The organism is Neolewinella marina (genome assembly GCF_002631205.1).
GTDB classification, from domain to species: Bacteria; Bacteroidota; Bacteroidia; order Chitinophagales; family Saprospiraceae; genus Neolewinella; species Neolewinella marina.
In genome coordinates, this window is record NZ_PDLO01000007.1 from 57,672 (window position 1) to 115,178 (window position 57,507).

General features: G+C 63.0%; 50 protein-coding genes, 1 tRNA gene and 1 other RNA gene (2 of these 52 running past the window's edge). 33 read left to right on the plus strand and 19 right to left on the minus strand.

Annotated features, from left to right (window positions below):
* Together CGL56_RS14460 and CGL56_RS14465 are read left to right on the plus strand one after the other, a co-directional pair.
* On the plus strand, positions 1-576 hold the 3' portion of the coding sequence (locus CGL56_RS14460; RefSeq protein WP_099107287.1) for a universal stress protein. Its footprint begins 342 nt before the window's first position; 576 of the gene's 918 nt are visible here — the last part of the coding sequence; its start codon lies off the left edge, out of view; the stop codon is at positions 574-576.
* A gap of 90 nt (positions 577-666) precedes the next feature.
* A complete protein-coding gene (locus CGL56_RS14465) occupies positions 667-2,058 on the plus strand; it encodes an MBL fold metallo-hydrolase RNA specificity domain-containing protein (protein WP_099107288.1) in 1,392 nt (463 codons plus the stop codon).
* On the opposite strand, the gene CGL56_RS14470 is transcribed toward CGL56_RS14465, so the two are convergent.
* From CGL56_RS14470 to CGL56_RS14505, 8 genes are all read right to left on the minus strand, one after another.
* Positions 2,055-2,402, minus strand: coding sequence for a carboxymuconolactone decarboxylase family protein (locus CGL56_RS14470; RefSeq protein WP_209280400.1), 348 nt, complete (start codon positions 2,400-2,402; stop codon positions 2,055-2,057). The genes CGL56_RS14465 and CGL56_RS14470 overlap by 4 nt on opposite strands.
* Positions 2,399-3,268 (minus strand): universal stress protein, encoded by an 870-nt coding sequence (locus CGL56_RS14475; protein WP_099107289.1) that lies wholly within the window; start codon positions 3,266-3,268, stop codon positions 2,399-2,401. Before CGL56_RS14475 ends, CGL56_RS14470 begins: the two co-directional genes overlap by 4 nt.
* Before the next feature lie 11 nt (positions 3,269-3,279).
* Entirely contained in the window at positions 3,280-4,032 is a 753-nt protein-coding gene (locus tag CGL56_RS14480) for a hypothetical protein (RefSeq protein ID WP_099107290.1), read from the minus strand.
* Positions 4,029-4,853, minus strand: a complete 825-nt coding sequence (locus CGL56_RS14485; protein WP_099107291.1) for a universal stress protein — start codon at positions 4,851-4,853, stop codon at positions 4,029-4,031. Before CGL56_RS14485 ends, CGL56_RS14480 begins: the two co-directional genes overlap by 4 nt.
* A gap of 89 nt (positions 4,854-4,942) precedes the next feature.
* Positions 4,943-5,575 (minus strand): GTP cyclohydrolase II, encoded by a 633-nt coding sequence (gene ribA / locus CGL56_RS14490; protein ID WP_099107292.1) that lies wholly within the window; start codon positions 5,573-5,575, stop codon positions 4,943-4,945.
* Between the two features lie 141 nt (positions 5,576-5,716).
* Positions 5,717-8,119: a zinc-dependent metalloprotease gene (locus CGL56_RS14495; RefSeq protein ID WP_099107293.1), complete on the minus strand. Its 2,403-nt coding sequence runs from the start codon at positions 8,117-8,119 to the stop codon at positions 5,717-5,719.
* A gap of 139 nt (positions 8,120-8,258) precedes the next feature.
* A complete protein-coding gene (locus CGL56_RS14500) occupies positions 8,259-8,894 on the minus strand; it encodes a peroxiredoxin (RefSeq protein ID WP_099107294.1) in 636 nt (211 codons plus the stop codon).
* Positions 8,895-8,959: 65 nt separating this feature from the next.
* Entirely contained in the window at positions 8,960-10,021 is a 1,062-nt protein-coding gene (locus CGL56_RS14505) for a phosphotriesterase family protein (RefSeq protein WP_099107295.1), read from the minus strand.
* Between the two features lie 108 nt (positions 10,022-10,129).
* On the opposite strand from CGL56_RS14505, the gene CGL56_RS14510 reads away from it, so the two are divergent.
* Entirely contained in the window at positions 10,130-10,927 is a 798-nt protein-coding gene (locus tag CGL56_RS14510) for a class I SAM-dependent methyltransferase (RefSeq protein ID WP_099107296.1), read from the plus strand.
* Positions 10,928-10,970: 43 nt separating this feature from the next.
* Here CGL56_RS14510 and CGL56_RS14515 read toward each other — a convergent pair.
* Positions 10,971-11,044: transfer RNA gene (locus tag CGL56_RS14515), tRNA-Ala, on the minus strand.
* A 196-nt stretch (positions 11,045-11,240) separates the two neighbouring features.
* Here CGL56_RS14515 and CGL56_RS14520 point away from each other — a divergent pair.
* The 3 genes from CGL56_RS14520 (at position 11,241) to CGL56_RS14530 (ending at position 13,104) form a co-directional block, all read left to right on the plus strand.
* Positions 11,241-11,702: a DUF1573 domain-containing protein gene (locus tag CGL56_RS14520; RefSeq protein WP_099107297.1), complete on the plus strand. Its 462-nt coding sequence runs from the start codon at positions 11,241-11,243 to the stop codon at positions 11,700-11,702.
* Positions 11,703-11,776: 74 nt separating this feature from the next.
* Entirely contained in the window at positions 11,777-12,364 is a 588-nt protein-coding gene (locus tag CGL56_RS14525; RefSeq protein WP_099107298.1) for a hypothetical protein, read from the plus strand.
* Positions 12,358-13,104: a LytTR family transcriptional regulator DNA-binding domain-containing protein gene (locus tag CGL56_RS14530; protein WP_099107299.1), complete on the plus strand. Its 747-nt coding sequence runs from the start codon at positions 12,358-12,360 to the stop codon at positions 13,102-13,104. Before CGL56_RS14525 ends, CGL56_RS14530 begins: the two co-directional genes overlap by 7 nt.
* Here the strand turns inward: CGL56_RS14530 and CGL56_RS14535 are convergent.
* Positions 13,086-13,463: a transmembrane 220 family protein gene (locus CGL56_RS14535; protein WP_099107300.1), complete on the minus strand. Its 378-nt coding sequence runs from the start codon at positions 13,461-13,463 to the stop codon at positions 13,086-13,088. The two genes, CGL56_RS14530 and CGL56_RS14535, sit on opposite strands and share 19 nt — an antisense overlap.
* 27 nt (positions 13,464-13,490) lie before the next feature.
* Here CGL56_RS14535 and CGL56_RS14540 point away from each other — a divergent pair, with 27 nt between their 5' ends.
* Positions 13,491-14,402, plus strand: coding sequence for an aldo/keto reductase (locus CGL56_RS14540; RefSeq protein ID WP_099107301.1), 912 nt, complete (start codon positions 13,491-13,493; stop codon positions 14,400-14,402).
* Between the two features lie 36 nt (positions 14,403-14,438).
* On the opposite strand, the gene CGL56_RS14545 is transcribed toward CGL56_RS14540, so the two are convergent.
* On the minus strand, positions 14,439-15,665 hold the full coding sequence (locus tag CGL56_RS14545) for a metallophosphoesterase (RefSeq protein WP_099107302.1): 1,227 nt from the start codon (positions 15,663-15,665) through the stop codon (positions 14,439-14,441).
* 94 nt (positions 15,666-15,759) lie between these two features.
* Between CGL56_RS14545 and CGL56_RS14550 the strand changes: the two genes are divergently transcribed.
* The gene (locus CGL56_RS14550) at positions 15,760-16,503 is read left to right on the plus strand and encodes a head GIN domain-containing protein (protein WP_099107303.1); all 744 of its coding nucleotides are present in this window, start codon (positions 15,760-15,762) and stop codon (positions 16,501-16,503) included.
* Here the strand turns inward: CGL56_RS14550 and priA are convergent.
* Positions 16,500-18,974 (minus strand): replication restart helicase PriA, encoded by a 2,475-nt coding sequence (gene priA, locus CGL56_RS14555; RefSeq protein ID WP_099107304.1) that lies wholly within the window; start codon positions 18,972-18,974, stop codon positions 16,500-16,502. The two genes, CGL56_RS14550 and priA, sit on opposite strands and share 4 nt — an antisense overlap.
* A gap of 205 nt (positions 18,975-19,179) precedes the next feature.
* Between priA and CGL56_RS14560 the strand changes: the two genes are divergently transcribed.
* The 11 genes from CGL56_RS14560 (at position 19,180) to CGL56_RS14610 (ending at position 33,323) form a co-directional block, all read left to right on the plus strand.
* Complete coding sequence (locus CGL56_RS14560) at positions 19,180-20,289, plus strand: DUF4407 domain-containing protein (RefSeq protein WP_099107305.1); 1,110 nt, start codon at positions 19,180-19,182, stop codon at positions 20,287-20,289.
* A 21-nt stretch (positions 20,290-20,310) separates the two neighbouring features.
* The gene (locus tag CGL56_RS14565) at positions 20,311-20,805 is read left to right on the plus strand and encodes a dihydrofolate reductase (RefSeq protein ID WP_099107306.1); all 495 of its coding nucleotides are present in this window, start codon (positions 20,311-20,313) and stop codon (positions 20,803-20,805) included.
* 75 nt (positions 20,806-20,880) lie between these two features.
* On the plus strand, positions 20,881-22,224 hold the full coding sequence (locus tag CGL56_RS14570; RefSeq protein WP_099107307.1) for a DUF2851 family protein: 1,344 nt from the start codon (positions 20,881-20,883) through the stop codon (positions 22,222-22,224).
* A 72-nt stretch (positions 22,225-22,296) separates the two neighbouring features.
* Positions 22,297-24,930, plus strand: coding sequence for a DNA mismatch repair protein MutS (gene mutS / locus CGL56_RS14575; protein ID WP_099107417.1), 2,634 nt, complete (start codon positions 22,297-22,299; stop codon positions 24,928-24,930).
* Positions 24,931-24,969: 39 nt separating this feature from the next.
* Positions 24,970-26,415 (plus strand): dihydrolipoyl dehydrogenase family protein, encoded by a 1,446-nt coding sequence (locus CGL56_RS14580; RefSeq protein ID WP_099107308.1) that lies wholly within the window; start codon positions 24,970-24,972, stop codon positions 26,413-26,415.
* Between the two features lie 5 nt (positions 26,416-26,420).
* Positions 26,421-28,181: a malto-oligosyltrehalose trehalohydrolase gene (gene treZ / locus CGL56_RS14585; RefSeq protein WP_099107309.1), complete on the plus strand. Its 1,761-nt coding sequence runs from the start codon at positions 26,421-26,423 to the stop codon at positions 28,179-28,181.
* Positions 28,182-28,188: 7 nt separating this feature from the next.
* Positions 28,189-30,465 (plus strand): malto-oligosyltrehalose synthase, encoded by a 2,277-nt coding sequence (treY, locus tag CGL56_RS14590; RefSeq protein WP_099107310.1) that lies wholly within the window; start codon positions 28,189-28,191, stop codon positions 30,463-30,465.
* Between the two features lie 97 nt (positions 30,466-30,562).
* A complete protein-coding gene (locus CGL56_RS14595) occupies positions 30,563-31,195 on the plus strand; it encodes an outer membrane beta-barrel protein (protein WP_099107311.1) in 633 nt (210 codons plus the stop codon).
* A 123-nt stretch (positions 31,196-31,318) separates the two neighbouring features.
* A complete protein-coding gene (locus tag CGL56_RS14600; RefSeq protein WP_245184304.1) occupies positions 31,319-31,834 on the plus strand; it encodes an RNA polymerase sigma factor in 516 nt (171 codons plus the stop codon).
* Positions 31,831-32,421, plus strand: coding sequence for a hypothetical protein (locus CGL56_RS14605; RefSeq protein ID WP_099107313.1), 591 nt, complete (start codon positions 31,831-31,833; stop codon positions 32,419-32,421). The genes CGL56_RS14600 and CGL56_RS14605 overlap by 4 nt, the downstream gene beginning before the upstream one ends.
* Before the next feature lie 5 nt (positions 32,422-32,426).
* Positions 32,427-33,323 carry a DUF4097 family beta strand repeat-containing protein gene (locus CGL56_RS14610; RefSeq protein WP_099107314.1) on the plus strand — a complete coding sequence of 299 codons (897 nt, stop codon included), beginning with the start codon at positions 32,427-32,429 and terminating at the stop codon, positions 33,321-33,323.
* A 9-nt stretch (positions 33,324-33,332) separates the two neighbouring features.
* Here CGL56_RS14610 and CGL56_RS14615 read toward each other — a convergent pair whose 3' ends face one another.
* The gene (locus CGL56_RS14615) at positions 33,333-34,076 is read right to left on the minus strand and encodes a DUF697 domain-containing protein (RefSeq protein ID WP_099107315.1); all 744 of its coding nucleotides are present in this window, start codon (positions 34,074-34,076) and stop codon (positions 33,333-33,335) included.
* A 134-nt stretch (positions 34,077-34,210) separates the two neighbouring features.
* Here CGL56_RS14615 and CGL56_RS14620 point away from each other — a divergent pair, with 134 nt between their 5' ends.
* Positions 34,211-34,504, plus strand: a complete 294-nt coding sequence (locus tag CGL56_RS14620) for a hypothetical protein (RefSeq protein ID WP_099107316.1) — start codon at positions 34,211-34,213, stop codon at positions 34,502-34,504.
* A 13-nt stretch (positions 34,505-34,517) separates the two neighbouring features.
* On the opposite strand, the gene surE is transcribed toward CGL56_RS14620, so the two are convergent.
* Positions 34,518-35,366, minus strand: coding sequence for a 5'/3'-nucleotidase SurE (gene surE, locus CGL56_RS14625; protein ID WP_099107317.1), 849 nt, complete (start codon positions 35,364-35,366; stop codon positions 34,518-34,520).
* Positions 35,367-35,440: 74 nt separating this feature from the next.
* On the opposite strand from surE, the gene CGL56_RS14630 reads away from it, so the two are divergent.
* Complete coding sequence (locus CGL56_RS14630; RefSeq protein ID WP_099107318.1) at positions 35,441-37,285, plus strand: tetratricopeptide repeat protein; 1,845 nt, start codon at positions 35,441-35,443, stop codon at positions 37,283-37,285.
* Here CGL56_RS14630 and CGL56_RS14635 read toward each other — a convergent pair.
* Positions 37,274-38,161: a DMT family transporter gene (locus tag CGL56_RS14635; RefSeq protein WP_099107319.1), complete on the minus strand. Its 888-nt coding sequence runs from the start codon at positions 38,159-38,161 to the stop codon at positions 37,274-37,276. The two genes, CGL56_RS14630 and CGL56_RS14635, sit on opposite strands and share 12 nt — an antisense overlap.
* A gap of 27 nt (positions 38,162-38,188) precedes the next feature.
* Positions 38,189-38,719: a helix-turn-helix domain-containing protein gene (locus tag CGL56_RS14640; protein ID WP_099107320.1), complete on the minus strand. Its 531-nt coding sequence runs from the start codon at positions 38,717-38,719 to the stop codon at positions 38,189-38,191.
* Between the two features lie 207 nt (positions 38,720-38,926).
* Here CGL56_RS14640 and CGL56_RS14645 point away from each other — a divergent pair, with 207 nt between their 5' ends.
* The 10 genes from CGL56_RS14645 to rdgB all read left to right on the plus strand — a co-directional run bounded on the left by CGL56_RS14645 (position 38,927) and on the right by rdgB (position 51,615).
* Positions 38,927-39,466 carry an RNA polymerase sigma factor gene (locus tag CGL56_RS14645; RefSeq protein WP_099107418.1) on the plus strand — a complete coding sequence of 180 codons (540 nt, stop codon included), beginning with the start codon at positions 38,927-38,929 and terminating at the stop codon, positions 39,464-39,466.
* A 306-nt stretch (positions 39,467-39,772) separates the two neighbouring features.
* The gene (locus tag CGL56_RS14650) at positions 39,773-41,035 is read left to right on the plus strand and encodes an NYN domain-containing protein (RefSeq protein ID WP_099107321.1); all 1,263 of its coding nucleotides are present in this window, start codon (positions 39,773-39,775) and stop codon (positions 41,033-41,035) included.
* Between the two features lie 99 nt (positions 41,036-41,134).
* The gene (locus CGL56_RS14655) at positions 41,135-41,869 is read left to right on the plus strand and encodes a pyridoxine 5'-phosphate synthase (protein ID WP_099107322.1); all 735 of its coding nucleotides are present in this window, start codon (positions 41,135-41,137) and stop codon (positions 41,867-41,869) included.
* 315 nt (positions 41,870-42,184) lie between these two features.
* A complete protein-coding gene (locus CGL56_RS14660) occupies positions 42,185-45,352 on the plus strand; it encodes a SusC/RagA family TonB-linked outer membrane protein (protein WP_099107323.1) in 3,168 nt (1,055 codons plus the stop codon).
* A gap of 44 nt (positions 45,353-45,396) precedes the next feature.
* A complete protein-coding gene (locus CGL56_RS14665) occupies positions 45,397-47,103 on the plus strand; it encodes a SusD/RagB family nutrient-binding outer membrane lipoprotein (protein ID WP_167641702.1) in 1,707 nt (568 codons plus the stop codon).
* A 71-nt stretch (positions 47,104-47,174) separates the two neighbouring features.
* The gene (locus tag CGL56_RS14670; protein ID WP_099107325.1) at positions 47,175-48,161 is read left to right on the plus strand and encodes a hypothetical protein; all 987 of its coding nucleotides are present in this window, start codon (positions 47,175-47,177) and stop codon (positions 48,159-48,161) included.
* 176 nt (positions 48,162-48,337) lie between these two features.
* Positions 48,338-50,056, plus strand: a complete 1,719-nt coding sequence (locus CGL56_RS14675; protein WP_099107326.1) for a GMC oxidoreductase — start codon at positions 48,338-48,340, stop codon at positions 50,054-50,056.
* Complete coding sequence (locus tag CGL56_RS14680) at positions 50,056-50,784, plus strand: gluconate 2-dehydrogenase subunit 3 family protein (RefSeq protein ID WP_099107327.1); 729 nt, start codon at positions 50,056-50,058, stop codon at positions 50,782-50,784. The genes CGL56_RS14675 and CGL56_RS14680 overlap by 1 nt, the downstream gene beginning before the upstream one ends.
* 68 nt (positions 50,785-50,852) lie before the next feature.
* An RNA gene (gene ffs / locus CGL56_RS14685) (signal recognition particle sRNA small type) lies at positions 50,853-50,949 on the plus strand.
* Positions 50,950-51,006: 57 nt separating this feature from the next.
* Entirely contained in the window at positions 51,007-51,615 is a 609-nt protein-coding gene (gene rdgB / locus CGL56_RS14690) for an RdgB/HAM1 family non-canonical purine NTP pyrophosphatase (RefSeq protein ID WP_099107328.1), read from the plus strand.
* Here rdgB and CGL56_RS14695 read toward each other — a convergent pair.
* Positions 51,578-53,221, minus strand: a complete 1,644-nt coding sequence (locus CGL56_RS14695) for an amidase (protein ID WP_099107329.1) — start codon at positions 53,219-53,221, stop codon at positions 51,578-51,580. The two genes, rdgB and CGL56_RS14695, sit on opposite strands and share 38 nt — an antisense overlap.
* A 436-nt stretch (positions 53,222-53,657) precedes the next feature.
* Here CGL56_RS14695 and CGL56_RS14700 point away from each other — a divergent pair, with 436 nt between their 5' ends.
* Positions 53,658-54,326: a transposase gene (locus tag CGL56_RS14700; RefSeq protein WP_167641701.1), complete on the plus strand. Its 669-nt coding sequence runs from the start codon at positions 53,658-53,660 to the stop codon at positions 54,324-54,326.
* Positions 54,327-54,978: 652 nt separating this feature from the next.
* Here the strand turns inward: CGL56_RS14700 and CGL56_RS14705 are convergent.
* A complete protein-coding gene (locus tag CGL56_RS14705; protein ID WP_099107331.1) occupies positions 54,979-55,392 on the minus strand; it encodes a hypothetical protein in 414 nt (137 codons plus the stop codon).
* Between the two features lie 37 nt (positions 55,393-55,429).
* Between CGL56_RS14705 and CGL56_RS14710 the strand changes: the two genes are divergently transcribed.
* Complete coding sequence (locus CGL56_RS14710) at positions 55,430-56,821, plus strand: M28 family peptidase (RefSeq protein ID WP_099107332.1); 1,392 nt, start codon at positions 55,430-55,432, stop codon at positions 56,819-56,821.
* 95 nt (positions 56,822-56,916) lie between these two features.
* On the opposite strand, the gene dinB is transcribed toward CGL56_RS14710, so the two are convergent.
* A protein-coding gene (dinB, locus tag CGL56_RS14715) for a DNA polymerase IV (RefSeq protein ID WP_099107333.1) crosses the window boundary here: on the minus strand, positions 56,917-57,507 show its 3' portion. Its footprint extends 543 nt past the window's final position; only the last 591 of its 1,134 coding nucleotides appear in the window; the start codon falls outside the window, past its right edge; its stop codon occupies positions 56,917-56,919.

Consider the following 57,507-nt stretch of genomic DNA (forward strand, 5'->3'; position numbering starts at 1 on the left):
ATCATCATGGGCACCTCCGGCAGCCACGGCAACTGGGACGATATCCTCGGGACGAACACCTCCTCCCTGGTCAATCGCGCGCCCTGCCCGGTGCTGGTTATCCCATCCGGGGCCCCCTACACCTCCCTGGAGTCGGTTTGCTTCGCGACCGACCTCCACAGTGCGGGCGCCTTCCAGGCCCGCAAGATCCTCCAGGCCCTGCGGCCTTTCCGGCCCAACCTTCACTTCCTCCACGTCAATACCGACGAGGGAGAGGCAGGAGAATTTGACCTGGAACTGCTGCGGGAAATGTTTGACCGGCCGGAATACGGCTACCGCGCCACTTTTACGGACCGCATGGCCGCGGACACCATCGGCGCCATTTTCGCCTACGCCTTCGAAAACAAGTGCAGCATGGTGATTATGCACCGGCCGGAACGCCCCTGGTTCCAGAAGCTGCTGCGCAAGAGCAACACCAAGGAAGCCGTGCTGCGCGCCCGCCTGCCCCTCCTCATCCTGACCACCGACCACATCATGGCCCAGGAGGGAACGGCCCGCTCGGCCGTGGCCCAGCGCCCGGACGGAATGCCTTCCTAAATCCGGGCCATTTCGATCACTTACCCCCCGGCGATTGTATCGCCGGGGGGATAATCCCGGTGAAAGCCCCTGACCATTACACCAGTGCCCATGCCCTCAGATTCAATTCACCTGCGCTTTCTCGGCGGCGCCGGTACCGTTACCGGCTCCAAATTTCTCCTCGAGGTGGATGACCGGCGCATCCTGGTAGACTGCGGCCTCTTCCAGGGGCTCAAGACCCTCCGTAACCTGAACTGGGCCCGCCCCGACTATGATCCGGCTACCCTGGACCTGGTGATCCTGACCCACGGCCACCTCGACCACTGCGGGTATTTTCCCCGGCTGGAGCGGTATGGCTTCACCGGGGAAATCTGGGGTACGGAACCCTCCCTCGCCGTCGCCGAGATCATCCTGCGCGATAGCGCCAAGCTGCAGGAAGAGGAGGCTAACCACGCCAACCGCTGGGGGTACAGCAAGCACCACCCCGCCAAGCCCCTCTACGCCACGGAAGACGTACCACGGACCCTCGAGCGATTCCGGCCCCAGGCAGCCGGAAAGTGGCAGCAGGTGAGTCCGGCAGTGGCCGTCCGCTTCCGACCCGTGGGCCACATCATCGGGGCCGCCTTCCTGGAAGTTGACATTGACGGACGGCGGCTGGTATTTTCCGGCGACGTAGGCCGCCCGGGGGATCCGCTGTTGCCGGACCCGGAACGCCCGGAACGAGCCGACTGGCTGGTGATCGAAAGCACCTACGCCGACCGCCTCCATCCCCCTGCCGATCCCGCCGAACAACTCGGACAACTCATCACGGAATCCTACGCCGATGGCGGGACGCTCATCATCCCCAGTTTCTCCGTCGAGCGCGCCCAAAGTCTCATGTATTACCTGTGGCAACTCCGCCAGGCCGGCAAACTCCCCGCCGGTATGCCGTTGTACCTCGACAGCCCCATGGCTTCCCGCGTACTTCACGTATTTGACCGCTTTCCGGACTGGCACAAACTCAGTCCGGAAACCTGCCGGAATATGGCCGATACGATTCATACCGTACGGACCTACCCGGAGAGCCTGGACGTACAGGCGCGGGAGGAATCCCGGGTGGTGATTGCCGGCAGCGGCATGGTGACTGGTGGTCGCGTGCTTTCCTACCTGACCCGCCACGTTGAAGATGCGCGAACGCGGGTGCTGCTGGTGGGGTTCCAGGCCCAGGGTACGCGGGGGCGTCAGCTCGAGCAGGGAATCCACGAAATCAAGATCTTCGGCAAATATTACCGGGTGAAGGCCAGTATCCACCGCTTGGAAGGGCTTTCCGCCCACGCCGACCAGCAGGAATTGCTGCACTGGGCCGGTGAAATCCAGCCGGATCCGGCAGGAGTGTGGATCGTCCACGGGGAACCCCACGCGGCCGACGTCCTGCGGGTGAAACTACGGGACGCCTATGGGTGGTCCACCTTTGTCCCCGCCCTGGATGAGACCGTCACGCTGAAGGTGCCGGTAGCCGGTTAAGCGGAGGACTTGGCGAACTGCTCCAGGGCCTGCAGGGCTTCACAACCGTACATTACGGCCGGGCCGCCACCCATTAATACCGCGACGCCAATGGCCTCGGCGATTTCCTCCTGCCCGGCACCCGCCGGCAGGGCATCGTGGACGTGAAAGGCAATACAGCCGTCGCAACGCACGGTGATGGCAATGGCCAGGGCTAGGAGTTCCTTGGATTTCCGGGAAAGCGCCCCATCGGCCAGGCTGTCGCGGTGCATCTGTCCGAAGGATCGCATGGTATGGGGGATCATACCGGAGAGCCGTTTCATGGCTCCCTGGAGTTCGCGGTGGTGAGCGACGTAGTCTTTCATAATACCTGCCGTTGAAAGGGAATCACGAGAATGGGCACCCCGCTGCGGTTGATGAGGGGCCGCAGGTGGCCCGGGGCGATGAGCCGTTCGAGGAAGCCCCGCCGCTCGCCGCCCAGGATCAGCAGGTCGATTCCCGTGCGCTCCGTATAGGTCAGCAGTTGCTTCACCACGGGGCCGTGATTGAGTTCATCGAGGTGGTAGGTGTAGCTCGGGAAATTCGGTCCACACGCGAGGTCAAGGAATTCCTTCTTGGTTTGCCATTCGGCTTCCGCATCCCGTCCGGCCACGTGAACGAAATGGACCTCAGGCCGCAGGGCCCGGATGATCTTCCTGGCGAATCCACTCATGTGGCGGATGTCGTCGGTCCCGTCAAATGCCAGGGCCAGTCGTTCCACCCGGGGGTAGCCGTAGTCCTTGGGAATGAGGATTACCGGACAGCCGCCGCGCAGGGCTACGGCCCGCGCTACTCCGCCGAAGGCTCCCGGTGGCTGCAGCCCGGCGCCGGTACCCACTCCACCCATCACGATGAGGCCCACATCTTCGGCATGGGATAGCTCCGTGAGCTGCTTTGCGGCACCTCCCTCGAGGGCCAGGGTTTTTACGGCGGGCAGCACGTCCATCCGCCCCTGGAAGGTGGCCAGCACGGGCTCCACGTTGCGGCGGGTGAAATACGAAAGGCGGTCCTCCAGTCGCTGCCGCTCGGCCGCCCGGGCGCGGCTGGAGATGGTCTGTGAGGTGCTGAGGCGGACGTCAAAAACGTGGACGACGCTCAGGTCCATCTTCATGGTTTCCGCCAGGTAGGTCCCGAAACGGGTGGCGGCCGCGGAGGTAGCGGAAAAATCTACGGGGACGACGATGCGTTTCATAATCGGGGTGATTATCGGGCGGCTACCTCGGCGGGATACATCACCGCGGCGGCCAGGAAGTGAAAGAATTCGGTCCGCACGTGGGCCGCCGAAGTGGCCATGGGACCGTGGTTTGCCTCAGCCAGTTGTCGCTCGAAATCTGCCAGGGCATTGGTGAGCCGCAAGGCGGCGTGTTCGGTGGTGGTGCTGCGGCTCAACCGGCCCGGCAGGGTACCCGCCGCGTAGACGGGCGGGATGGCCTGGAAGCGGTCCCAATGGTTGCGGGCCTGCTGGTAGGCCACGGCGTATTCTCCCCACTCCAGCAGGCACATCATTTGGTCCTGGCTGATCTCACTGACCCAATCCCACTGCCGGCTGAAGGCGTAGAGCAGGTCCAGGGGATGGTCCATGCCGTATTGGGGCCGCAGCTCTCCGAGGTTGTTGTGCAACTGATTCAGGTGGCTGATGATCCGGTGGGCGGGGGCATTGTCCACGGCGTTGCGCAATCCCACCATCCAGAGGTCGATGCGGCGGAGTACATCCCGCTCCTGGGCCGTAGGAGAAACCCGCAGGTAGGCGGTGCGCAGCTCGTTCCAGTTGCGCAGGGCCGCGGCGGTCGCTGCCCGGGCTACGGTGGGGTCGTCGGTTTCGGTGGCGATCCATACGATCAGTAGTTGGCGTTCCAGTTTGTCGGCGTCCATCTGCTGGTCCGGAGAACAACTGAACAGCATCCCGGCGGCGGGGGCAAGGGCGATCAGCAAGAGGGTTTTGAAGAAGGGCATCATGAGGCAACGCTTGAAAGGGTGGTCACCTCCTGGAGGATAAGGACGGGGACGGGGGAGCGCCAGATGATTTCCCGGGTGTTCGAGGCGACGATCAGGCGGCTCAGCCAGGTCGACTGCCGGTGGATCACCGTAATCAGGTCGACGCCCGTCAGCTGGACAAATTCCCGGATGGCTCCCTCCACCGTGTCGCCGTCGGCGAGCTGGTAAAAGAAATCGTGGCGCACCTCGGCGAGCAGTTCCTTGAACCTTTCGTCGGGGAGTTTTTTCTCGCCGGACTCCTGGTAGTGGAAGACGCGCAACTCGGTGGTGGCCCGTTCCACCAGTTCGTACAGGGGATACAGCGTCTTGGCGTTGCGGACGGGGCGCTGGTCGGTGGCCCACATCAGGGCGCGGGGGAAGGCGGGGGGGAAGCCGGCGGGAACCGCCAGGATGGGCACCGTCACCTCATCCATCAGGGCGGTGGTGGTACTGCCGAAGAAACGTCCGGCCACCTGGTTCTCCCCTTGGCAACCCATGACCACCAGATCGAAGGGGTTGCGGTAGATGAGGCGCTTGAGGCGCCCGATGGGCTTGCCCAGCTGAATGTGGATGTCTACTTCCAGCCCCTGGTCGCGCAGGCGTTCGGCCCGGGCGTGGAGGGCCTTTTCCTGTTGCTGGTACAGTTCCGAGCTCACTTCGCCGATGCGCAGCGGATCCCGCGGCAGGGAGTGAATGTAGACCAGCGTCAGGCGGGCCGAAAATTCCTCGGCCAACAAGCGGGCGTATTCGAGCGCGTTGTCGGCGGGGGAACTGAGGTCGGTGGGTACTAATACGTGTCGCATACCACAAAAGTGGTCAGCGGCCCGGCCTCAGGAGGTGACACAGGTCATACCCGGCGGTGATATCGCGCAACGGCGGCGGGGTGGGGGGCTTACTTCAGCCAGTGGCCCATGTCCAGCTGCTTGGTACGCAGGTAGTTGCGGTTGGCTTCACCGGGGGATACGATGATCGGGAGGCGGCGAACCACCTCGATGGGGCCTTCGCCAAAGGAGTCGACCTTCAGCGGATTGTTGGTCAGCAGCTGGATCCGGCGGATGCCGAGGTCCTGCAGGATGCCCTGGGCCACCCCGTAGTGGCGGGCGTCGATTTCCAGCCCGAGGTGGAGGTTGGCCTGGATGGTGTCCAGCCCCTGGTCCTGCAGCTGGTAGGCCTTGAGCTTGTTGATGATGCCGATGCCGCGGCCTTCCTGCCGCAGGTAGACCACGATTCCCTTCCCGGCGGCAACCATGCGCAGGGCCCGGTCGAGCTGTTCACCGCAGTCGCAGCGTTTGGAACCGAAGAGGTCGCCGGTGATGCATTCGGAATGGAGGCGGACGATAACGTCGTCCTTGGGATCCATCTCCGGGTGGACGAGGGCCAGGTGGGGAGTATAGTCCTCGGCGTCGCCGGCGTAGGCGATCATACGGAAATCCCCGTAGGGGGTCGGGATGAGGGCTTCGGCGCGTCGGGTGGCGGCGGCAAGGTCAGCGGGGGGCAACAGGATGGGTTCGCCGTGCTCGGGCATGGGGGTAAATCGGGGTTATGCGTGCAAGGGTAACGCCTGGAAGCAGCGGGGGTTGCATGATGGGTCCTCCCGAAACGCCGCCGCCCGCCCCCGGAGGTTCGGGGGCGGGCGGCGGACGGGTAGGATCCCGGGGACGGGAACTTACTTGCCGGTCATCGCTTCCAGGCCGGTGAGGGCAACCTGGATGTTCTGGGCCAGCTCGTCGCGGTGGCCCTGCACCAGGGCGTCGCCGGGGCGATTGCCGTTCGACAGCTGGGTACGGATCTGGGTCAGGTTGGCGCGGGCGGCGGCGCGGACGTCAGCGGCCACCTCCTCGTTCTTCAGCAACTTCGTCACGGCCTCTACGTAGGCGGCCTGGAGGTTGCGGCCGTAGCTGCTGTTGGTGTTTTCGGCCGTGAAGACGCCGCTGCGGGTGCCTTCCATCAGGTCCATCACCCCGTAGGTTTTGGCGTCGCGGGCCTTGTTCTCCACCATGCGGTTCAGCCGCTCCTCATCCAAGAGGGTACGGATGGCGTACTCCTGCAGGGAGGCGATCTTTTCGGCTACCCCGGTGGCGGAGATCCGCTGGAGGATGTCCTCATTGACCAGCCACATGGGCGTCTTGAAGATCTGCTCGTTGACGAACTGTACAGCGGCGGCCTGCTTCTCGCGGCTCACGGTTTCGTAGACGATCTTGTTCTCGTCGCTGCTCCGCTGCCACTCGTATACGCTGCCTACGTTGTTGGCCACGTGGCCGGTGTAGCGGCGCAGCTGGCCGATGACGTTGTCGTATACCTCCTCCAGGTTGTCAAAGTACTTGCCGTCCTCGGCCATCCAACCCTGGAGTTGGGGTACGATGCGTTTCAGGTTGGCGATGCCCAGGGTGGAGGCCAGTACGGCATCGTCGCCGATGTCTTCCGTCTGGGCGCTGGCGTCGTATCCATTGCGGGTCTGTCGTCCGTAGCGGTAGATGGGATCGTCGGCCTTCTCCTTAATCATTTCATTGAGCACCTGTTCCTCGTTCCCTTCCGGGATGGGCAGGTAGCCGTAGCGGATGGCGTAGTAGTCGTAGGGGCCGATCTTGGGCTGGAGTCCCACGCCTTCGTCTTCGGGCTGGGCCACGTAGTTGAAGCGGGCGTAATCCATAATGCTGGGGGCCACGCCGTTCTCCTGCACGAAGCCGGGGGTGCGCAGCTGCTCCACCGTGTAGGCGGGGCTGCTGCCCATGTTGTGGGGCAGTCCCAGGGTGTGACCTACCTCGTGGGCGGAGACGAAGCGGATGAGCTTGCCCATCACTTCCCGCTCGAACTTGGCGCTGCGGGCCTCGGGGTTCACGGCGGCGGTCTGGATCAGGTACCAGTTGCGCAGCAGGTTCATCACGTTGTGGTACCAGATGATGTCGCTCTCCAGGATCTCACCCGTGCGGGGGTCGTGGACGTGGGGTCCCTGGGCGTTCTGGATCTCGGTGGTCACGTAGCGGATCACGCTGTAGCGTACGTCTTCGGGGCTCCAGTCGGGGTCTTCGGCCTTGGTGGGGGCGTCCTTGGCCTGGATAGCGTTCTTCAGCCCGATGGCTTCGAAGGCCTTCTGCCAGTCTTCGACGCCCTGTTTGATGTAGGGGGCCCATTCGGCCGGGGTGGCCGGGTCGATGTAGTAGACGATGGGTTTCTTTACTTCCACCAGTTCACCGCGCTCCCAGGCTTCCATATCCACGGGTTCCAGCCGCCAGCGGGTGATGAAGCGCTGCTTCTCGGCGCGCTGGGCGTCCAGGCCGTAGTTGGTCTGCTCGATGCTGAAGTAGCCTACCCGGGGGTCGTACTTGCGGGGCTTCATGGGGTCGGCGGGGAGCAGGATGAAGCTCTGGTTCATCTCTACGGAAAGGGTGCCGGTCACCTTGTTGTCCGGCAGGTCGTCGCCCTTGTAGGTGAGTACGTGGCGCACCTCCACGTTGCTGGGGAAGGCCTTCACGCGCATGATCAGGCTGCGGTCCTTGTCCAGCCCCTTGATGCCGAACCGCTTGCGCTCGTCGTCGTCGAGGGCGCCGATCATGGGCTCGTCGTTGGTGAAGAAGGGGGTTACGTCGGCCACCACCGTAGCGCTGTCGGGGCCGTAGGCCTTGATGTCGAAGGCCGCCACGATGGGCTCGAAGTTGTTGTTCTTTACCGACTGGTACACCGGCAGTTCCTCGCTGGCCACGCTGTTGTAGCTCACGCTGCGCAGCAGGACCTTCTCGCCGTGCTTCTGCCAGCGCACCACCTGCTGGGGACGGCTTTTCATGCCCGCGCCACCAAAGTTGAGGCCCTTCACGTGGCCACTGATGCGGCTCACGACCAGGATTTCTTCATCCAGCAACTGAACGGGCAGTTCGAAGTAGGTCTTGCCGTCCTTGCTGATCACGCCAAACAATCCTTCCTGGACGGTGGCGTCCTTCACCAGGTCGCGGTAGGCGTTCTTGTCTTTCTTTTCGGTTTTCTCATCCTCGCCGTTGTCCTGGGCGTGCAGGGTACTGAGGGCGGGCACGCAGGTGCCAAGGAATAACAGGATGAGCAGGGAAATTCTATTCATATGGTTCGGGGTTGATAACAAAATGCTTCCTCGACGGCGGGGGAGGCCCCGCGCCGCCAGGGAAGCAAGGTAATAAATTGATTGGCCTGACAACTGTCGCAACCGCGTCGCGAGGCGGCCTTTTTCGGTTACCGGCCGACTAGCGGTTCGGTTGGGGGGTGGTGCGCAGGTAGGGCTTGATCTCCTTGTGGCCCTTGGGGAACTTGTCCGGAATGTCCTCGGTAGCGATGCTGGGGCTCACCACCACGTCCTCGCCGTCTTTCCAGTCCACGGGGGTGGCCACGCTGTAGTTGTCGGTCAGCTGAAGGCTGTCGAGCACCCGCAGGATTTCCTGGAAGTTGCGTCCCGTGGAAGGGGGGTAGGTGAGGGTCAGCCGCACCTTGCGGTTGGGATCGATGATGTAGACGGAGCGCACGGTGAACTTGTCGTCGGCCTCGGGGTGGATCATGTCGTAGGCTACGGCCACCTTGCGGTCGTGATCGGCGATGATGGGGAAGTTCATCGTCACGTTCTGGGTTTCCTCGATGTCCTTCACCCAGCCGTGGTGGCTGTCCAGGTCATCGACGCTCAGGGCAATCACCTTGGCGTGCCGCTGCTCGAAGTCTTCCTTCAGGGCCGCGGTGCGCCCCAGCTCGGTGGTGCAGACGGGGGTGTAGTCGCTGGGGTGGCTGTACAGCACCACCCAGTGGTCGCCGGCCCAGTCGTAAAAGTTGATGTCTCCTTCGGTGGTCTGGGCATCGAAGTTGGGGGCGGTTTCTCCTAGTCGTAATGGCATGATGGGTTGTTTTGGTATAGAATGGGGAAACGTGGAAGCGGCCTGCGGGTTGAGGGGTGGCCGGCCTAGCGCAGCCGCTGGCGGATCGTAAAAAAGCCCGCGGGATTGGTGACCGTAAGCTGGTGGATTTCCGCTTCCGTGAAGCCCGCGGCCCGCAGCAGGGGCAGAAAGGTGTTTGCCAAGGTATCCATGGGCCGCCGGGCCGCGAGGTCGGGCGGGAAACTGCTGCCGTCGTGGCTGAGCAGGACGCGGTCCAGCAATCCCCCTGCGCGCAGCGCCAGCAGGTGTTGGAGGTGACGGTCCAGGGTGTCGTCTCCCTGCTTGCGGCCGGCCTGGAAGTAGGGGGTCTTGATGCCATCCAGGCTGATCCAGGCACCCCGTCCGGCAGCCTCCAGCAGCGGGGCGGGGTCCGTCAGGTTCTGGGCGTGGGTCCACGCCCAGGCCCGGGGGGATACGCCCTCTTCGGCAAGGATTTGCAGTTGTTGTTCGGCCGCGGCGGCATTGTCGCCAGTGTGAATCGCCATGCTCAGTCCGGTGGCCCGGTGGGTGATGGCGGCGGCCCGTACCAGCCTGCCGTCGATGGGGGAGAGGGGGCCGGAGTCTACGGCGGTCTTGATGAAGCCGGGGCGGATGCCGGTTTCCCCGATGCCATCTGTGAATTCGGCGATCCACCGGTCAGCAATGCCCTGCGCATCCAGATCGTAGGCTTCCGCGGGCACGTAGCGGTCGTCGGCCGCGCCGTAGTAGCCGGTGTTGGTGATGAGGTGAAGGCCGGAAAGTCGGGAGAGTTCCCGCAACAGTTCCGGTGCCCGCCCGAAGGAATAGGCGGTACAGTCGGCGATCGCGCCCACGCCCAGCTCGGCGAGGTATTTAAGGTAGGGAACGACTTCCCGCGCGGCGGCGGCGGTTTCGTAAGGGGCCGGCTCCACGGGCGGGGCGCCGAAGCGCGACAGCACGTGCTCGTGCGGCAGGCAGAATCCCAGGGCGTCGGGTGAGATGGGGCCACCCACCGTCATGATCACCTCGGCCGGGGGGCGGCGGCCGGCAGCGGGCAGGGCCAGGCAGCTCCCCGCCAGCAGGGTGGCCAGGGACTGGAGGAAGGCACGACGGGGAACCGGAAGCAGCACTGGAGGGGGTGGGATTAGGTGGCAGAAGATAAGGCTAAATCCGGTTGTCCCGGCATTTCGCCAGGGTACGGAACCCGCGCACCGCCGCAAAAATATTATCCTTGGGCCATGGAAAATTACCTTGAAATCAACCGGGCGCACTGGAACGCCCGCACCCCCGCCCACTTGGGGAGTGAATTTTACGACGTGAAAGGTTGGCTGGCCGGGCAGGACAGCCTCCGGGAAATTGAGCTGGCCCTGCTGCCCGAAGACCTGTCCGGGAAGCGCATCCTTCACCTGCAGTGCCACTTCGGACAGGATACCCTGTCGCTGGCCCGACGGGGAGCGGAAGTCACCGGGGTCGACCTGAGCGACGAGGCGATCGCCGCCGCCCGGGAACTGGCGGAGCGGGCCGAACTGGAGGCGCGCTTTATCAACTGTGACCTGTACAGCCTGCCCGACCACCTCGATGAGGCGGGGAGCTTCGACTACGTCTTCACCAGCTACGGAACCATCGGGTGGCTCCCCGACATCCGGCGGTGGTCCGCCATCGTGGCCCGCTACCTGCGGCCGGGCGGGCGCTTCGTATTTGTGGAGTTCCACCCCCTGGCTTGGCTCTGGAACGAGGACCGCACCGGAATCAAGTATTCCTACTTCGGCGGCGCCCCCATCGTGGAGGAAGAGGGCAGCTACACCGACGGCAGCGAAGGGGTAAGCGGGCAGATCGTCAGTTGGGACCACCCCCTGAGCAGCATAATTACGGCCCTGGTGGAGGAGGGGCTGCGGCTGCGGTCGTTTCAGGAGTACGACTTCTCTCCCTACGACTGCTTCCCGGATACGGTAAAGGTGGGCGACCACCGCTGGCAGCTGCGCGGGCTGGAGGGCAAAATCCCCCTGACGTACGCCCTGGATATGGAGAGGGAATAAACACGAACGCCCCCGACAGCGAACTGTCGGAGGCGTTTCGGGGTGGAGAATACCGGAGTCGAACCGGTGACCTCTTGCATGCCATGCAAGCGCTCTAGCCAGCTGAGCTAATCCCCCGTGGCGGTTAAGCGGTGGCAAAGATAAGGGTCCCCATTTTAAATATCCAAGCGAATCACAGAAGTTTTTCCATCTCCTTAACAACTTATCCCGGGGTCCGGTATCATCTTTTGGGTACTCCCGGCGTTGTAGTGGTGGCTACTGGCGCACTTGAGGTGTCGGCCGTACCTTTACACCCGAAGAAAAACATTCTGATATGCAGCGCATTTTCTCCCTCCTCCTTTTGCTCAGCGGCCTTTCCGTCGGCCTGCAGGCCCAGGCGCCGGCTACCGAGCAGTCCGCCGCCGCTACCGCCGGCATGACCTTTGAGCAGACCGAGATCGACTACGGCACCATTCAGCAGAACGCCGACCCCTACCGCACCTTCACCTTTACGAATACGGGTAACCAACCCATCATCATCACCAACGCCGTAGGTTCCTGCGGTTGTACCGTGCCCAGCTACAGCAAGGCCCCCGTGGCCCCCGGTGAAAAGGGAGAGATCAAGGTGCGCTACGCTACCGACCGCCTGGGCAAGTTCCGCAAGCGCGTTACCCTGACCACCAACGTAAGCAATGAGCCCGTGGTGCTCACCATCATGGGCGAGGTGCTCGACAAGCCCGCCCAGCCGAACGCCGTACCCGCTGGAGGTGGCGGAATGTTCAACAACGGCAACTAGTCCGCACCACACCCGCCGCGGCCCGCAGAGATGCCCGTATCCGGTCAGGATACGGGCATTTTCTATATTTGGGCATGCAGTACCGCGCCGTGCGACTCCGGCAACTGGCCGACCGACTGGGAATGACCTTCAGCGACTCCGACACCCACGGCCTCGACCGCTGGCTGGAAGACTTCCGCCTGGCCGCCCGCGGCCGGCGTACGGCCATCACCAACGTGCTCCGCGAACAGCAGGGGCTGAAGGAGTACGACGCCTACCTGTTCGACTACAGCTACCGGTCCTTCGGCAAGCAGCAGGCAGTGCACCAGACGGTGTTCTTCCTCCACAGCCAGCAGCTCGTGCTCCCGGAACTCTGCCTCCAGCCGGAAACCCTGCTGCACAAGCTGGGGCAGCTCTTCGGGCGGGAGGACATCGACTTTACCCGCTTCCCGAAGTTCAGCAAGCAGTACCGCCTGACGGGGACCGACGAAGGCTACATCCGCCACCAGTTCACCGACGAGGTGCTCAACTACTTTACCGTTAATAAGGGGTGGTCGGTGGAGGGCATCGGCTACTATCTCCTGCTCTACAAGGATGGCTTCCTGCTGCCGCCAGAGGAAGTGGAGCAACTTTACCGCCGCGGACTGGAGTTGTATCGCCTGTTCTCCAACCAGCCATGCTGAGCCGCAATCCGTTCCGGCGGCCCTTCCCGGAGCGACCCTTTGGTCGCGCGGTCGTCATCGGCCACGGCCGCACCGCGCTCTTCGTTTTTCTGGCCCTCCTCTTTCTGTTGCCGGTGCTGCCGGCCCTGATGTACGGTACCGTCGTCTTCCTCATTGCCGTGGCCTACCACCAGCTTACGGAACGGCTCGGGGTGGGGCGCACCGGCCCGCGCTGGACCCTGGCGCGCTGGACACTCGACCAGGCCGTGCTGTTGCTGCTGGTGTCGGTGGCCAGTTTCCTGGTGTATAATGCGACGGTCGACTGGAGCGTCCTGAACCTCCGCGTACTGCTATACATCACGGTGCCTACGGTAGTGGTGGGCCTGCTGCCGATCGTGATCAGCGGAATTGCGGTTCAGTTGCGGGCGGAAGGGGAGCACCAGCGGCTGGCGGGCCGGGTGCAACTGTCCAAGTTGGGCGCCGGGGCGGAAGACTGCGACATCACCTTCGCCGTACGCCGCCCCGGCGGCGGTACGGTGCTGCACTATCGCGATTCCCCTCCACAAGCCATGACGGAGCGATCGCTGGAAGGCGTCGTGGACCAGCCCGGAGGAGCCGGGCTCGTGCGCTGTCACCGCGATTATCTGGTGAACCTGCGGTGCATCGTCGGAGTGACGGCCGATGCCCAGGGGCTGCGGCTCAGTGTGGGCCCGACCGGTGAAACCGTACCCGTGGCTCCGGCCTACTTCCGGGCCATCTGAAGCCGGTGGCAGGCGGTGACCCAGGCGTAGCCGCCCAGCGTCAGGGTGCAGAGGAGAAGGCCGAAGAACTCTCGGGTGAGCTCGATGTGGGGGGATTCCGCCTTCATCTGTCCGGCAATGGTGGGCATGCCGTCGTTGATCCAGGACACCAGGTCGGGCACCAGGCTCCCCATCCACACCGCCGCGGCCGTCAGGGCGATGAAAATGAGCAGGCGCGGCGGCTGGCCCAGGGCGGTCCAGCCGGCCACCAGGGCCACCGAACCGTACATGATTACCCAAAAGAGCCAGTCGGGGTCGTTGAGTTGCCAATAGGCGAATAGAAGGAAAAGGACCGCTACGAGGAGGTGGAAATATTTCATGTCAGTACGTTAGCGTAAAATTACGCCATGAACATAGCCCAACGAAAATTAAGTCCCGAGGGACCCCAGTTGTCCGAAATCGTCGCCGGTACCATGACCTGGGGCGTCTGGGGCAGCGATTACGACGCCGTTACCATGGCCGACCTGATCGGCCACTGCGTCGACCTGGGCATCACCACCTTCGACCACGCCGACATTTACGGCCACTACACCACCGAGGAAGCCTTCGGTACGGCCCTGAAGCAACACAGCAGCAGCGTGCGCAGCCAGATCCAGCTGGTCACCAAATGCGGCATCCAACTCGTGACCGGCAACCGCCCCGAAAACCGGGTGGCCCACTACAACAGCAGCAAGGAACACATCATCGCCTCGGCCGAACGCAGCCTGCGGAAACTCCAGACCGACTACCTGGACTTGCTCCTCATTCACCGCCCGGACCCCCTGATGGATCCCACGGAAATCGCCGCGGCCTTCGCCGAACTGAAAGCGGCCGGCAAGGTGCTCCACTTTGGGGTGAGCAACTTCACCACCAGCCAGTTCGACCTCCTGCGGTCCGAAACCGAACTGGTGACCAACCAGGTAGAATGCCACCCCCTGCACACCGCCCCCCTGTTCGACGGTACCTACGACCAGTGCCAGGCGCACAGCCTGCGGCCCATGGTGTGGAGCCCGCTGGGCGGGAACGAATACTTCAAGGGGGAAGGCACCAAGGTGCTCCGGCTGCGCGACAAGGTGAGGGAGATCGGCGAGAAATACGGCGTCGACGAAGACGTAATCCTGCTGGCCTGGTGCCGCAAGCATCCCACGAACCCGGTGCCCGTCATCGGAACCACCAAGAAGCACCGCATCACCCGCTCGCTCAAGGCCCTCAGCATCGACCTGGAGCGGCAGGAATGGTTCGAGATCCTGGAAGCCGGCCGCGGCCACGAAGTCGCCTGATCCGGGCAGCTTTCATAAAGCGAAAACCGTAAATTCCTAGGCCCTGCGCAGGGTCAGCACCGTCACCTCCGGCAGGATGCCCACCCGGCCGGGGTAGCCGAGGAAGCCGAGCCCCCGGTTCACGTACAGGCTCTGCCGCCCCTGTCGGTAGAGGCCGGCCCACTGCTCGTAGATGTACTGGGAGGGCGACCAGCGGAAACCGGGGATCTCCACGCCGAACTGGAAGCCGTGGGTGTGGCCGCTGAGGGTGAGGTCGATGTCGGGAAAGTCCGGCCGCACCAGGGCATCCCAACTGGTGGGGTCGTGGCTGAGCAGCACCTTGCAGTCGCAGTCGTCGGTACCGGCGGCGGCCTTTTCCAGGTTGCCGTACTTGGGGAAGCGCATGACGGCCGACCAGTTCTCGATGCCGATGAGTCCGAGGCGGTGACCATTGATGTCGATCTTGCGGTGCTCGTCGCGCAGCAGGTCCCAGCCCAGGCGGGCGTGGATGTCGTAGAGCTGTTCCAGGTTGGCCACGCGGGCCGCTTCATCTTCCCAGTCGACGTAGTCGCCGTAATCGTGGTTGCCCAGGATGCTGTACACCCCGTACTTACCCCGGACCTCCTTGAAGATGTCGACGTAGGGCAGCATCTCCTCGGCGCGGTTGTTCACCAGGTCACCGGTGAAGACTACCAGGTCGCCCTCCTCCCGGTTGATCATTTCCACGGCGTCGTAGAGGGGAGTGGTGCGGGTCCAGCTGCCGGAGTGCATGTCGCTGATCTGTACGATGCGCAGCCCCTCCAGGCCGGCGGGGAGGTTCTCTACCGGCACGTCGGCCGCGAAGCGGCGGTAGCGGTAGGCGTTGCGCACCATGCCATAGGTCAGGGTGACCAGGGGCACGCCGCCGGCCATGAGGGCGGCCTGGCTCAGGAACCGAGAGCGGCCGGTGTCCCGCTCGGTAACCGGGCTGAGGCGGTTCACCACCCAGCCGAACGCTCGCCGCAGTTCATCGATCAGCAGGAAGAGGACAATGGGCACCTTGCTGAAGTAGAGAATGAAGACCCCGGCCCGCCCGTAGGTCTGCAGGTCGCGCGGCCAGTTGTCGTTCCAGTCGAAGACATTGGCCAGCAAGAAGGCCAGTGCCGCGGCCGTTAGCGACCAGTACACCACGTACCCCGCCAGCCGTATCTTTCGCGGATAGCGGCTCAACCAGGCGCGCAGGGCGACAAAGGCGTAGCCATCCAGGAACAGCATGGTGGCCAGCAAAAAAATGAGTCTCGACATGCTGCCCTAAACGTTCCCGCCCGGAAAAAGATGTCGCCGGGTGCAACCGCCATCAGCCGCCCTCGTCTCTTTCGACCAAACCACCACTACTACCATGAAAATCCTCCTGTCCTCGCTTTTTTTCCTCCTGCTCACCTCCCTGTCCGCCCAGGTGGAAGTCAACAACGGCAGCTGGTTCTCCGGCCGCAACCGGGTGGAGGGCAACGGCGAGCTGGAAACCCAGTCGCGCAACCTCGACGGCTTCACCGGGGTGCACACCTGCTGTTCCTTCAAGGTCGAGCTGACGCAGAGCCGCGATTTCGGCGTGAAGGTTGAAGCGGAAAGCAACCTCCAGGAATTCATTGAAACCCGGGTGATCGGCAACACCCTCCACATCCGCTTCACCGACGACGCCAACTTCAAATCCAAGCGGGACATCCGCGTCTACGTGTCCCTGCCCCGCCTCGAAGCTGTGGATGCCTCGAGCAGTGCGCGGGTAACGGGCAAGACCCCCTTTACGGGGGAGGACCTGGCCCTGGACGTCAGCAGCTCCGCGACAATTGAGCTGGACTTCACCGGCCAGCGGGTCGACCTGGACGCGAGCAGCTCCGGTCGCATCACCGTGGGCGGCTCGGCCTCCCGGGTAACCGCCGACGCCAGCAGCGCCAGCACCATTGACGCCGCCGCCCTGAAGGCTGAAGATGCCGTGGCCGACGTCAGCAGTGCCGCCAGCGTCAACGTCCACGTGACCAACAGCCTGCGCGCCGACGCCAGCTCGGCCGGGGTGGTGCGCTACGGCGGCAATCCCCGCGACGTGGTGGCCGATACCAGCAGCGCCGGCCGCGTCAGAAGCAATTAATAGGGGTCAACGTCTACGACGATCCGCACCCCGCTCAGCCCTTTCTGGGTCGCCAGTTGGGCGGAAGCCCGCCGGATAATCTCCTTCACCCGCTGTCCCTCCGCCGGGGCGGCGGAGTAGCGGATCACCATGTCCTGGAGGTAGTAGGTGCGCAGCCGCGCCACGCTGGGCTCGAAGGGCCCCTCCAGGCGGTCGCCCAGGGCGTGCGCCAGCCATTTGCCCAGCAGTTTGGCCCCCTCCTCGGCGGTGGCCCGGCGGGGGTGGCGCAGCTGGATGCGGATCATGCGGCCGTAGGGCGGGAAGCGGTGCTGCTGTCGGTTGCGGGCCTCCCGCTGGATGAAGTTGTCGTAGTCGGCCGCCAGCACGTCGGTGAGTACCGGATGGCTGCCCTCGTGGGCCTGGATCACCACCCGCCCCTGTCGGTCGCGGCGGCCGGCCCGACCGGCCACCTGCAGCATGAGCTGGAAGGCGCGCTCGTCGGCGCGAAAGTCCGGGAAGCGCAGCAGCTGGTCGGCGCTGATCACGCCCACCAGTCCTACCCGTTCGAAGTCGAGCCCTTTGGTCACCATCTGGGTGCCCACCAGGATGTCGAGTTCGCCCACCTCGAACTGGTCGATCAGCTTACCGAGGGCGTGCTTGCCGCGGGTGGTGTCCAGGTCCATGCGGGCGATGCGCGCTTCCGGGAGGAAGATCTTCAGCTCGTCCTCGATCTTTTCGGTGCCCGTTCCGCTGAGCTTGAGCTGCACCTCCCCGCAGGCCGGGCAGTGCTCGGGTGGGGGAGTGGCGTAGCCGCAGCAGTGGCAGCGCAGGCGGTGCTGGAACTTGTGGTAGGTGAGGCTTACGTCGCAGTTCAGGCACTCTACCGTCCATTCGCAGGTGGGGCAGAAGTACACCGGCGCGAATCCCCGGCGGTTCTGGAAGAGGATGACCTGCTCCCCCCGCTCGATCGTCTGCCGCATGGCGGTGAGCAGGGTAGGGGTGAAGAAGGGGTGGTGACTGCCCTTCTCGTCGGTCTCCCGGCTGTCGGCCACTACGATCTCCGGCAGGGCCGTTCCGCCGAACCGCTCGGTCATGGTCACCAGTCTGTACTTGCCGCTGCGGGCGTTCTCCCAGCTTTCCAGGCTCGGCGTGGCGCTGCCCAGGAGGGCGCGGGCCCCGTGCTGCCGGGCCAGGTAGAGGGCCACGTCGCGGCCGTTGTAGCGGGGGTTGGGGTCGTGCTGCTTGAAGGAAGGATCGTGCTCCTCGTCGACCACCACTAGCCCCAGTTGGGTGAAGGGCAGAAAGAGGGCGGAACGCGGCCCCACGACCGAAGTCTTGCCGGAGAGTACGGCCTTCCAGATCTCCACCCGCTCCATGTTGTTCAGCCGGCTGTGGTAGACCATGATGCGGTCGCCGAGCACCCGCTGCAGCCGCTTAATGATCTGCCCCGTCAGGGCAATCTCCGGCAGCAGGTACAGCACCTGCCGCCCCGCGTTGATCACCTCCTGCATCAGCTCTAGGTAGACGCGGGTCTTGCCCGAGCCGGTTACGCCGTGGAGCAGGGCGGCCTTGCCCTCGGCGTGGAACCCGCGCACCGCGCCCAGGGCCTCCACCTGTTGCGGGCTCAGGGGGCCGGGCTCGGCCACCGCCTCCTCGCCGCCGATGCGGCTGATCTCCCGGTCGTAGAACTCGAAGATCTCCTTCTTGACCATCGCCTTCAGCACCGCGTCGGATGCCCCGGTGCGCTTCGACAGGTCGGCGCGGCGCACGTAGGGTTGGGTGCGGCTGTACTGCATGTATTCCAGCAGGACGGCCGTCTGCTTTTCGGAGCGGGCCACCAGGTCGAAGGCCGCAATGCGTTCGGCCTCGGTGCGGCAGGCCGGACCGAAGCGGACGCACTTCACCTCCAGGGCCTTGTAGGGGTCCACGAAGTTCTCCTTGGGCAGGATGATGTGGCGGTCGAGCAGGCTGCGGATGACCGGGTAAACGGTTTTCCGCTGGAGGATGTCGCGGATGTCCTTCAGCGACAGCTCCGACTGCAGCGTCAGCGCCTCCACCACCAGGTATTCGTCCTCGTTCAGGTCGGGAATGTCGTCGCTGAACAGGGGGCCCAGGGTGATGATGGTCTCACTGGCCATCTTCAGGTGGCTGGGCAGGCCGGCGGTCATCACCTCGCCCAGGGTGCAGCAGTAGTAGTCGGCCATCCAGTCCCACAGCTCCAGCTGTTGCCGCGTCAGCAGGGGCTCCACGTCGATCACGCTGAGGATGGGGCGGGTTTTGAAGCCAGGGGGGGTGCCGTGGAGGCGGCGCACGATGCCCGCGTAGTGTTTGTTGCGGCTGAACTGCACTTCCACCCGCTGCCCCTCGCGCAATCCGCCCACGTATTCTTCGGGTACCGAGTAGGTGTAGGTCTGGGCCAGGGCCAGGGGCAGCACCACGTCGGCGTACACCGTGCCACTGTCTACCGTATGCGAATCTGCGCTGCGCGTCACTGGGTTAAGTTAAAATAATTTGTTGCAAATATAGCACAAGCTCTCCGGGGCGGCGGCGCGCGGGTGCCGGGAATTTCGCGGAGCCGTTCCGGCCGGGGGGGAGCCCGTCCGCGGATTACTAGCATTTATCCAATAAAGCGGGGAGGTGGTGGGGTAGGCCCCTAGTTTAGGGATTCCATCGTCCACCCTCCAATCCCCGTTTACCGTGAACCACCTCAAAGCTTTTTTCCTCTTTTGCTCCGGCGTCGACCTGCGTACCCTGGAGCGCGTCCCGACCGACGAGAACAAGTACCTGGGCATCGGTGGCACCATCCTGTTTACCGGCATCATGGCCTTCCTGTCGGCGGGCTACGCCATGTACACCATTTTCGACAGCTACTGGCTGGCGGCGGGCTTCGGACTGCTGTGGGGACTGATGATCTTCAACCTGGACCGCTATATCGTATCCAGCATGAAGAGCGGGCGGGGCTTTTTCCGCAACGTGCTGGTGGCCCTGCCCCGCATCGGCATGACGGTGCTGCTGGCCATCGTCATCGCCAAGCCACTGGAATTGAAAATCTTTGAAAAGGAGATCGACGCCGAATTGGTCGTTATGGAGCAGGAGGTCTTCCAGACCCAGGAAGACCGCATCCGTGGCCGCTACGCCGAGCGGATGGCGGCTTACGAGGCCGATCTGGCCACCCTGGAGGCAGAGCTGACCGAAAAAGTTATCGCCCGCGACGCCGCCGCGGCCGCCGCCCTGGCCGAGGCCGACGGTACTGGAGGATCCGGCATCCGCAACATGGGGCCGATCTACCGCGCCAAGCAGGATCGCGCGGCCGCCGCCCAGGCCGAACTGGAGGCCACCCGCCTCACCCACCTGCCCCGGCGGGACGCTGCCCAGTCCGAAATCGCCGGACTGCGGGCCACCATCGACCGGGAGATTGCGGAACTCGACCGCGGCCAGTACGGTGGGCTTGCCGCCCGCATCGCCGCCCTGGACCGCCTCAGCCAGGGCAGCCGGGCCATCGCCCTGGCCGTCCTGTTCGTCAACCTGCTGTTCATTGCCATCGAGACGGCCCCCATCTTTACCAAACTCATTGCCCCCGCTGGCCCCTACGATTACGTTATGGCGGAATACGAACAGGGTTTTGAGGTAGCGGCAAAGGACACCATGACGGTCCGGGCCACCGACCTGAAGAACCGCATCCGCTACCATACGGAGGTGGGCGTGTACCGGACCACCGCCGACATCGCGGCGAAGAAGGCGGAGATCGACGCCGACCTGCGCCGGCGGCGGGAAGAGCTGGGGGCGGGAGATTTTGGCCTCGGATAGAATGCGGCGTACCTTCCCGCCATGCAACTTTCCGCCATCGTAGCTACCGACCGCCTGGGCACCATCGGCAAGGACGGGGAGATCCCCTGGTACCTGCCGGCCGACCTGAAATTCTTCAAGCGGATCACCTCCGGCCACCCCGTCATCATGGGGCGCAAGACCTTCCGCAGCATCGGACGGCCCCTGCCCAATCGCACCAACATCGTGCTCACCCGTGACCCCTTCTTCACCGCCACGGGCACCGTGGTGGTACACAGCCTGCGGGAGGCACTCGGGCATCCGGCGGTCACCGAATCCCCCGAAACCTTCATCATTGGCGGCGGGGAGTTGTACCGGGCGGCCCTGCCCCTGACCACCACCGTTTACCGCACCATTGTCGACACTGAGGTAGCCGACGGCGATGCCTTCTTTCCCGGACTGCCCGCCGAGGAATGGCGGGAGGTATGGAGCGAGGCCCACCGCCCCGACCGGAAGAACGAATACGCCTTCCGCTTCAGCCGCCTGGTGAGAAAATAAAACAAAAAGTTGCAAGTTATCGCGAAAAGGCGTTATTTATGTCAAATTGTTTGACATTGGTAACCACTTTGAGCGATGAAAGAAGATTTTCTGCACTACCTGTGGCGGCTGGCCCGATTTGACCTGCGGGACCTCACGACCACCACCGACGAACCCCTCACCATTCAGCAGTTCGGGGTATCCAACACCAACGCCGGCCCCGACTTCGACGACGCCCGCATCCGGATCGGCGGCCTGCAGTGGGCCGGCAAGGTCGAAATGCACCTGCGCAGCAGCGAATGGTACGACCACGGTCACGACCGGGATCCGGCTTATGACGGGGTGATCCTCCACGTCGTACTGGAGGAGGACCGGCCCGTGTACCGCCGCGACGGCAGCCGGATCCCGTGTCTGGAATTGCGGCAGCGGATCCCGGCCGGGGTACACAACCGCTACTGGCGACTGCTGCACAACGAATACTGGGTGCCCTGCCAGACGCAGCTGGCGAGCGTCACGGCACCCGTCCGGGCCCTGTGGCTGCAGCGGATCCTGGCCGAACGCCTGACCCGGCGGTCGGCCGCCTTCGCCGCCCGGCTGGAGACGGAGGGGCGCGATTGGGAAGCGGCTTTCTATCTCACACTGGCCCGGGTGATGGGCGGCAAGGTGAACGGGGAAGCCATGGAGATGCTTGCCGCGTCCCTGCCCCTGCGCCTACTGCAGAAGCACAAACACAGTTTGCTGCAACTGGAGGCCTTGCTGTTCGGCCAGTCGGGGCTGCTGCCCGAACCGGCGGCGGGGGAGGTGGCCTACGTGGGGCAGCTGCGGCGGGAATACCAGTTGCTGCGGACGAAGTACGAGTTGCAGCCCTTGCCCGCGACCGCCTGGCGGTTCCTCAGGATGCGGCCCAACAACTTTCCCACCGTGCGCATTGCCCAGTTGGCCTGTCTGTACCACCGCAGCGGACAACTGTTCGGCAAGGCCCTGGCGGCGGCCGATGTGCGCGAGCTGCGCAATATGTTCGTAGTCCACCTGAGCAACTACTGGCGCGACCATTACCGCTTCGGGCCGGTAGGGGAGCGGCGCCCGGCCCGGCTGGGCGAGGCGGCCGTCCGGTCCATCCTGATCAACGCCGTGGCTCCGGCCTACTTCACCTACGGACAAATGCGCGGCGAGCAGCGGTTTCAGGACCGGGCCGTTGAATTGCTGGAGGAGTTGCCCGCGGAGTCTAACGCAGTGATCCGCCAGTGGAACAAGCTGGGGTGGCCGGCGGCCTCGGCCGCCGACAGCCAGGCGCTGCTCGAGCTCAAATCGGCCTACTGCGCGCCCACCCGCTGCACCTCCTGCGCGGTGGGCTGTGCCATCCTGAACCGGCCGGACGCCGAAGGAGCGCCCCTGCTCAGCCTGAACGAAGCGGCCCGGGCCTACCGGTTGGTAGGGTAGGATTGTTACCTTCGCCCTCCCGAAAACCCCTATCCCGTGGCCAACAGCAAGTCGAAAAAAGTCACCCCCTTGATGGCGCAGTACAACAAGGTGAAGGCCAAGCACCCCGAGGCCTTGCTGTTGTTCCGCGTGGGTGATTTCTACGAAACCTTTGGCGAGGACGCGGTGAAGGCCGCCCAGGTGCTGGGCATCACCCTGACCAGCCGGAACAATGGCGGCAGCGACGTGGAGCTGGCCGGCTTTCCCTACCACAGTGTGGATATGTACCTGCCCCGGTTGGTAAGGGCCGGCTACCGGGTGGCGATCTGCGAGCAGCTGGAAAAGCCCTCCAAGGACAAAAAGATCGTCAAGCGGGGGGTCACCGAGATCGTAACCCCGGGCCTGGCCGTCGACGACCAGCTGCTCGAGCACAAGGCCAACAACTTCCTGGCCAGCGTAGTGCTGGGCCGGGGGCGGCGCGACGCCTGCGGCCTGAGCTTGCTCGACCTCAGCACCGGCGAATTCCTCGTGGCGGAGGGGGGCTCCGACTACATCGACAAGCTGCTGCAGAGCTTCCAGCCCAAGGAAGTGCTGGTGGGCAAGGACCGCCGCAAGGAGTTCGAGCAGGTTTTCGGCGACCGCTTTTACCTCTCGCCCCTCGACGAGTGGGTGTACACCACCGACTACACCACCGAAAAGCTGCTCAAGCAGTTTCAGGCCGCCAGCCTGAAGGGCTTCGGAATCGAGGAACTGGAGCGGGCCAGGATGGCGGCCGGCGCGACCCTGCATTACCTGGAAACCACCGAGAACCGTAACCTCCGGCACATCAGCCGGATCGGGCGGCTGGCCAACGACCGCTACGTCTGGCTGGACCGCTTCACCATCCGGAACCTGGAACTCATCTACAGCCCCCACGACCACGGGGTATCGTTGGTCGACATCATCGACCGGACGGTCACCCCCATGGGTGGCCGCCTCCTCCGCAAATGGGTAGTGCTGCCGCTGAGGGATATCGACGCCATCCGCCAGCGTCACCAGGCGGTGCGCACTTTCGTACAGTCGCCCCCCCTGTTGCAGGACCTCGACACCTCCCTCAAGCAGATCGGCGATGTGGAGCGCCTCATCTCCAAGGTGCCCCTGGGCAAGGTGAACCCCCGGGAAATCCGCGCCCTGAGCCGGGCCCTCTGCGCCATGGAGCCCATCCGCGACCTGCTCCTCGATTCCGGCAGCGACGTGCTGGCCAACCTGGCCTCCCAGTTGGATCCCCTGCCGGACGTCTGCGCGGCCATCGACCGCCAGCTGCGGGAGGACCCGCCCGTCAACCTGAGCAAGGGGGGCGTCATCGCCGATGGCTACGATGAGCTGCTCGACGAACTCCGCGACGTCACCCGTAACGGAAAGAGCCGGCTTGCCGCCATCCAGCAGCGGGAAAGCGAACGCACGGGCATCAGCAGCTTGAAGATCGGCTTCAATAACGTCTTCGGCTACTACCTGGAAGTGACCAACAAGTACAAGAAGGTGGTGCCTGCGGAATGGACCCGCAAGCAGACCCTGACCAACGCCGAGCGGTACATCACCCAGGAGCTCAAGGAGCTGGAAGACAAGATCCTCCACGCCGAGGAGAAAATCCTGCTCCGCGAAGAAGAACTCTACGCCGAACTGGTGGCCTGGCTGCACGACTACATCGCCCCCGTACAGCGCAACGCCGGGATACTGGCGCGGGTGGATTGCCTGCTGGGCTTCGCCAAGGCGGCCAACCGCGACCGCTACGTCGAGCCCGAAATGCACGAGGAGCGCGACCTAGACATCGAGGAGGGGCGCCACGCCGTCATCGAGCGACAATTGGCCGTGGGCGAGCAGTATGTCCCGAACGACGTGCGCCTGGACCCCGACGACCAGCAGATCATCATGATCACGGGACCGAACATGGCGGGTAAATCGGCCCTGCTGCGGCAGACGGCCCTGATCTGCCTGCTGGCACAGATGGGAAGTTTTGTGCCGGCAAAACGGGCACGCCTGGGCATCGTGGACCGCGTCTTCACCCGGGTGGGAGCCAGTGACAACATCAGCAGCGGGGAATCGACCTTCATGGTGGAGATGAACGAGACGGCCTCCATCATGAACAACATCACGGACCGCAGCCTCATCCTGCTCGACGAGATCGGCCGGGGGACGAGCACCTTCGACGGCATCAGCATCGCCTGGGCCATCGCCGAATACCTTCACAACAACGGGAGGGCCCGCCCCAAGGTGTTGTTTGCTACCCACTACCACGAGCTCAACGAGCTGGCCGACAGCTTGCCGCGCATCCACAACTACTCCATCGCCATCAAGGAGCACGGCAACCGGATCATCTTCTTGCGCAAACTCGTGCCGGGTGGCAGCCAGCACAGCTTCGGTATCCACGTTGCCCGGATGGCGGGCATGCCCGCGGAGATCGTTGCCCGGGCTTCCAACATCCTCACCCAGCTGGAACAACAGCACATCACCGAGGAGGTGGGGCAGCCGGCGGAGGCCACCGCCGCCGCGGGACAACCCGCCGCCCCCCGGGTGGCCCCCGGAACCCTGAGCGCCGAAGCCCTGCAACTGAGCATCTTCGAAACCGCCGATCCTACGGCCGGGCGGTTGCGGGAGATGCTCGAGCAGGTGAGCATCAACAACATGACGCCCATTGAGTGCATGATGAAGCTGCAGGAGCTGAAGGAGGTGGTCAGCCGCGCCGACTAGGCCAGCAAACAAACTGCCGGTGGGCGGGCTTGTGAGGGTATGGCAAACTATACCCACGACCTGATCGTGATCGGTGCCGGCTCTGGCGGGCTCGGGGCGGCCGGCTTCGGCGGCGCGATCGGCCTGCAGGTCGCCCTCATCGACAAAACCAGTACCGACTACGGCGGAGAATGCCTGAACTCCGGCTGTGTACCCAGCAAGGCCCTGCTCCACGTGGCGGCCCAGTTCGCCGGGGCCCGGGAAGCGACCCGGTTTGGGCTCAAAATCGAGGGTAAGGCCGACTTCGGCCGGGTGATGGCCTACATCCGCGAGCGGCAGGACATCATCCGCGAGCGGGAGTCCCCCGATTACCTCCAGCGGGAATACGGTCTGGAGTGCATTGTGGGCGAAGCCATGCTCACCGGCCGCCGGGAGGTAACCGTGAACGGCCGGAAGCTTACCGCCCCCCGCATCATCCTGGCTACCGGCTCACGGCCCCGTCACCTGGAGGTGCCCGGCGCCGAAGCGGTAACCCAATACGACAATGAGCGGCTGTTCTGGGAACTGGATGAGCTGCCCGATCACCTGGTGGTCGTCGGTGGCGGGCCCAACGCCTGCGAAATGGCCCAGGCCTTCCGCCGGCTGGGCAGCAAGGTTACCCTGCTGAACCGCGGCGAACGCCTGCTACAGAACGACCCGCCCGCCGCGGCCGCCGTGCTCGAACAAAGGCTGTTGGCCGAAGGGGTGGACATTCGTCACCACACGGAGGTGAGCCGCTTCACCGACGCACATACGGCCATGCTTACCCGGGGCGGGCTTGCCGAGGGGAGCCTCGGTTTCAGTCACCTGGCCGTGGCCATCGGCCGTCACGTCCGCACTTCCGGCCTGGGGCTGGAGCTCGCCGGGGTACACGTCAAGGACGGCAAGATCATCACCGACGAATACTACCGCACCACCAATCCGGCCATCTTCACGGTGGGCGACGCCTACGGGCGGGAGATGTTCAGCCACGGCGCCGAGAAGCACAACACGGAGCTGTGGACCAACCTGCTGAGTCCCGTCGACCGCAAGCACAAGCTCAACAACTTCAGTTGGGTAACCTTCACCGATCCCGAGGTGGCCACCTTCGGCCTCACCCCCCAACAGCTGGTGGCCCGGGGAACGGAATACGAAACCGTGGAGCAGTCGCTGGAGCACGACGACCGCGCCGTGGCCGCCGACTACCGGGAAGGGGTGCTGATCCTCTACCTCAGCCGCCCCGCCTTCGGGAGCGGCAAGGTGCTGGGCGGCACCCTGGTAGCCCCCGCCGCGGGGGAGATGATCCAGGAACTGCTGCTGCTCCACCAGCTGGACCTCGATTACGACAAGCTCACGAACAAAATTTATCCTTACCCGGTAGGAAGTCGCATCAACCAGAAGCCCGCCCGCGACCGGGCCCAGCAGCGACTGCTCTCCAAGTGGACCAAAAAAGCCCTGCAGCTGGCCTACCGGCTGCAAAACCGATAAACCCCATGAACGACACTTTTCCCTACCTCCCCCTGGGGCCCCTATCCGCGGAGCCGGACGGAAACCGACGCTTCCGCGTCTGGGCACCACTGCCCAAAAGCCTCGACCTCGTCCTCCTTACCGATGACGACCAGACGCTCCACCGCATGCAGCCGGAAGGGAACGGCTACCTGATCTCCGAGCCCGTGGCGGCACCGGCCGGCACGCGGTACGGCTTTTACCTGAACGGCAAACGCGACAAGCTCTACCCCGATCCCGCCAGCCGCTACCAGCCGTCGGGGGTACACGGGGAAAGTGAAGTCATTGACCTGCCCCCGGTCGCCGACGAGGACTGGTCGGGCAAACCCCTCCACGAAGCCGTCATCTACGAACTCCACGTAGGCACCTTCACAGAGGCCGGCACCTTCGCCGCCGCCGAGGAGCGGCTGGATTACCTCCGCGACCTCGGCGTGACCATGCTCGAGATCATGCCCCTCAACCAGACCAGTGGCGAACGCAACTGGGGCTACGACGGGGTGCTACCCTCCGCCCTCTTCCAGGCCTACGGCCGGCCGGAGGATTTCCACCGCTTCATCCGGGCCGCCCACGAACGCGGCATCGCCGTCATCGTCGATGTGATCTACAACCACCTCGGGCCGGAAGGCAACTACCTGCCCAGTTTCTTTCCCGTCTTTACCGAAAAGCACCACACCCCCTGGGGGGCGGCCATCAACTTCGACGACGCCCACGCCGACGGGGTGCGCAACTACTGGCTGGAGAACGTCCGGTTGTGGCTGGAAACCTACGGGGCGGATGGCCTGCGCATCGACGCCGTCCACGCCATCAAGGATTACTCCGCCAATCATTTCCTGGAAGAAGTATCGGCCCTCGCAGACCGCATTGGCAAGGCGCAGGGGCGCACCATCGTCACCATCGCGGAATGCGACCTGAACGCCCCCCGCTACCTCCAGTCCCGCAAGCGGGGCGGCTACGGCATGTCCGGACAGTGGGTCGACGAGTTCCACCACGCCATGCACGCCCTGCTTACCGGGGAGGTACGTGGCTACTACGAGGATTTCGGAGAGGTAGAGCAGCTGGCCCGTGCCCTGAAGGATGGCTACGTGTATACCGGACAGTATTCCCCCCACCGCAAGCGCAATTTCGGCCGCAAACCGGGCCCCGGGATCACCCCCGCCCAGATGGTGGTGTTCCTGCAGAACCACGACCAGGTCGGTAACCGCATGGAGGGCGACCGTCTGCTGGGTGGAATAGGAGTCGATAAGTACCTCCTGGGGGCTGGTACCTACCTGCTGTCGCCCTTTACGCCGCTGATCTTTATGGGGGAGGAGTACGGTGAGGAAAACCCCTTTCCCTACTTCGTCCATCACGGTGAGGAGGCACTGATCAAGGCCGTACGGGAGGGGCGGGCCCGCGAGTTTGCCGCCTTTCAGACCGAGGGGCACCACGTGCCCGATCCCCAAGCGGAAGAAACCTTCCGATCCGCCAAACTCAGCTGGAAACAGGACGACCGCATTCTGGAATTCTACCGGAGGGCCCTGCACCTGCGCTCCGCCGCCCCGGCCTTTGCGGACATCTCCGTGGACCAGTCCGGCCCCCTCATCACCTGGAGCATCCGCGGCGGCAAATACACCGCCTGCGGCAACTACGGCGACGAAGCCCTGACCATCGAGGTCGACGCCGACGAACTCTTGCTGGCCTCCAACGGGGCCACCCTGGAAAACAACCTGCTGCAACTCCCCGCCTGGGGGTTTGCCGCCATCGCATAAGCCCATCATGACCACCTACCGCATTCAATTTCACGCCGGTTTCACCGTCGCCGACCTGATCGATATCCTCGATTACCTCCAGGACCTCGGCATCGACACCGTCTACGGCAGCCCGGTACTGACGGCCACCACCGGCAGCACCCACGGCTACGACGTCACCGACCCCGAACACCTTAACCCCGAAATTACCACCGAAGCCGAGTGGGAGCGGCTGCACGCCGAACTGAGCCGCCGGGGCATGTCCTACATGCAGGACATCGTGCCCAACCATACGGCCCTGACCCACGAGAACGTCTGGTTCAAGACGGTGATCGGGGCGGGGCGCGAGGGGCGCTACGCCGGCCACTTCGACATCGACTGGGACCACCCCCGCATGCCCGGCCGCATGATGCTGCCCGTACTGGGCGAGGAACCGGAAGCGGCCGCGGAGGCCGGTCAGATCACCCACTACCGCGGCGGCGTGAAGGTATACGAAGACCATTGGGAAGGACCGGAGGCGGACCGGGAGCAGCCGGCGAACGGCGAACTGCCCGTCCAGCCCGTCCACTGGCAACGGGTAAACGACTTCATCAACTACCGTCGGTTCTTCACGGTCAACCAGCTGATCGGGATGCGGACGGAAGAGGAGGCGGTGTACGAGGACCTGCACCGGCGCACTTTCGCCGACGTCCGCGCCGGCCGCATCCACCACCTGCGCGTCGATCACGTGGACGGACTGCTGGATCCCACCACCTACCTGCAGCGGCTGCGCAAGTCGGTAGGGCCCGAGATCGGCATTTACGTGGAAAAGATCCTGGAGCCCGGAGAGCAATTGCCGGAAGACTGGCCCGTGCAGGGCACCACCGGCTACGACTTCCTGGCCGCGGTAAACCGGCTGTTGACCGACGACGAGACCGGCAGCAGCTTTAGCGACCTCTACGAGGAACTCACCGGTGAGCCCCTGCCCAGCTACCCCGAACTGGTATTCCGCAACAAGCTGATGCTGGTGAGGGAACACTTCAGCGGGGAGCTGGATAATCTGGTCCGCCGCTGGTCCCCCCTGCTCACCGACGAGTTGCGGCAGGACTTCCGGGAAACCCTGGCCCACTGGTTGGCGGCCTTCCCCGTTTACCGGATCTATCCCCACGGCGGGCGGCTCACCGACCACGAACTGGCCGTATGCATGGAAGCCACCACGGCGGTGACCCTCTATGCCCCGGAGCGGGGGCGGGCGGTACTCACGTGGGTAAACTGGCTGGCCCACCAGGAATTCAGCGGACAGTCTCTGGAGTACCTCCAGCGCACCCAGCAACTCAGCGGGCCCCTGATGGCCAAGGGGGTGGAGGATACCACCTTCTACCAGTTCTGGCGGCAGGCCCACCTGAACGAAGTAGGCAGCTCGGCCGATCCCAACGACCGGCTACCGGTGCGCGAATTTCACGCCTTCATCCGCGAGCGAGCGGCCAGCAGCATGAACGCCACGGCCACCCACGATACGAAACGCGGGGAGGACGGACGGGCTTTCCTCCAGGCCCTGACCTTTTACCCGGGGGAGTGGCGGTCCTTCGTAACCCTGGCCCGGGAGAAGCTGGACATGGGCCCGGTACGGCCCCGCGGATTCTACCTCGTGCTGCAGAGCCTCGTAGCGGGTTATCCCCTCCACCATTCCCCGGAGGAGGCCGACCTGCGGGAACGGCTGCACCGCTACCTGGAAAAGGCCATCCGGGAAGGAAAGGAGATGAGCGACTGGGCCGAACCCAACGAGGAGTACGAGACGGGGCTGAAAGACCTGGCCGACCAGCTGCTCGACGATAGCGACCTGCGGACCCACCTCGAGAACCTGCTCAAGACGATCTGGCCGCAGACGCGCCACAACAGCTTCGCCCAGGTGATCCTGAAGTGTACCGCCCCGGGCCACCCGGACGTCTACCAGGGCACCGAGGGCTGGGACCTCAGCTTCGTGGATCCCGACAACCGCCGCCCGGTAGACTACGCCGAGCGCGTAAGCTGGCTGGAGGGCACTCCGGGCGACAAATACGCCCCCGCCCAGAAGGCCCAGTTGCTGCGGGCACTGCTGCACCTGCGGCGCGACCACCCCGGCTTCTTCCGCGACGCCACCTACGAGCCCCTGTCGGAAGGGGACTCGGTACTGGCCTTCCGCCGGGTACACCGGGGGCAGCAGCTGGTAGTGAAGATCGCCAAGCGGGCGGGTACGCGGGTGGAACGCCCCGGGGAAGCCGGCCTGCACCGGGTAGTCAACGATGAGTTCGGCGAAGGCCTCGGCGTCTGGTTCGGGGAGCCGTGACCCCTGTGGCCGGGCCGTGGATTAAGGGAGTATTAACGCATCGCACACAATTCCCCCGGGGGAAATTGCGCTTTATCGCTAACCAAATCAACCTGAAATGAGAAACCGCCTTGCCCTGCTTTTGCCGCTGCTTTTCCTGAGTGGCCTGTCTTTCGCCCAGATTGAACTGGGGCTGAAGGCCGGCCTGTCGACCGAATCCCTCCAAGGGGAATCCTTCAGTATCGACCGGGAGGGTCGCCAGGACCTCATGTTTGCCCTGGAGGACGCCGAATACGGCTTCCAGTTCGGTGCCCTGCTGCGCATCCCGCTGGGCGAAAAGCTGTCCCTCCAGCCGGAAGTGACTTTCAACAGTGCGAAGAACAACTACCGCCTGGATGACCCCGAGAACAACTCCTCGGTAGTCTTTAACGAGCGCTACAACGACGTCAACGTGCCCGTGCTGTTCAGCTACAAGCTGGCCTTCCTGCGGCTGAACGCCGGTCCGGTAGGGCATTTCTTCCTGTCGAGCACCAGCGACCTGTCGAGCGACGAGGGCATCGAGCGCACTTTTGATTCCTTCAACCTGGGCTACGCCCTGGGCGGGGGCATCGACATCGGTCCCCTGACCTTCGACGTACGCTACGCCGGCAACCTCGAAAAGTACGGAGAGACCTTCACCGTAGACGGCACCACCTTCCAGATCGACCAGGCGCCCAAGCGCTGGATTGGCAGCGTTGCCTACCGCTTCTAGTCCGCTTTTTTCACCACCGACCAACCCCGAGCGCTCTGTACCCCCTCCCTGGTACAGAGCGCTCGCCGTATGATACCTACCTTGTCACGCAGTACCATCTCCCCGAACCCAACCCCCGCCCGGATGACGGAAGCCGAACTCATCGAGGCCTGCCGCCGCCAGGACCGCCGCGCCCAGAAGGAACTGTACGACCGCTACAGCCGGGCCATGTATACGGCCTGCTACCGGATCTGCGGCGATTTCGACCTGGCCAACGATGCCCTGCAGGAAGGGTTTCTCAAGGTGTTCCAGAAGTTGCACACCTTCCGCGGAGAGAGTACCATCGGGGCCTGGATGAAGGTAGTGATCGTGCGTACCGCCCTGAACCGCCTGCGCCGGCAGCCGCAGTACGATGAGTTGCCCCTGAACTACGCTGACGAGGAAGTGGACTGGGGGCATACGGCGCTGGACGTAGAGTACCTGGAGCAGGCCATCCGGCGGCTGCCCGACGGCTACCGGGCCGTATTCGTGCTCATCGAAGTGGAGGGCTACAAGCACCAGGAGGTGGCCGACCTGCTCGGGATCACCGTAGGCACCAGCAAGAGCCAGCTCTTCTACGCCAAGAAAAAATTACGTGAATACCTGAAGGCTTACGTATGAAAGAGAAGAATTACGACCGCCTGCGCCGCGCGCTGGATCAGCTGCCGGACTACGGCCCCGACGACCAAACCTGGGAGCACATCCAGGGTGGGCTCGACGCCCCCCGGGTACCGCTGGCCGAGCAACTGCCCACCTACGCCCCCCCCGCCCAGGTGTGGAACGCCCTGAGCCGGGAACTGCCCCCCGCCGGCCGCCGCCGCCTCTCTGTGGTGCGGCAGGCCGGCCGCCGCGTCGCGGCTCTGGCCGCCGCCGCCATGGTGGCCCTGCTGGTCGCCGCCGGGCTGTACCTGCGCGACGAGGGGCCGGAAGTAACCTACGCCTACTACCAGGAGGCGGCCCCCGCGCCGGTGGTGGCCGACTGGGACGAGGACGAAGACAGCTTCGACCGGGCCCGGGAAGTAGTGCAGCAACGCAACGAGCCCCGCCTGAATCACCTCGGCCAGGAGCTCGATGAACTCACTTCCGCCCGGGAGGAAGTAAAGGCCATGCTGGTCGCCTACGGGGAAGATCCCTCCATCGTGCGGCAACTGGCGGAAATCGAGCGGGAGCGGGACGACGTCTACCGTCGCATCATCGTAGAACTGTAAGCCCTATGCGTCTGAGCCTCACCGTATTGCTCTTGGTACTGCTCTTCGGCACCCGCGCCCGCGCCCAGAACGGTGTCCTGGAGGTGGTGTCCAAGACCATCGCCGATACTTACGACTACCGCAGCGGCAGCGAGCTGGCCGTGGAAGGGGAGAAAGCGGAAATTTTCGTCGAAACCTGGAGCCAGCAGAAGATCAGCGTCCGGGTGGTCCTGACCGCCCGTCACCCAAGGCTGGAGCAGGCACGCCGCGACCTGGAGAACCTGGAGTTCATTACCGAAGTGGCCGGCCAGAAGATTTTCCTGAAAAACCGCCGCAAGGACGAAAACCGCAAGCCCGAAAGCGAGCTGACCGTGGAGTACCACATCATTCTGCCCGAGGAGTGCCCCGTCTACCTGAAGAGTCACTTCGGCGGGGCCACCATCAGCAACCTGCGCAACCGGCTGCGGATCAACGGGGAGTTCTCGGCCATCAACATCGACAATGTACAGGGGCTGCTCGACATCCGTACCCGCTTCGGCGACATCGTCGGAGAGAAGATCGACGGCAACGTGGTGATCAATGCCCGCCGTTCCGACATCAGCCTGCTCGACGTGGGCGGCACCTTCACCATCAACGCCCAGTACGGGGAGCTGAAGCTTAGTCCGAACATCCGCATGCGCGACCTGCGCATCAACGCCGACAAAAGCAACGTATACATCTACGAGCCCGTGGGCGGGGAAGGGCTGGCCTACGAGCTTTCCAGCAACAACGGTGAACTGCGGGTACCCGACAACCGCCAACTGATCGAACTGGACCGCACCAATGAGTGGCGGCGGGTGCAGATCGGTCCGAATACGGAACGCAGTGGCACCATCACGGCCAGCGTCACCTTCGGCAACCTGACACTGGGGAAGCAGCGCTAGGGTAGCGGACTACCCGATGATGCGCTTTTTCATGGCCTGGAATTCGGCCTCGGTAATGATGTTCTGGTCCCGCATCTCGGCCAGCTCCCGGATCTTGCGGATGTTGTCCTCCGCCTCCTGGGGTTTCACCGGCTGGGGTGGGGCAGGGGCCACGGGGGCGCCGACGCCGGCCTGGGGCGGGGTAGGGGGATTGGGTGCCGGGGCGGGCGGCGGGGGCGGCACGATATCCTCGGCCTGTTCCTGTTTCCACTGGCGGGCGACGTCCTTGCCCTTTTCAAATTTCTCGTTGTACATCTTCTTCAGCCGGTCGGTGTCGAAGTCCAGGAAGGTTCCTCCCGAACCGAAGTGCTTGCGGAAGACCTCCCCGAGAGCGTAGGTACTGGCGCCGTTCAGTATAGCGGTGGTGACCCCACCGATGACGGTACCCACGCCGGGGATGAGCTTGATGAGGCTGCGGGCCCCGGCCTTGGTCATGGCACTGGTGGTGAGGGAGGTGACCAGGGCCTTGCCCTGGGTTTCGGCGAAGTCGATATTGTAGACGCGGCAGAGCTGGCGGATCATGTCGAGCTGCAGGGCCGACACGGCGAATACGTCGGCCACGGGCAGGGGGATGACGTAACTGGCCCCCATGCTCCAGATCACGTGATTGCGGATGATGGTGCCGGCGTGGGCGTCTTTATCGCTCTTCTGATCGGGGCTCATGATGGAATCTTTGAGGGTCTGTTTGGCGTAGTCGGATAGCTTCTTGCGCATGGTCGTTTAACACGTGATGAGAATCTAAGTTACGCTGGAATGCCCATAAGGGGCGGGGTGTTCGACGGGCGGCGGGCTGGGGGCGATGAACGGTTGCCGCCGTCGGGTCGTTACTGTGCAAAAGATTTCCGCCCATGGTTCCCCGCAATGACCACATCTGGATCGGCCTGGCCGTTTCCTTCGTCGTTTCCTTCGTCGCTTACGGGCTCTTTCTGCAGCTCGGCGAGTGGCTGACGGCCGGGGCCGGGCGGGAAATTACCTTTCGCCCCCGGACGCTGGCGCTGATGGCCATCTGCCTGAACGTGCTGCCCATGAACGTCTTCCGCCGCACCTACCGGACGCGGAGCCTCAAGGGGCTGGTCATCGGGGTGATGATCCTGGCCGCCGCCTGGTTCTTCTACTACGGTCGCGAACTGCTGAACGGCTGACGTTCGGTACCCCCTAGAATTGCTCCAGCTGCTGGGAAGTCTTGACGTCGCCCTCCCCGGCATCAGCCGTTTCCAGTCCGTGGGGTTGCAGGCTACCCTCAATGGTTTGCAGGCTGGTCAGGGCCCGGTGGTTCGTCAGGTCGTGGAGACTGGGCACCAGCGCCACGTAGCCATGCTCCAGGGCGTAGGCATCGGTGTCGGTCCGCTCGTCTTCGTTGACGAAGCGGCCGGTAAGCCAGTAGTAGGGGCGGCCCCGGGGATCTACGGAGCGGGTGTACTCCTCCACCCAGCGGGCTTCGGCCTGGCGGCACACCTTGAGGCCACGGATCTGGTCGGCGGGCAGGTCCGGAATATTCACGTTGAAGAGGCTGCCTTCGGCCATACCATTGGTGAGGACGAACTCGACCAGGTGGCGGACGTAGGGCAGGCAGGGGCTGAAGTCGGCGTCGGCCCGGTAGTTCAGGAAGCTGAACCCGATGCTGGGGATGCCTTCGAGGCTGGCTTCCATGGCCGCGGACAGGGTGCCGCTGTAGAGGATGTTGATTGCCGCATTGCTGCCGTGGTTGATACCCGACAGGCACAGGTCGGGGGTGCGGCCGTTCAGCAGGACGCTTTTGGCCAGCTTTACACAATCGACCGGCGTGCCGCTGCACTCGTAGGCTTCCACGTCTTCGCCGAGGGCGTCGCTTTCCCGCACGAATACCGGAACGCTGATGGTGATGGCGTGGCCCTGGGCCGACTGGGGGCTGTCGGGGGCTACGACCAGCACGTCGCCAAATTCTTTTGCTACGCTGACGAGGGCGGCGATACCGCCGGCGGTGATGCCGTCGTCGTTGGTTACCAGGATCAGGGGTCGGGACATAAGTTGGGGTTGTAGACGGTTCCAACGACCGGGGGGCGGCTTGGGTTGCCGCGGCGGGCGGCTATCTTCGCGGCATGCCGACTGAATTGCTCATCTGGTACCGCCGCCCGGTCTGGCAGGCCGCCCTCCTCTTCGTGTTCAGTTTCCTGCTCTACGCCAATACGCTGGGGCACGATTTCGCATTGGACGACGCCGTGGTCATCACCGACAATCGCCTGGTGCAGCGCGGTCTGGCCGGCTGGCCGGAGCTGTTCAGCCACGATACCTTTTACGGCTTTTTCGGCGAAGAAGACCGCGCGGCCCTGGTGGCCGGTGGTCGCTACCGTCCCCTCACCCCGGCCCTGTTTGCGCTGGAAGCGGAGGTGGCCGCAGGGCCCTTCCTGCACCACCTGCTGAACGTGATCTGGTACGGACTGCTCACCGTGGTGGTATTCGGGCTGTTCCGGGAGTTGTTCCGTGACCGCGAGCTGCCCTGGTGGCTGGTCTGGGCGGCGGCGGCCCTCTTTGCCGCCCACCCCATTCACACCGAGGCGGTGGCCAACATCAAGGGGCGCGACGAGATTCTGGTCCTGCTCGGAGCGGCCGGCAGTACCTGGGTAGTCCTGCGCCTGGCCCGAAGGGGCGGGGCAGGGCAGTGGGCGGCGGCAGCAGGGGCCGGGGTGCTGTTCTTTCTGGGTTGCCTGGCTAAGGAAAACGCCATCACCTTTCTGGCCGTCCTCCCGCTGTTGCTCTACCTCCGGGGGCGGGGGGGCTATCGCTACCTGATGCCGGTGGGCGCAGCGGCCGTGGGCTATCTGGCCCTGCGGTTCGCCGTCATCGGATTCGATCTCGGCGACCCGTCTCCGGAGTTGATGAACAACCCCTTCCTGCGGGAAGTGGACGGCCGCCTGGTCTCCCTCTCCATCGTGGAGCGGCTTCCCACGGTACTGTACACGGCCCTGGAGTACCTGCGGCTGCTGTTCTTTCCGGTGGGGCTGGTCCACGACTATTATCCGGCGGCCATTGAACTGAAAGGGTGGGTGGACCCCCTCGTATGGGTCAGTCTGCTGGGCCACGGCTTATTGCTGTTCTGGGCGTTACGGAACCTGCGTACGCGCCACGGACTGGTTGCCGCCGGGGTACTGATCTACCTGATCACCCTGTCGATCGTGAGCAACCTCCTGTTCAGCGTGGGTACCTTCATGAGTGAGCGATTCCTGTTCATGCCGTCGCTGGGCTTCGTGCTGGCGGTGGCCGCGGGTGCCGGGCAAATTCGTTTCGGCCGTTGGGCCCTGCCCGTAATAGTGGTAGTATGGTCGGTGCTCACCATTCTGCGCAACCCGGTGTGGCAAGACAACTATACCCTGTTCACCTCCGACCTGTCCCGGCAGCCCCGCAGCGCCAAACTGCTGAACGCCGCAGCTGGGGCTAAACTGGACCGCTACCAGGCACTGCCGGAAGAGCGGCGCCCCGCCGAAGCCAAACTGTTGCGTACGGCGGAAGAACACCTGGACCGGGCGTTGGAAATTCACCCCCGTTACGGCAACGCCTACCTGCTGCGGGGGAACGCCCGCCTGCTGGGGCTGCGCTACGACGACGCCATCGCCGATTACCACGCCGCCCGGCAGTGGGGGGTGGACGACGCGACGGTAGATCAGAACCTCGTAATTGCCCTCCAACGCGCCGGCCGCGCCGCCGGGGAGGAGCGCAACGACCTGGCGGCGGCCCTGGCCTACCTGCAGCAGGCCGAGCAGCTGGATCCACGCAACTACGAAACCCTGCGGCTGCTGGGCCTCGCTCACGGGATGAGTGGGCGGGTGGAAGCGGCGGCGGACTATTTCCAGCGGGCGCTGGAAATCCAGCCGGACAACGAAGGGGCCCGCCGCAACCTGGAGATCGCCCGGCAGCAATTGGCTGCCCGGCCCGGATCAGGTGAGTAGTGCCCGCCGCCGCAGCTGCCGCATGATGGCGGTGTAACCGAACACGGAAGTGACGATGAGCAGGGCGCCCCAGTAGAAGTTGGGACTGAGCTCCTGGGCGTCGTCGAGCAGGAAGTACGCCAGGAAGATGCCGTAGACGGGTTCGAGGTTGACGGTCAGGTTGGAGGCAAAGGCGGAGAGCTTGCTCAGGGAGCGCAGCGACAGGAAGAAGGTGAGGGTGGTGCAGAGCAGGGAGAGGACGAGCAGGTAGGCCCAGTCGAGGGGGGCGGGCCAGAAGTGATTTCCGCCGAAGGGGATCAGGAAGGGCGTCAGGAAGAGGGTAGCGGCCCCCAGTTCGATGAAGGTGATGCGCTGGGGGTTGCTGCTGCCGATGTACTTCTTGTTCAGGGAGGTAAAGATGGAAACCAGGGCCGCCGACAGCAGGCCAACGCCAATGCCGATGTTCATACCGGAATCCACCCCGTCGACCACCAGCCAGATGCCGGGCAGGATGAAAATACCCAGCAACAGCTCAAACCAGCGGAAGGGGCGCCCCACGATCAGGGGCTCCAGCAGGCTGGAGAACAGGGAGGTGGTGGCCATGCAGATGAGCGCGATACTGGCATTGGCGAGCTTGATGGCCCCGTAGAAGGTGACCCAGTGGAGGGCCACCACCACGCCGATGCCCGCGAGCAGGCCGAAACGGCGCCAACCCACCTCGCGGATCACGCGGTGGATGCGGACGAAAAAGACCAGACTGAGGGTGGTAAGCAACACCCGCCACCAGACGAGGGTGAGGGCCGAAAGCTGGATGAGGTCGCCGAGGATGGCCGTGAAGCCCCAGAGGAAAACGGCCAGGTGGAGCTCGACGTAAGCCCGCTCTTCGGTGTAAGCCATAGTGTCAGGGAGGTACTGTCAGCCTGTCTACTTCTCCTGACAGCCCAGGTCGGACAGCAGGTTTTCGTGCTCCTTCATGAGCTGTCGGCTCAGTTCGAGGAGTTGCAGGTAGTGGCCGGCGAAGAGCTCGGCTTCCTTGCAGGGTTTTTCCAGGGTCTCCCGCTTGTACCGGAACAGGTCGTAGGAGGAACTGATCAGGTGGTCGAGTTCCGCCTGCCGCTTGCGGTAGGCCTTGTAGCGTTCCAGTTGCTCGTCCTGCTCAGCGCGGCGTTTGCTGCGCGCCAGGGCCAGGGCACCGGAGTCGCTCAGGTCCAACCGGGTAAAGTCGCGGGTGGAGATGTCGAACAAATTGCTGATGCGCAGCAATTTACAGATACTGGGCTCCGCGCTACCACTCTCGTAGCTGGCGATGTTGCCGCGGTTCAGGCCAACCTTTTCGGCCAGCTCCGTCTGTGACCAACCCGCCCGCTTGCGCAGCAGGCGCAGGTTGGAGGCAATGAAATTGGGCAACTGAGCGTCCTCGGGGAGTGTCGTTAGAGCAGAGTCCTTGTTTTTCATTTTTCCGGTAAGTGGTACGCCTAGTTTACACTTTGGTGACGTTGATAGTTGCCGGGTGTCAAATTTTTTTACTGTCGATACGTTAAATACGGGCTTTTGGTACGAAATTTGCAGAATTTCCGGGAGTAACCGCCCGATAATATTTGCAAATCGCCTCCGGGAAGAGTAATTTTGTAAAAAAATTTGACAGGCACAACGATGAAGAAGATGACTGCGACCAAGCAACAACAAAAAGATATACAAGATTTACTGTCGACCATTACCAATAGCCTGCGTGCCTTCAGCCTGAAACTGACGGGCAATATGAACGACGCCGAAGACCTCTACCAGGATACCGCCCTGCGGATCATGACCAATGCGGAAAAGTATAACCCCGGCACCAACTTCAAGGCCTGGGCCGTCACCATCATGCGGAATATCTTTATCAATAACTACCGCAAGAAGGTGCGCCGCAACCTGATCATCGACCAGACTCCGAATAACTACTACATCAACAGCGGCAACAAGACCGTCCTGAATGATGGCGAGAGCGAGGTAACCTTCAATGAACTCCAGGAACTGGTAGACCGCCTGCCCGACGATTTCCGCGTTCCCTTCCTGATGGCCTACCAGGGCTACAAATACGACGAAATCGCCGAACAATTGGGCAGCCCCCTGGGTACCATCAAGTCCCGGATCTTCTTTGCCCGGAAGAAATTGCAGAAGATGTACGAAGAGATTATGCGGGAGCGCAGCAGCGTAGCATAATTTTTCGCGTTTCTTCGGTAATTATTGTATTTTTGCCACTAAGTGTGTGACACTGATGTTTACGTTGTGACCTGCACACCGCTTTTTTTTATACACTAAGAACGACTAAGATCCAGTAACTTTTGCTTTTGCTTCGTTGCACCCGGATAAAGGCCTTATGCCCCGTTCCCCGTGCAACAGTCTGAGGCGTAGGCGTCGGGCAATCGCCCGGCCGTACGCGTGCCCCTGCGCCCCGGTCTTTCCTTTACTGCGAACAGCTATAGAAGCATTGGTTACTTGGAGTTGGGTCCAAGACTGCCTACGTACATGCCCGACAGCATAGCCATATTCTGGGATTTTACCCAGCTGCACGAGACCCTGCTCACTGCGGCGAACAACGGTAATCCGTACCGCGTAACCCCAACCATAGACCAGCCGGAGGTGGTGGATATAAACTGCCTGCTGTCCTACGCCGACGAGGTAGGGCGGGTGGTCCTGAACCGCCTGTACGCCGACTGGCGCCCTTTCAGCAGTTACGCCGAGGTTCTCGGCGAGGCCCCCGTGGAACTCATCCAGTTGTTTCCCAACAATATGGGGCAGACCTCCGTCAGTCGCCAGTTGACGGCCGACGTGACCGCCCACCTGCAATCCGCCGATCGCGCCGATACCGTGGTCATTATTGGTGGTGGCAGCGAATACCGTCAGCTCCGGCAGATTGTCCGCGAACAGGGTGTAAAGCTGGTAGGTATCGGTGTCGAATCCGTTACCGATGCCTTCTGGATTGAAAGCTGCGACGACTTCAAGTTCTACGATCAGCTCGGCTGCGCCCGACTCTACACCGGCCCCCTGGACGATGTCAGCCTCGATTCCGAACGGGCCCGCGCCCTGCTCACCGCGGCCATGAGCCAGCTGGTGCGCTACTACGGCACCGAATGGATACAGCAGGTCCGCATCAAGCCGGCCATCATCCGCCAGGACCCCGACTTCGACGAGGGGCTCATCGGCTACGAGGCCTTCAGCCACTTCCTGCGCGACCAGTCTGACCTCCTCGAACGTCGCCACCGCGAAGGCGAGCAGGAGCCGGAATACCGCCTGATTGACGGACCTACGGAGGCGGCTTCCCCCGCCGACCGGGTGCGCAATTCCGAGCACCTGGCCACCTACTACCTGCGGGTAGCCGGCCAGCAGGGCATCCGGATGCCCGACCCCGTCATCATGTGGGAAGGCATCGACGTATACGCCAGCTTCCTGGCCGACAACATCACCTTCCACTCCTTCTCCGAGATCGACCAGGAATGTCTGCGCCTGCTGCGGGAAGATTTCCCCACCCTGTCCATGACCGAGGTCAAGAAGGTGCGGCAGGTGCTGTTCAAGTGCTTCCTTTTCCGCCCATCCGTGGACGATACCATCGGCTTCCACGAGGAGATTAAGGACTTGGCCGACATTGAGGACCGCTACTTTGAGCTTATGTTAGCCCGCATCGGCAACAACCTCGACGAGCCCCTGGACTACACCGCCCTGTCGCTGGCGCTTACGGGCAACCCCGACCAGGCCGACCGCCTGGAAGCCCTCGATACCGAGGAGGAATAGGGCAGGGGCGGCGGTGCGCGGGTGCCGGCCGAAGGCCCCGAACCCTCGCGAACTCCGGGGCGGGTGCTACTTTAGCGGATACCCTAAACCAACCTCCGTATGGTCCGACTATCCGTCAACCTCAATAAAGTAGCCCTCATCCGCAACAGCCGCGGGGCCAATTACCCCGACCTGCTCCGCGTAGCCGCCGACTGCGAACGCTTCGGCGCCCAGGGCATCACCATTCACCCCCGCCCCGACCAGCGCCACGCCCGCTACGACGACGTAGCGGCCCTCAAGGAAATCTTAACCACCGAGCTCAACGTGGAGGGGTATCCTTCCGAGCAATTTCTGCAGGTCGTCCTGGAGGCCCGCCCCCACCAGGTCACCCTCGTGCCCGATGAACCGGGGCAGTTGACCAGCGACCACGGCTGGGATACCGTAGGCCGCGCCGACGAACTTCGTGATATCATCACCCGCCTGCGGGAAGCAGGTATCCGCAGCTCGATTTTCGTGGACCCGGACCCCAAAATCCTGGAGGGTGCCGCCGCCATCGCAACCGATCGCGTAGAATTTTACACCGGCCCCTACGCCCACCATTACACCACCGACCGCGCCGCCGCCGTGGCCCCCTTTGCCGCCGCCAGCCGCCGCGCCGCCGCCCTGGGCCTCGGCATCAACGCCGGCCACGACCTCAACCTGGATAACCTGGCCTACTTCGTAGGTGAACTGCCTGATTTACAGGAGGTAAGTATTGGTCATGCCCTCATCAGTGACGCCCTCTACTACGGGCTTTCCAACACCATTCAGCTCTATCTGAGCCGCCTGCGCAAGGGCGGTGAGGCAGCCGAGTAGGGCGGAATTGTCATCTTGCCAAATAAAGGTTGGGTGGCGGGGTGGGGGAGCAAGAAATTAAATTAAAGGTTGTCTAGGCAGCGAAATAATTTAACTTTACGTTTATCCTAGCGGGAAAGTGTTCCCGACAGCGTAGGCCGATTCTGCATGACGTGCATGCCTTACTAGTATATAAAACCACCACCACCACCTACGTAATCCACCAGCAAGAAGAATAGACCTCACCCTCCGAATCAAAGCGGGCAACAGCCCCCTTGTGACTAACCATATTGTATAACCATTGAGACTAAGTAATCAACTAAAACTTCAACTAGCATGAGAAGACTTTCACTAGTGATTGCCTTCGTCTGTTTCGCCTTTGGCATAGCCATGGCGCAGCGGACGATCAGCGGTACTGTGACGGATAAATCCGGCCAGCCGCTGATTGGCGCTTCAATCCTGGTCAAGGGTACCACCTCGGGTACCGTGACCGACATCGACGGCAAGTTCGCCCTCGAGGTGCCGACCCCGGCCGAATTCCTGATCGTTAGCTACACCGGCTTTTCGACCCTGGAATACCCCGTGGACGGCATTTCCAGCGAGGTAACCATTGAACTCAGCGAGTCGGCCAGCCAGCTCAACGAGGTCGTCGTTACCGCCCTGGGTATCCGCAAGGAGAAAAAGGCCCTGGGATATTCGGTAGCCACCATCGGTTCCGGCCAGGTGGAGAACCGCGTCGAATCGGACGTGGGACGTATCCTTCGCGGTAAGGCCGCCGGTGTTGACATCACCCAGACTTCCGGTATCGCCGGTTCGGGTACCAATATCATCATCCGGGGCTACAGCTCGATCAACGGTACCAACCAGCCGCTGTTCGTAGTAGACGGGGTACCCTTCAACTCGAACACCAACTCCGACCTCGGCTCCCGCCAGGGTGGGGCGACGGCCTCCAGCCGCTTCCTTGACCTGGACCCCAACAACATCGCCGAGATCAACGTACTGAAGGGCCTTTCTGCTACCGTACTCTACGGTGAGCAGGGTGCCAACGGCGTTATCCTCGTAACGACCAAGAACGGTCAGGGAGGTGCCGAAGCCCAGAAAGGCTTCGAGGTGAGCGTAACCCAGGGCATTGCCCGTACGGAAGTAGCCAACCTGCCCGACTACCAGAACACCTACGGTAACGGTTTCTCGGGCAACTTCGGCTGGTTCTTCTCCAACTGGGGCCCCGCCTTTGACGTGCGTGGCCAGAACGGCATTGCCGAGGATGGCACCGTCGAGCACCCCCTCGATCAGGACCGCTACAACGAAGCCTTCCCCGAATACGATGGTGCGCGCTACGAGTACAAGCCCTACGACAACGTGACCGAGTTCTTCAACACCGGTACGGTGTACAACACCAGCGTAAGCGTAGACCGCAACTTCGGCAACGGCATCAGCTTCAACGCCAACTACAGCAACCTGGACGATACCGGCTTCACGCCCAACAACTTCTACAAGAAGCACAACGCTGGGGTAGGCGGTAAGGTAACCCTTGACAACGGCCTCCGGATCCAGACCAGCCTGAACATCGTCAGCAGCGACCGCCAGGCGCCCCCGGCTTCGTTCAACTACGGTTCGAACCCCTCCGGCGGTGACGCTTCCGTATTCGCCAACGTACTCTACACCCCCCGCTCGATCGACCTGATGGGCCTGCCCTACCAGAACCCCATCGACGGCACCCAGGTGTACTACCGCCGTGGATCGGCCATCCAGAACCCGCTCTGGGGTGTCAACAACATGTTTGACAAGGAGGTGGTCAACCGCTACTTCGGTAACGTGGGACTGCAGTACGACCTGACCGACTGGCTCACGGCCCAGTACCGGATCGGTGTTGACGCTTACACCCAGGAAAACCGCCGCGAGATCAACCGTGGAGGCAGCCAAATCCCCGACGGACAGCTGCTTACGACCAGCCGCCGCAACACCATCATCGACCACGTTTTCAACGTGAGCTTTGACACTGACCTGAGCGATGCTTTCAACCTGAGCGGTGTCGTAGGCTACAACGAACGGGTGGACAAGTTTGACCTTACCGGGGTGAACAGCACCAACCAGTTCATCTTCGACCTCTTTACCTCGGACAACTTCATCGAGCACAACGGCTTCCAGACGGTCCAGGATGAAGCTTACCGCGGCGTGTACGCCAGCTTAACTGCCGGCTTCAACCGCTACCTCTACCTGACCGCCCAGGCCCGTAACGACTGGAGCTCCACCCTGGAGGCCGACCAGCGTTCGATCCTTTACCCCTCGGTCAGCGTCAGCTTCGTGCCTACCGATGCCTTCGAAAGCCTGCAGGGCAGCCGGGTACTGAACTACCTGAAGCTGCGCGCCGGTTACGGCTCGTCCGCCCGCTTCCCCGATCCCTACACTACCCGCGCCATCCTGGGTTCTGCCACCAACGTCTCCCAGACCCCCGGCGGCAGACCGCTGAACATCAACACGGTAAGCAACCGCCTCGGCAACCGCCTGCTGGAGCCCGAACTGATCGGCGAACTTGAATTCGGTGTGGAAGGCCGCTTCTTCAACAACCGCGTCGGCATTGATGTCAGCCTTTACGACAAGCAGTCGAGCGACCTGCTCGTGGACCTGCCCCTCGATCCCGCCAGTGGTTACACGACCACCCAGATCAACGCCGCCGAGGTGTCCAACAAGGGCATTGAAGCCCAGCTGAACCTCGTACCCTTCAAGGGCGACTTTACCTGGGACGCTACCCTGAACTTTACGAGAAACAAGAACATCGTAGAGAGCCTCACCGACGGGGTAGAGGAGATCGCCTTCGCCGGCTTCTCCAACCTGGGCAACTTTGCCATCCCCGGCCAGCCCTTCGGCGTCATCCAGGGTATTCCCTACCAGCGCGGACCCAACGGCGGACTCTTGGTGAACAACTCCGGTTCCTACGAGCCCGGCAACTCCATCGACGTCATTGGTGATCCGAACCCGAACTACACCATGAACTGGCTCAACACGATCAGCTACAAAGGTCTGAGCTTCTTCTTCCAGTGGAGCTACACCGACGGCGGCGACATCTACTCCGTTACCACCGCTACCATGCTGGCCCGTGGCCTGACCACCGACACCGACTTTGACCGCTTCCTGCCCCTCATCCTTGAAGGCGAAGACAGCGAAGGCAACCCCAACAACATCCAGGGATACGCCGGCGACTACTTCTTCGATGCTTACTTCAACGCAGATGAAGGCTCCATTTTTGACGGCACCGTTGTTCGTTTGCGCGAGGTAGCCCTGAGCTACGCCCTGCCCGCCAGCCTGCTGGACCGTACTCCCTTCGGATCGATCAGCCTGCGGATTTCTGGTGAGAACCTGTTCTACAATGCCCCGAACTTCCCCGAAGGCGTCAACTTCGACCCCGAGGTGCTTTCGCTGGGCGTTGGTAACGGACGTGGCTTCGACTTCCTGACCGGCCCGACCGCCAAGAAGTACGGCGCCAACCTGACCCTCACCTTTTAATCACACCAAACGAAAACGAAAACAAGCAACTACATATGAACTTGTTGAAAAAATGTTTACTGGTAGTCTCAGTACTATCGGTCGCAGCCTGCGCCGATCTGGACGAGCTCCTGGTGAACCCCAATGGAGTGGCCCCCGATCAGGCCGACGCATCCTCCCTGTATAACAACATCCAACTGGCCTTCAACGACATCCAGAACGACCCCTACTTCTTTGCGGCCGGACTGGCCCGGATGGACGCCGAAACCGGAGGATTTACCTACACCGCTACCCACCAGCCGACGGAATTCGACGGCATGTGGGGTGATTTCTACGCCGAATTCCTGCCAGACGCCGATGCCTTTATCGCACTGGCCGAACCGCTGGGACAGAACGCCGCCGTGGCCTCGGTGAAGATCATGAAAGCCTATGGCTACATGCAATTCGCCGACCTCTTTGGCGACGTGCCCCTTACGGAAGCTGGACAGGGCAACGCCGAAACGCCAATCACCAATCCCAGCCGGACCCCCGGGGCGGAAGTGTACGCAGCGGCCAATGCTATGCTGGACGAAGCCATTGCCCAACTGGAAGGTGCTGATGACTTCACTGTAGCCTTCGATAATTTCTACGGTGGTAAAGCTGCCGACTGGCAGGCTCTGGCCCGTACCCTGAAGCTCCGCAATGCCGTGACCACCCGCCTCGTCGGTGGGGGAAGCGCCGTGCAGGGCATCGTCGACGCTGGCGACATCATCGACCAGAACAACGAAAACTTCGAATGGCACTACGGAGCCAACCGCAACAACCCGAACAACCGTCACCCCTTCTACAACGACAGCTACGAGGAAAACGACGGGGTGTACCAGTCCAACTGGTACATGTGGTTGATGGCCGAGTCCAAAGGATTCATCGATCCCCGGACCCGTTACTACTTCTTCCGCCAGGACAAGAACATCTTCCCCAGCGCTGTGCAGAGCGACCCGAACGCCTTCGACTGCATCTTCACCGCGGTGCCGAATCCCGATGTTATCCCGCCCTGGTACGAGGCCGTCAGTGAAGACATGCCTTACTGCCTGGGCAGCTACGACCTTGGCTACTTCGGTCGCGATCACCTGAACGGATCGGGTATTCCGCCAGACGGACAGTACCGGACGGTCTTCGGACTATACCCCGCCGGCGGACGTTACGACGACGGGCAGACCAACGAAGTGGTACAGAACGCCGGCACCGACGGTGCGCTCGGCGCGGGCATTGAGCCCATCTGGCAGGCTTCCTTCACTCACTTTATCCTCGCGGAAGCGGCCCTGACGGGCAACTACGATGCGGATGCCGGTGAGCTGCTTGAAAAGGCCATGAAACTCTCCTTCGACCGCGTAACTTCCTTCGAAAGCCTGGTTGACGGCAGTGAAGTCATCGCCACCGTTCCCGTGACCGTAACAATCGCCGATACCTACGCCGACGACGAATCCGTTGAGGAGTACATCGACTTCGTTATGGATGAGTACGAGAGCGCCGACGATACTGGTAAACTGGCCATCGTAGCCCGGGAGTACCTGATCGCCCTCTACGGCAACGGACTGGAAGCGTACAACCTGTACCGCCGGACCTGTCTGCCCATGGACGTTCAGCCCGCCATCGATCCCAACCCCGGTAGCTTCATTCGTTCGGCCCTGTACCCCTCGGTACACATCAACCGCAACCTGAACGCTACCCAGAAGGGATCCTTCACCGAGCCCGTCTTCTGGGACACCAACGATGCGAGCTGTAACTACTAGTCGCTACGCTAACCCAACTTAATCCGCTGCCTTCCCGGTTCAACCGGGCCGGGAAGGCTAAACCATAAAATATGTTCCATAAATCATCGCTTTTCCTGGCCCTGATCGCGCTTGTGATAGCCGGTTGTGCCGACCCGGAAAAGACCCCCATCGTGACCCAGGACACTCTGTTGTTCGGGGCCTTTCCCCGCCTGGTTGAGTTGCGTACCGGCGAGTTCGACCTGGCCAACCTGGCGTCTTCCTCCTACGAAATGGAAGTAGACTTCGTCGATAACGCCGGAGGAGAGGATATCGCCCAGTACAACATCTACGTCGCCTTTGACGACAACAGCACCTCGGGTGGCCGTCAGGATTTTTCTACTGAGTCCAAACTGTTCAAAACCTACGAGCCTTCCGACTTCCGTGCCGGCCCGAATGGCAATCTCGGCGTGGACGTGACGATCCCCTTCACCGAAGTAGCCAGCTTCGCGGGTGTGCCGATCGATTCCGTCCTCTCTGGCGACCGCTTTCAGGTGAGAACCGAGGTAGTCAAGGAAGATGGCCGGGTGTTCACTTCCGACAACTCCACCAGCGCCATCACCAGTGCTTTCGGCGGCATTTTCAATTTCAACATCAACGCTACCTGTCCGCTGCCGGACTCGAAGTTCTCGGGTGAGTACACCATCTCCTACGGTTACGTCTACGACGAGTTTGCCCTCTTCGGCGCACCCGTTCAGGCCCTGGGCAACCCGCCCCTGGACCGTACGGTGACCCTGACCCCGGTCAGTGGATCCACTACCCGCCGGACGTTTGCCGTGGGTGTGTACGTGGCTCCCGGCTACAACTTCAGTGGAGGCACCGTCACCCTGGACTTTGCCTGTAATGAAGTGCGTTCCACTGCCATCGACTCCGGTGCCGGTTGCGGTTCGGGCTCAATTGCCGCTACCCAGAAGGGCGTAGCCAAATTCAACCTGAACGACGACAGCAGCTTCACCATCGAGTACACCGACTTTGGTGCTACCGACGGCGGCTGTGGTGTTGCGGGACGTGATTTCAGCCTGGTCTTTACCAAGAAGTAATCCCGGACCCACCCGTCCCTGTAATGGGGCACCTCCCGCCCGGGGGTGCCCCATTTTTCATTTCCCACCCTACGGCGGTCGTAAAACCTTTCTCAAGCTGTCGGCCAAATGCCGGGGGCGGAGGCTGGGATTTCTGCAACCGGTGTCTATCTTACCCTTTCATTTAACCACGACCCGTGCAAATCAAGAAAAACGACAAGGAATACGACGTTGTCATCGTCGGTTCCGGAGCCGGGGGGGGCATGTCGGCCAAGATTCTCTCCGAAAACGGCCTCAAGGTGGCCGTCATTGAGGCCGGCCCCTACTTCGACCCCGCCGACAAAGACATGAAGACCCAGCTGCGGTGGCCCTGGGAAAGCCCGCGCCGCGGCGCTTCCACCACCCGGCCCTTCGGTGATTACAACGCCGCCTTCGGCGGCTGGGAACTGCCCAACGAACCCTACTCCACCGTGGGGGGCACCCGCTTCGAGTGGTTCCGCTCGCGGATGCTCGGCGGACGCACCAACCACTGGGGGCGCATCAGCCTCCGGTTCGGTCCCGACGACTTCCGCCGTAAGGACATCGACGGACTGGGCGCCAACTGGCCCATCACCTACGATGAGATCAAGCCTTACTACGACCGGGTCGACAAGCTGATTGGCGTAACCGGTACCAACGAAGGCCTCCACAACGACCCCGACGGCTACTTCCTGCCGCCGCCCAAGCCGCGACTCTCCGAATTGCTGTACACCAAGGCCGCCCGCGCCAATGGGGTGCCGGTGTACCCCTCCCGGATGTCGATGCTCACCAAAAAGCTGAACGAAGACCGTGGCGTCTGTTTCTACTGCGCCCAGTGTAGTCGCTCCTGCGCGGTATACGCCGACTTCAGCGCCGGCAGCTGTCTGATCTTCCCCGCCATCAAGCACGGCGGGCAGATCGACCTGCTGGTCAACTGCATGGCCCGCGAGGTGATCACCGACGACACCGGCAAGGCCACGGCCGTAAGCTACGTGAGCAAGGACGACCGCCGCGAGTACCAGGTGAAGGGCAAGGTTATCGTGCTGGCCGCCTCGGCCTGTGAAACCGCCCGCCTGCTGCTCAATTCCCGCATGAAGGGACAGGACAATGGCCTGGGCAACAGCAGCGGCACCGTCGGACGCTACCTCCACGACAGCACCGGCGCCGGCATTTCCGGCTTCATCCCCAGCCTGATGAACCGTACCCGCTACAACGAGGACGGCATGGGCGGTATGCACGTTTACTCTCCCTGGTGGGGCGACAACAAGAAGCTCGACTTCCCTCGCGGTTACCACATCGAGATGGGCGGTAGCATGGGCATGCCGATGTACGGCTTCGGCGGTGGCCACCAGGAAGTCCAGAAACTCCTCAACTACAAGGTGGGCGGCTACGGCAACCCCCTGCTCAAGGAGATGAAGGAAGTCTACGGTGCCTTCTTCTACATGGCCGGTCGCGGTGAATCCGTGGCCCTCTACGACAACTACTGTGAGATCGACCCCAACGGGGTGGACGAATGGGGTATTCCCACCCTGCGCTTCCACTACAAGTGGACCGACCACGAGCGGCTGCAGGCCAAGCACATGCAGGAAACCTTCCGGTCCATCATGACCGACATGGGAGGTACGGTCATGACCCCCGAGAAAACCTACGAGGAAGACTACGGCCTGCTGGCTCCGGGAGCCATCATCCACGAGGTGGGCACCACCCGGATGGGTGACGACCCCAGCGACAGCGTCACCAACAAGTACGGACGCCTGCACGACGTGCCCAACGTCTACGTCAACGACGCGGGAACCTTCGCTTCCCAGGCCGACAAGAACCCAACCTGGACCATCCTGGCACTGGCCATGCGCAACAGCGAGCACATCGTGTCCGAACTCAAAAAAATGAATATCTGATGGATCGCCGCAAGACACTCAAAACGCTGATCGGAGGTGCGGTTGGCACCGCCATTTTCACCCAAACGGGTTGCCGGAATGACGACGTGGCCCCGGCCTCAGCCGTCGAGCCGGAAACCAAGGGTTACGGACTGCGTACCGCCTGGGAATCCGAGCGGGAGGAGCTGCTGCGCCAGCAGCGCTTCTTCAGCGACTTCGAACTGGAAACGATCGGGGTACTGGCCGACATCATCGTGCCCGCCGCCGAAGATCACCCCAAGGCTACGGATACCGGCGTGGTGGACTTCATCGAGTTCATGGCCCTGGACCAGCCCCACGTTCACCAGACCCGCATGCGGGGTGGCCTGGCCTGGCTCAACGCCGAAAGCAGCCAGCGCTACGACGGCAAGGCCTTCATCGAGGCTACCCCCGACGAGCAGATCGCCCTCGTGGACGAGATCGCCTACCCGGAAGTCATCGAGGACAACCCCCTCCACCCCCTGGCTCCCGGCGTGAAGTTCTTTGATCATATGCGCTTCATGGTCATCACCGGTTTCTTCACCAGCAAGGAGGGGATCGAGTACCTCGGTTACATGGGCAACCAGCCCAACGTATGGGACGGCGTCCCCCAGGAAGTGCTCGACAAGCACGGACTCGCCTACGACGAGGAACTGCTCCCGAAGTACGTCGACCAGTCGCGGCGCACCATCACCGCTGAGTGGGACGATGACGGTAACCTGATCAGCTGACGCTAAATCATTTGACTAAAAGGTGCTTCGGGAGTTGTTTTTTACAATGCTCCGAACGTACCTTTGTGGCTTGGGCGGCACACGGTCAGCTCCTTCTGAATCCCCCCAGGGCAGAAATGCAGCAAGGGTAGGAGGTTGAGCGACTGGTGTGCTTGCCCATTTTTTTTGCCCTTTTGGCAAATTCCCAGCACCTGCGCCCCGCCGCAACGTTGATGTTGTCCTATGAAGCAGCAACTCGTTTTCGCTACCAACAACCCCCACAAGATCGCCGAGGTCAAACGCCAACTCGGCGACCGCTACACCTTCCTGAGCCTACAGGAGATCGGCTGTACCGAAGAAATCCCCGAAACCGCCGACACCCTGGAGGGCAACGCCCGGCTGAAGGCCCGCCACGTGAAGGACGGCTACGGCTACGATTGTTTCAGTGAGGATACCGGCCTGGAAGTACTGGCCCTCGGTCACGCCCCCGGCGTCGATACCGCCCACTACGCCGGCCCCGAGCGCAGCGCCACCGCCAACAATCAGAAGCTACTCTCCCAGCTGGCCGACCGCAAGGACCGCCTGGCCCGCTTCCGCACCGTCATCTGCCTGCTGGTAGGGGGGGAGGAGCACCTCTTTGAGGGGCAGTGTGAAGGGCGGATTGCTACGGCACCCATTGGCCACGACGGCTTCGGTTACGACCCGGTATTCGTCCCCCTGGAGGGCGACGGCCGCAGTTTTGCCCAGATGACGCAGGACGAAAAACTGCGCTTCAGCCACCGCGCCCGCGCCATGGCCAAGCTTGAGGACTACCTCAAAAAGCGGCAGGGTGCAACTCATCCCACCGCGTAACCTGCTGGTAGGCCCGGCCTACGTTGATCAGATCCTGTTCGTGGAATAACCGTCCGGTGAAGGTGATGCTCGTCGGCGTCCCCTCGTGCATGCCGTTGGGGACCGTCAGCGAGGGGTGGCCGGTCATATTGGTGATGAACAGGCTACTGGAATTCCAGCTGGGGTTGACGTAGACGTCGATGTCGTGCTCAGCAAACAGGCGGTCCATCTGCTCCATCAGTTCCCGACGCAGCCGGTTGGCCTGTACGTAGGCCACGGCGGGTACGAAGTGGGCGGTGCGGAAGCTATTGGGCCAGGCGTTGCGGACCTGGCGGGTAAGCAGGTCATCCTGTCCGCTACGGGTGAGGGATTCGAAGGCGGCGGCCGCCTCCACGTTGAGGATGAAGCCGATTTCCGGCGCGTTCGGCAATTCGATCTCTACCAGTTCGTAGCCCAGGGCGCGGAGTTCGGTGAGGGCCACCGAATCGTTGGCGGCGAAATTGTAATCCCCGTCGAAGCTCCCCTTCAGGTAGCCGATCCGTTTCCGGCTGCTGCTGTTTTCGGGCAATTCAAACCGGAAGCCGGCCGGGATAGCGTGGGCGTCGCGGGGGTCGTAATGGGCGATGGCGGCCAGTACCAGTCCGGCATCGGTAGCCGAGCGGGTGATGGGGCCGATCTTGTCCATCGACCAGCTCAGGGCCATGGCGCCGTGGCGGGACACGCGCCCGAAAGTGGGCCGCAGGCCGGTGGTACCGCAGACCGTGCTGGGGCTCACGATGCTGCCCAGGGTTTCGGTCCCGATGGCGAAGGGCAGTAGTCCGGCGGCTACCGCACTGGCCGATCCGGCGGAGGAGCCGCTGCTGCCTTCCTCCACCTTCCAGGGGTTACGGGTTTTTTCTCCGAACCAGACATCGCCCCAGGCCAGGGCGCCCATGCTCAGTTTGGCGCAGAGCACGGCTCCGGCGGCGTCGAGCTGCTGGATCACGGCGGCGTCCTCCTCGATCGTCTGACCTTCATAGGGCTTGGCTCCCCAGGTGGTCCGGTAGCCGCGGGCGGCCAGCAGGTCCTTGGCCCCGTAGGGAATGCCGTGGAGGTAGCCGCGGTAGTTGCCGGCGGCCAGTTCGGCGTCCATTTCGTCGGCCTTGGCCAGCGCGCGTTCCTCGGTGAGGGTGATGACGCAATGCAGCTCGGGATCGTGCTCCTTCAGCCGTTGGAGGAAGAACTCGGTAAGCTGGCGGCTGGTGATCTTGCGGGTGTAGATCATGGTGGCCAGCTGCTCAACGGTGGCCCACTCCAGGGCGATTTCCGGCTGTTCGACCACCAGCATTTCGGGCGGGGTCGCAGGTGCCGTAACGGTGGTGTCCGCCGGTAGCTGATCCGGGCGGAGTACGGGATTGAACACGAGGGCGGGGGAGAGCGCATTCGGAATATCGGTCCTGGCGATGCTGTCGAAGGAAGCGAGGTTCTCCTCCAGGTCGGGCAGCATCATTTCGATCTCGGCGTCGTTCAGAAAGTCGATGCCCAGCACGGCGGCCGCAGCCTTCACCTGGTCGGCGGATATGGCGGCGACGGTGGCCGCCGTGGCGGTCAACAGCAGGAGGGCGAGGGGGAAGAGGTAGCGCTTCATATGGTTCGGGGTAAGTAGGGAGTAAGGTAAGCGGTAATCGGATTTTGCCGCTCCTGTCCGCGGCGTAGATGCGCGTTTTGTCGGGCCGTCGGGCCTGTGGCCCGGCGTGAAACCTTGCTGTCTGCCTTTAACCTTGACAGCCCCTGCCAGTTTTTTTTACCTGCCTCCCTTTCCCCGGCCGGCGCACAGCGCCGACTACCCGGGCCGTCGGGCCTGCGGCCCGGCGTGAAGTCCTGTCGCGTGGCTCACCCTTCAGTAGCCCCTGCCAGTTGTTTTACCTGCTTCTCATTCCCGGCCGGTGCACAGCGCCGACTACCCGGGCCGTCGGGCCTATGGCCCGGCATGAAGACTTTCCGCTCGGCTTACTCTTCGACCAACTGCCAGTCATTTGGAAAAATCAAACAAATAGTTTAGATTAATGATAAATGCGCTTGCTATGCCTAATTGGTTACCCCACGATTGCCTCGAGTTCGATCCGATACACGTCACTTACCGTTTAGCGGGAAGCATCCCGCAGGGGAGGGTAGAAGAATTGGTTAGTTGGCGACGAAGTAAGCTTGAGGCACTGGAAGCCGAATTGATCGATCTGCCACCCGCCGCGCGCTCGTCAGTTTTTCGTGACCGGCAGAATTTGATAGATGCCAAGTACGAACGCCAACTGGATCTTGCCCTGCACGAAACAAGCCACGGACCTTTTTATCTGCTGGATGGCTGCGTTGCCCGGGCTGTTTTGGAGTCTTGGAAATATCTGGCGGCTGCGGGAGACGTCTTTGTCTACGCCGTTTGCGTCATGGGAAACCACGTTCACGCAGTGATTCGCGCACATCGGATCGCTGCCGATGCCATGGACCTTGGCCGGCTCATGTGCCGTCATAAAAGTCATACTGCCCGGTTGGCAAACCAGTTACTCGGGCGTACCGGCAACCCTTTTTGGGAAGCCGATTTCTTTGATCGACGAATCAGGGATGGAAAGTTCATGCGTGTAATGTGGTATGTCTTGCAGAACCCCGTAGCAGCGGGCCTGGTAGCGGACTGGGAAGATTGGTCTCACACCTTCGTGCATCCGCAGCTATTGGAAATGTTTACGGGTAGGCTTCCCAGGTAAAGACCATCGTAGCCACTACCCGGGCCATTCGGGCCGTCGGGCCTGTGGCCCGGCGTGAAGTCCTGTCATGTGGCTCACCCGTCAGCAGCTGCTGCCAATTTCATCTCCCTGCTTCCCTTTCCCCGGCCGGCGCATAGCGCCGACTACCCGGGCCGTCGGGCCTGCGGCCCGGCGTGAAGTCCTGTCGCGTGGCTCACCCCTCAGCAGCTGCCGCCAATTTCATTTCTCTGCCTCCTTTTCCCCGGCCGGCGCACAGCGCCGACTACCTAGGTGATTTGGGCCGGTGGCCCGGCGTGAAGTTCTGTCGCGTGGCTCACCCCTCAGCAGCTGCTGCCAATTTCGTCTACCTGCCTCCTTTTCCCCGGCTGGCGCACAGCGCCGACTACCCGGGTGATTCGGGCCGTCGGGCCTGTGGCCCGGCGTGAAGTCCTGTCACGTGGCTCACCCCTCAGCAGCCCTGTCAATTTCTGTTATCTGCGTCCCTTTCCTCGGCTGGCGCACAGCGCCGACTACCCGGGTGATTCGGGCTGTCGGGCCTGTGGCCCGGCGTGAAGTCCTGTCGCGTGGCTCACCCCTCAGCAGCCCTGTCAGTTCCTTCCACCTGCCTCCCTTTCCCCGGCCGGCGCATAGCGCCGACTACCCGGGCTGTTGACTACCCAAAAACGGTATACGCTAGGTGAAAACCGGCCGCCTGCACCACCCAGATCAGGGCGTAAAGTCCCAGGTAGGCCCAGCCGCCCCGCCAGCCCAGCAGGGGAACCGCCAGCAGGCATACGGCCAGCCGGAGGCAGGCGTACTGCAGGCTCTGGCTCAGGTGCCAGGCGTCGGTGGTGGCGACGAAGAGGGTAGTGGAGCCGGGGAAATCCTCCCGCAGCGGCCGCAGCGGCTCGCCGGCGGCGTCGCGGGCGTACTTGGCTTTCCACGATTCTTCCGGGTTCCAGAAGGCCTCATTCCCCCAGTCGGCGAAGGGGGAGTCGGCGTAGTGGAACTGCAGGCTATCGCCCACCCCCTTCAGTGCGTGGGCGGCGAAGAGCAACAGCAGCACGACGGCGAGGCGGTATCTCATGGGGTAGCTATCTTGACGGCCCCTCAAGTTAAAACCAATGCGCAACTACCTGTTTTCCCTTCTTCTGCTGCCCGCCGCCTACGCCGGGGCCCAGTCCGCCGCCACGGTCACTCCGCCGCCGGCTACCGACCCGCGGATGTACGATATTGCCAACGCTCCCGACCCCGCCCGCATCGAAAGCGACGTCACCACCCTGGTGAACTTCGGTACCCGCCACACCCTCAGCGATACCACCAGCGATACCCGCGGCATCGGCGCCGCCCGCCGGTGGATCTACGACGAGTTCCAGCGCATCAGCGCCGCCTGCGGCGGCTGCCTGGAGGTGATGTACCAGCGCAACCTCGTAGAGGGCGACCCCGAGAGCCGGATCAAGGAAGACACCTGGGTGGTCAACGTCATCGCCGTGCAGCGCGGCACCCGCGACCCCAACCGCTTCATTATGATGAGCGGCGACATCGACAGCCGCGTCAGCGACCCCCTCGACGGGAACAGCGACAGCCCCGGAGCCAACGACAACGCCAGCGGCATGGCCGGTGCCCTGGAGGCCGCCCGGGTACTGACGCAGTATGAGTTTCCGGGATCCATCCTCTACGTAGGGCTGAGCGGAGAAGAGCAGGGCCTCTTCGGCGGCAAGGGCATGGCCGAGTGGGTGAAGGAAAAGGGCTGGAACCTGATGGGCACCCTGAACAACGACATGATCGGCAACATCACCGGCGTCGACGGGGTCACCGACAACACCAGCTTCCGCATCTTCTCCGAACCCTACTACCCGGACGACGTCAACGACGAACGCAAGAACATCTACCGCCGCTTCTTCGGCGGGGAAGTCGACGGCCCCAGCCGCCAGCTGGCCCGCTACATCGACGCCCAGACGCGGCAGTACACCACCAACCTCGAACCCATGATGGTCTACCGCCTCGACCGCTTCGGCCGCGGCGGCCACCACCGGCCCTTCAACGACGCGGGCATCCCCGGCGTCCGCATCATGGAAACCCACGAGAACTACACCCAGCAGCACCAGGACCTGCGTACCGAAGACGGCATCGAATACGGCGACCGGCTCGAGCACGTCAACTTCCCCTACGCCGCCAAGCTCACCGGGGTGAACGCCATCTCCCTGGCCGGACTGGCCGCCGCGCCCCCGCCGCCGCCCCTGGTCATGATCGGTGGAGCCGTAGAGCCCAGCACCCGCCTGCGCTGGGAGAAGCCCGAAACCAATACGCCCATCGCGGGCTATTACGTCCACTGGCGACTGACCACCTCCCCCCGCTGGGAGCATAAGGTCTTCGTGCCGGCCGGCCAGCTCGACCACACCCTGGAGAATATTGTGGTGGATAATTACTTCTTCGGGGTGTCCACGGTGGGGGAAGACGGTAATGAAAGCGTGGTGGTGTTTCCTTCTACGCTGATTCCTCGGGGGACGCGGTGATCGGGGCGTTTTTCGGGGCCGCGGCCGGAGGCCGCTTCTTCCTTTCGCGGTCTGAGACCGCTTCCTACTGCGCGGCCTGAGGCCGCGTTGTACCGTTAGCCTACGGCTACTGCGTCTTTTCCGAAGCGGGTGCGCACCTTGTCCAGGGCCAGTAGCAGGCGGCTGTTCTCCTGGGTATCGGTGAAGAGGTCGAGTTGGGTATGGCCGCTGGCCAGGAGGTCGAAGCGGACCCCGATCAGGCGGATGCACTGCCGGCGGGTGAAGAGTTCGCGGAAGAGGGTTTCGGCCACCGGAACCAGCTGCTGGTCGTGGGCCGTATAGTCGATGCGGCGGGCGCGGGTGTAGGTGTTGAAGTCGGTGTAGCGGATCTTGACCGTCACCCGGGCGGTGAGGCGGCCGGCCCGGCGCAGGTCGAAGGCCAGCTGGGCGGTGAGGTGGCGCAGGCGGCGCAGCAGGAATTCAACGTCGATGGTGTCGGTCTGGAAGGTGGATTCGGAGGAGAAGGACTTGCGTTCGCTGTAGGGTACCACCGGCCGGTGGTCGATGCCGTTGGCGCGGCGGTGAAACTCCCTTCCCAGGCTGCCGAATTCCCGCTCCAGCAACGACACCGGCACCTGGCTCAGGGTGCCCGCCTTGCGGATGCCCATCAGGCTCAGCTTGCGGGCCGTCACCGCGCCGATGCTGGG

Bases quoted from the DNA above. Each gene is read 5' to 3' on its own strand.
- CGL56_RS14525 (WP_099107298.1), top strand. From the start codon at position 11,777: ATGCAGTACCGCGCCGTGCGACTCCGGCAACTGGCCGACCGACTGGGA.
- CGL56_RS14640 (WP_099107320.1), bottom strand. From the start codon at position 38,719: ATGAAAAACAAGGACTCTGCTCTAACGACACTCCCCGAGGACGCTCAG.
- CGL56_RS14570 (WP_099107307.1), top strand. From the start codon at position 20,881: ATGAAAGAAGATTTTCTGCACTACCTGTGGCGGCTGGCCCGATTTGAC.
- treZ (WP_099107309.1), top strand. From the start codon at position 26,421: ATGAACGACACTTTTCCCTACCTCCCCCTGGGGCCCCTATCCGCGGAG.
- CGL56_RS14660 (WP_099107323.1), top strand. From the start codon at position 42,185: ATGAGAAGACTTTCACTAGTGATTGCCTTCGTCTGTTTCGCCTTTGGC.
- CGL56_RS14540 (WP_099107301.1), top strand. From the start codon at position 13,491: ATGAACATAGCCCAACGAAAATTAAGTCCCGAGGGACCCCAGTTGTCC.
- CGL56_RS14680 (WP_099107327.1), top strand. From the start codon at position 50,056: ATGGATCGCCGCAAGACACTCAAAACGCTGATCGGAGGTGCGGTTGGC.
- CGL56_RS14670 (WP_099107325.1), top strand. From the start codon at position 47,175: ATGTTCCATAAATCATCGCTTTTCCTGGCCCTGATCGCGCTTGTGATA.
- CGL56_RS14655 (WP_099107322.1), top strand. From the start codon at position 41,135: ATGGTCCGACTATCCGTCAACCTCAATAAAGTAGCCCTCATCCGCAAC.
- CGL56_RS14545 (WP_099107302.1), bottom strand. From the start codon at position 15,665: ATGTCGAGACTCATTTTTTTGCTGGCCACCATGCTGTTCCTGGATGGC.
- CGL56_RS14600 (WP_245184304.1), top strand. From the start codon at position 31,319: ATGACGGAAGCCGAACTCATCGAGGCCTGCCGCCGCCAGGACCGCCGC.
- rdgB (WP_099107328.1), top strand. From the start codon at position 51,007: ATGAAGCAGCAACTCGTTTTCGCTACCAACAACCCCCACAAGATCGCC.
- CGL56_RS14635 (WP_099107319.1), bottom strand. From the start codon at position 38,161: ATGGCTTACACCGAAGAGCGGGCTTACGTCGAGCTCCACCTGGCCGTT.
- CGL56_RS14475 (WP_099107289.1), bottom strand. From the start codon at position 3,268: ATGAAACGCATCGTCGTCCCCGTAGATTTTTCCGCTACCTCCGCGGCC.
- CGL56_RS14700 (WP_167641701.1), top strand. From the start codon at position 53,658: ATGCCTAATTGGTTACCCCACGATTGCCTCGAGTTCGATCCGATACAC.
- CGL56_RS14520 (WP_099107297.1), top strand. From the start codon at position 11,241: ATGCAGCGCATTTTCTCCCTCCTCCTTTTGCTCAGCGGCCTTTCCGTC.
- CGL56_RS14465 (WP_099107288.1), top strand. From the start codon at position 667: ATGCCCTCAGATTCAATTCACCTGCGCTTTCTCGGCGGCGCCGGTACC.
- CGL56_RS14550 (WP_099107303.1), top strand. From the start codon at position 15,760: ATGAAAATCCTCCTGTCCTCGCTTTTTTTCCTCCTGCTCACCTCCCTG.
- CGL56_RS14620 (WP_099107316.1), top strand. From the start codon at position 34,211: ATGGTTCCCCGCAATGACCACATCTGGATCGGCCTGGCCGTTTCCTTC.
- CGL56_RS14485 (WP_099107291.1), bottom strand. From the start codon at position 4,853: ATGCGACACGTATTAGTACCCACCGACCTCAGTTCCCCCGCCGACAAC.
- CGL56_RS14710 (WP_099107332.1), top strand. From the start codon at position 55,430: ATGCGCAACTACCTGTTTTCCCTTCTTCTGCTGCCCGCCGCCTACGCC.
- CGL56_RS14480 (WP_099107290.1), bottom strand. From the start codon at position 4,032: ATGATGCCCTTCTTCAAAACCCTCTTGCTGATCGCCCTTGCCCCCGCC.
- CGL56_RS14595 (WP_099107311.1), top strand. From the start codon at position 30,563: ATGAGAAACCGCCTTGCCCTGCTTTTGCCGCTGCTTTTCCTGAGTGGC.
- CGL56_RS14500 (WP_099107294.1), bottom strand. From the start codon at position 8,894: ATGCCATTACGACTAGGAGAAACCGCCCCCAACTTCGATGCCCAGACC.
- CGL56_RS14695 (WP_099107329.1), bottom strand. From the start codon at position 53,221: ATGAAGCGCTACCTCTTCCCCCTCGCCCTCCTGCTGTTGACCGCCACG.
- surE (WP_099107317.1), bottom strand. From the start codon at position 35,366: ATGTCCCGACCCCTGATCCTGGTAACCAACGACGACGGCATCACCGCC.
- CGL56_RS14530 (WP_099107299.1), top strand. From the start codon at position 12,358: ATGCTGAGCCGCAATCCGTTCCGGCGGCCCTTCCCGGAGCGACCCTTT.
- CGL56_RS14630 (WP_099107318.1), top strand. From the start codon at position 35,441: ATGCCGACTGAATTGCTCATCTGGTACCGCCGCCCGGTCTGGCAGGCC.
- CGL56_RS14645 (WP_099107418.1), top strand. From the start codon at position 38,927: ATGACTGCGACCAAGCAACAACAAAAAGATATACAAGATTTACTGTCG.
- CGL56_RS14580 (WP_099107308.1), top strand. From the start codon at position 24,970: ATGGCAAACTATACCCACGACCTGATCGTGATCGGTGCCGGCTCTGGC.
- CGL56_RS14470 (WP_209280400.1), bottom strand. From the start codon at position 2,402: ATGAAAGACTACGTCGCTCACCACCGCGAACTCCAGGGAGCCATGAAA.
- CGL56_RS14615 (WP_099107315.1), bottom strand. From the start codon at position 34,076: ATGCGCAAGAAGCTATCCGACTACGCCAAACAGACCCTCAAAGATTCC.
- CGL56_RS14510 (WP_099107296.1), top strand. From the start codon at position 10,130: ATGGAAAATTACCTTGAAATCAACCGGGCGCACTGGAACGCCCGCACC.
- CGL56_RS14705 (WP_099107331.1), bottom strand. From the start codon at position 55,392: ATGAGATACCGCCTCGCCGTCGTGCTGCTGTTGCTCTTCGCCGCCCAC.
- CGL56_RS14535 (WP_099107300.1), bottom strand. From the start codon at position 13,463: ATGAAATATTTCCACCTCCTCGTAGCGGTCCTTTTCCTTCTATTCGCC.
- mutS (WP_099107417.1), top strand. From the start codon at position 22,297: ATGGCGCAGTACAACAAGGTGAAGGCCAAGCACCCCGAGGCCTTGCTG.
- CGL56_RS14605 (WP_099107313.1), top strand. From the start codon at position 31,831: ATGAAAGAGAAGAATTACGACCGCCTGCGCCGCGCGCTGGATCAGCTG.
- CGL56_RS14650 (WP_099107321.1), top strand. From the start codon at position 39,773: ATGCCCGACAGCATAGCCATATTCTGGGATTTTACCCAGCTGCACGAG.
- CGL56_RS14610 (WP_099107314.1), top strand. From the start codon at position 32,427: ATGCGTCTGAGCCTCACCGTATTGCTCTTGGTACTGCTCTTCGGCACC.
- treY (WP_099107310.1), top strand. From the start codon at position 28,189: ATGACCACCTACCGCATTCAATTTCACGCCGGTTTCACCGTCGCCGAC.
- CGL56_RS14565 (WP_099107306.1), top strand. From the start codon at position 20,311: ATGCAACTTTCCGCCATCGTAGCTACCGACCGCCTGGGCACCATCGGC.
- ribA (WP_099107292.1), bottom strand. From the start codon at position 5,575: ATGCCCGAGCACGGCGAACCCATCCTGTTGCCCCCCGCTGACCTTGCC.
- CGL56_RS14495 (WP_099107293.1), bottom strand. From the start codon at position 8,119: ATGAATAGAATTTCCCTGCTCATCCTGTTATTCCTTGGCACCTGCGTG.